Genomic DNA, 55160 nt, shown 5'->3' on the forward strand with positions numbered 1-55160 from the left:
GCCGGTGCGGCCGCGGCCCAGGACGTCCCGGCCGGCCAGCGAGTTCGGCAGGGTCGCCGCCTGGATCGGGAACGGGACGGTCACGCCTTCGGCCCGCAGGGTGGTCAGCAGGCGGGCGGGCAGGTCCAGTTCGGCGAACGCCTCGACCGGCGGCAGGGCCGGGGTGAGGGTGACCGGCAGGGCGAACTCCCCGCCGGGTGCGGCCGGTCGCCCGCCGCGTGCGCCGCGGCCGGCCTTGGCCGTGCGGGAGGAGGCGGAGCGGCTGCCCCGGGCGGAGCCCTGGGCGGTGCGGGCGGTGCGGTTCACGGCGGCCATGAAAACCTTCCTCGATGCGGCACGTATCGAGGAATCGACGCAGGCGGTGACAGCGGTCCCGCGTGCGGACTCACAAGAATGAGCCGGAGAAACTGAAGACAAGGGGGGTGCGTGCGCGTCGGCGGCGCGCGGACGCAAGGAACTGGGGCCCGCACGCAGGCGTGCGGACCCCAGTCACGTAGAACGCGTCAGCGTCAGGCGGGAACGATGTTCTCCGCCTGCGGGCCCTTCTGGCCCTGCGTGACGTCGAAAGTCACCTTCTGGCCCTCCTGAAGCTCGCGGAAGCCGGAGGTGGCGATGTTCGAGTAGTGGGCGAACACGTCGGCGCCGCCGCCGTCCTGCTCGATGAAGCCGAAGCCCTTTTCCGCGTTGAACCACTTCACGGTGCCAGATGCCATATTGAATCTCCCTTGGGGCAGTTTCCGGAGTCCACACTGTGCGGACCCGGCGTCGCAGTGACGATTGACCCGACCGAAAAGCCCTGGAAAGCTCCGGGAAATCGCCGGAAACAAAAAGAGTGCTCGTCGACGCAAGGTCGGCAAGCACTCAGAGTCTCTGGCAAGCCTCTGGTAACCGGTAACCAAACTGCAACTTCTATCACGGTAGCACAGCTTGCGGCGCCGGGCCCGTTCGGCTTTCACCCTGATTTCGGGGCGTGGAATTCTTCCGCCGGCGCGGCCCGTAATTCTGCAGCAGCCGCAGCAGATAACCGGCGGCCGTGGGCCCACACCGCCGTGCGCCGTCCGGCCCCGCGTCAGCCGTCCTCGCCGGCGGCCGGTCCGGCCTTCCGCCGGCGGAGCTCCTCGTTCAGGCGCTGGGCCTCCTCCAGCTGGTCCTCGAGGATGATGATGCGGCAGGCGGCGTCGATGGGAGTGCCCTGGTCGACGAGTTCGCGGGCCCGGGCGGCGATGCGCAGCTGATACCGGGAGTACCGGCGGTGGCCGCCTTCCGAACGCAGCGGGGTGATCAGCCTGGCCTCGCCGATGGCGCGCAGGAAGGCGGGGGTGGTGCCGAGTATGGCGGCGGCCCGCCCCATGGTGTAGGCCGGGTAGTCGTCGTCGTCGAGGCTGTCGACGGCGCGGGAATGATCAGCGGACATAGCGCCTTCGTTTGGGGGACGCGTCGAAGACCCGGGACTGTTTCTCCGCAACGGCGCCCGACGTCTTGGCTCCATCCGAAACACTAATGTCGCTGCGTAACGATGTCTACTTTCGCCGTGACAGCTTTCGGGAAATGGCCGGACGGCGCGGAACTGCGGAACGGTGCGGTGACGTACGGGAACGTTCCCGGCCGCGCGCACGACTGAGCCCTGCCGACGCGCGTCGGCAGGGCTCAGTGGCCGGGGTGAGCGGGGCGCCCGTCGCCTCAGGCCTCGCGCGGGAGGGGCCCGCCGAGCAGGTCGGAGGCGGTCTGGAGCGGGGTGGCGGCCGGCGCGGGCGCCGCCTCGGGGTGGGGGTGGCAGGTGAAGCCGAGGCGGGTCATGGCCCGGACGACCTCGCCGCTGGTGAAGTCGCGGCGGTCCTGCCGGGTGATGACCTCGCCCACCTGCTTGGCGGGATAGCGACGCCGCCCGATGGTCACGGACTCACCGGTGACGGGCTCGGGCGTGATGCCCTTCATGGAGGCCAGCACCCCGTTCTTGGTCAGATCGAACGGGTAGCGGGCGATGACGCAGCGCATGGTGCCTCACAGGGGGAGAAGGAGAACGGTCCGGCCGGAGGGCAGGGGGGAGGGGGAAGGGGGCGGTGCGGGCGGATCAGGGGGAGAGCGGCAGGACGCCGAGGGGCCGGCTCCGCCGCCGTGCCTCGGCGGGGCCGGTGCCGCGCGAGGCGGACGGCGGGGCGAGGACGTCCCGCAGCCGGATCCGGTCGGTGTACGCGGAGCCGGCGCGGACGTCGGCGAGTTCGGCCCGGGTGACCGAGCCGGTGCCCTGGTCGTCGTCGTCGCACACGAGCAGGAACTCCACGCGGGCGCCGGCCATGACGGACAGGGCCACCTCGACCGTCATGTCGTCGCTGACCCGGGGGCCGGACCCGTCGAGTCCGTCGGCCACGCTCACGGGACCGCCGGCCGGGTGCCGGTGCTGCGTCTGAACCGGTGTCAAAGCTGCCTCCTGGGGGTGGGTGAGCTCTCCTGCTGCGACGACGTCGTGCTGCCGGCACCCGCCGCCGGTTCCGCGCCGGCCGGGCCGGCCGGGCCGGCCGGGCCGGCCGGGCGGCCTCAGGCGGCCGGGTCGAGCGGGGCGGCCTGCCGGCGCGGCGCGCGGCGCGGCGCCTCGCCGGCCGGACGGCCCTGGCCCGCGCCGCCCGTGCGGCGGCGTGCCGCGGAGCGGGCCGACGAACGCGGGGAACGGGACGAGGAGGACGCGCCGCGACGGGGGCGTTCCGCCACGGGCGCGGTGATGACGACGGGCACCCCGGTCGGCGCCTGGGCCCCGGTGATGCGGCTGAGTTCCGCCTCGCCCGAGCGCACCGGGGTGATCCGCGGGGTGACGCCGGCGTCGGCCATCAGGCGGGTCATGCCGCGGCGCTGCTGCGGGGTGACCAGGGTCACGACGGTGCCGGACTCGCCGGCGCGGGCGGTGCGGCCGCCGCGGTGCAGGTAGTCCTTGGGGTCGCTGGGCGGGTCGACGTTGACGACGAGGTCGAGGTCGTCGACGTGGATGCCGCGCGCCGCGACGTTGGTCGCGACCAGGACCGTGACGTGGCCGTCCTTGAACTGGGCGAGCGTCCGGGTGCGCTGCGGCTGGGACTTGCCGCCGTGCAGGGCGGCGGCGCGGACGCCGTTGTGCAGCAGGTGCTGCGTCAGCCGGTCCACGGCGTGCTTGGTGTCCAGGAACATCAGGACCCGGCCGTCGCGCGCGGCGATCTCGGTGGTCGTGCGCTGCTTGTCCGCGTCGTGGACGTGGAGCACGTGGTGCTCCATCGTGGTGACCGCTCCGGCGGACGGGTCGACCGAGTGGACCACCGGGTCGCTGAGGTAGCGGCGGACGAGGAGGTCGACGTTGCGGTCCAGGGTGGCGGAGAACAGCAGCCGCTGGCCTTCCGGCCGTACCTGGTCGAGCAGGGCGGTGACCTGCGGCATGAAGCCCATGTCGGTCATCTGGTCGGCCTCGTCGAGGACGGTGAGGGTGACGTCGTCCAGGCGGCAGTCGCCCCGGTCGATGAGGTCCTTCAGGCGGCCGGGCGTGGCGACGACGACCTCGGCGCCGGCGCGCAGCGCCCCGGCCTGCCGGCCGAGCGACATCCCGCCGACCACGGTGGCCAGGCGCAGCTTCACGGCCCGGGCGTACGGCGTGAGCGCGTCGGTGACCTGCTGGGCGAGTTCCCGGGTGGGCACGAGGACCAGGGCGAGCGGCTGCCGGGGCGCGGCGCGCCGGCCGGCGGTCCGGGCCAGCAGGGCGAGGCCGAAGGCGAGGGTCTTGCCCGAGCCGGTGCGGCCGCGGCCGAGGACGTCCCGGCCGGCCAGCGAGTTCGGCAGGGTCGCCGCCTGGATGGGGAACGGGGCGGTCACGCCCTGCCGCGCGAGCACGGCGTGGAAGGGCTCCGGGAGCGCGAGCTCGGCGAACGACTCGACGGCGGGCAGTGCGGGCGTGACGGTCACCGGCAGTGCGAACTCGCCCTGCGGGGCGGGCCGGCGGGACCCGGAGCGCTGGAAGCGGCGCGGCGCGGCGGAGCGTCCGGCACTGCCGCCGAAGCGGTCGTTCGTGCGGGACGAGCGGGTGGTGCGTGCTGTGCGGGCATGACTCATGCGGAACCTTCACACTTTCCTTGATGCGGCACGTATCAAGGACATTCCGCAGCAGTGGAGCGGCGCAGAGAATCGCGAGAACGAGCCGGAGAACGAGGGGGGCGCATTCCGGATCTCATACGCGAGGGAGTTTCGACAATCACCCGCGGGCGGGGAATGGAAGAATCCCCGTGAGGCGCCCTGAAAAGCAGCGAACTGGGGCCCGCACCCCAAGGTGCGGGCCCCAGCTGCGAAGTTATGCGTGGTGCGGGTGTCAGGCGGGAACGATGTTCTCGGCCGTCGGGCCCTTCTGGCCCTGCGCGATGTCGAACGTCACCTTCTGGCCCTCCAGCAGCTCGCGGAAGCCGGAGGTGGCGATGTTCGAGTAGTGCGCGAAGACGTCGGCGCCGCCGCCGTCCTGCTCGATGAAGCCGAAGCCCTTTTCCGCGTTGAACCACTTCACGGTGCCGGAAGCCATGTTTTTCTCCTTACGGGAACGGTGTTCGGAGTTCGCCCTGTGCGCACTCCGGTCGCCGTGATGATCACCCCGTCGGAAAAAACCTTCTGGCAACCACTACTGCAACTGACATCGACAGTACCACGGCACGAAGGTGCACGCACTGCACATTTTCACGGCCCGGCTGCCCGCGGGAAAACATTCCTCGCGCGCCTCGGGTATTTCTCATGTCACGACCACAGATATTTCCGCACCCGGACCGCAGCATTGCGGTCACGCACCGCCCCCTCGGTCCCCGGCGGTGTCGACGAGGATCTGCTCGGCCTGCCGGAGGTTCCCGGTGCGCAGGGCTTCGGCCGTCGCGGCCCGCGCCGTCTCCGGGGACGCGTCGGGCGGGATCACGAGCAGCGAGAAGAGGTCCTGGTCGCCGCGGGTCACCAGGGCGGTGTCGTCGCCCACGGGGAAGGAGTCGATGTGCACCACGCGGCCGTCGATCGTCATCCGCGTCGGCAGCTCCTCCCAGGCCGCGGCGTCCAGGCCGATCCGGGTGACCGGTCCGAGGCGCTCGGTCAACGCGCCGACCAGGCCGGGCAGTTCGACGGTGGCGTCCCGGGAGCGGGGCCACCAGGCACCGTCGAGGACGCCCCGCCGGTCGGGAGTGGTGCTGAGCCGCAGGAGCGCCGTACCGGGGCGTACGGACGCGTACGCGCCGTCCGCCAGGAGACCTGCCGGAGGCGGGGGGTCGGCGTCGGGCATGGGGCTCACCTGCCTGGTCGGGTGCGGAAGGCGGCTGCCGCCGGGAGCGGTGGGGAGGCCGGTGCGGCCGCCGGGCGGGGGGCGCGCCGCGTTCTCGCTCTTCTCGGGTCCACGCTACTCCCGCCGGCCTCAGGAGCGGTCGCCTCTCAGGGCGGCGGTCATCAGCCGCTCCGCCTCGTCCTCGGGGGTCTCGGACGGTACGACCAGCAGGTCCCGGCGGCCGTGGCCGGGGGAGAGCAGGACGACGGTGTCCGGGGCGTGCGACCCGGCGGCCCGGCTCAGGCGGACCACCTGGTTGCAGACGAGCATCCGCCCCGGTGCGGCGGACCAGGCCCCTCCGTTCACGGTGACGCCGGCGATGTGGCCCCAGGCGCGCGGCAGCGCGGCGAGCAGACCCGGCAGCTCCGCCAGGAGGTCGGGGGAGCGCGGCCACCACGCCCCGTCCAGGCGGCGCGGCAGCATGCTGTGCGGTGCGAGGCGCAGCCGCAGGAGGGGGCGGGCGGGGGCGGGCGGTGCTGTGGTGATCACGGTGATTCCTCCGGGGGGAGCTGAGGTTGGGGGGCGGACGGCCGGTCCCGGGCGGGCCGGCGCACGTCGTGCACCCGGCCGAGGCGTTCGAAGAGGCGGATGACGACGGCCGGCGGGGCCGGTCCGCGCGTGCCGTGTGCGGCACTGCGCGCGGGGTCACGCGTCGGGTGCGAAGGCGCGGTGGGGGGCGGGTGTGCCGCGGCGGCCGGATCGAGGGCGGGCGGCGGAGACGGTCATGAGGCGGAACCTGTCCCGGACGGCGGACCGCGCGGTGTCGTCGTGCGCCGGGAGCGAAACCGGTCCGGTCACCGGCATGCGTCGTGCCCTCGGTCCTTTCACCCTACCCTCCGGGCCGCCGGATGGGGGTTACGGACCGTAACAGTTCCGGAGGGCAGGGCGACCGGGACGGGGTTCCCGTGCCTCCGGCCGGGGTGCGGCCGGGAGTACCGTGGGACTACCGAGAGTTCGTCGCGCACCGGCCGGGACACCGGTGCCGCCCTCGGCGAGCGACGACGCCGGGCCGGGTCCGCCCGCCCGGAGCAGGGCCTGCCTCATGACGGTGCACGAGCCGCCGATCCCGCCCACGGCCACCGGACCCCGCCCCGGCACGCGCGAGGGGCGTCCGCCCCGCCCGGAACGGGGCGCCTCGCCCCGTGAGGGAGCCCGCGTCCGCCGACTGACACGGCGTCAGACGGAGGACCGGCTGGAGGAGTTGGGCGACCTGTACGCGGAGACCTCCGGCGGCGGCCCGTGGGCGTGGAACCAGGCCCGCACCGCCTTCCTGCGCCGGCTGGCGGCCGACGAACGCCGACCGGGCTTCTCCCTGCTCATCGCGGAGACCACCGCCCTGGCCGGATGCGCCTACGGCTTCCCGCTGCGCGGCGACGGCTCGCGGTGGGAGGGCTTCGACGGGTACCTGCCGGGCGGGCTGCTGCGCCTCGCCGCCGCCGGGCGCCTCTTCGTGGTCTCCGGCATCCTCGTCCCGCCCCGGGTGCGCCGGCAGAACCAGGACCGGGCCTGGAACCTCGCCCGGCGCCTGCAGAGGCGCCTGCTCGCCGACCACGGTGCCGCGCTCGGCGTCACCCTGGTGGACCGGGCCGACACCGCGACCGCCGAGGCGCTGCGGTGCTGGGGCTGGCGGTACCTCGACGGCGACACCCGCGGGGCGCGCCCGCACGGCCCGTTCCGGGTCCTGGTCCTCACCCCCTGAGCGCCTCGGGCACCCCGGCCGGGCCCGGACCGCCCCGGACCCCGCCTCCGCCGCCGCGTCGTACCCGGCCCGCGCCCCGGCGACGGCGGACCGGTGGCGTCCGGCCCGCTCCACCGGGCCGGTCGGCGAGGCGTGCGGCTCCCGGGCCATGGGCGCCGGGCCGTGCTCCACCCCGGGCGGCGCGGTGGGGCGCACGGTCGCACCAGCGGCCCGTCCCGCTCTGGCCGGCGCGGGGTGAGGGCGAGCACGCGGCGGCCGATGCCGTCGACGGCGCGTTCGGGTCCGGTGAAGCGGACGGGGCCGTGCGCGGCGGTGACCAGGCCCCCGATGCCCCACTGGCCCGCCACGCGGTCCGGCACCTCGGCGACCGGACGGGCCTCGTCCCGCAGCGCCTTGACGACACGGGTGTGACGGAACGACATCCCTGTGCCTCCTTCCGCTCGGCGGCCCGGTTGCCGACGATGGCCGTTGCAACGGTCCGTGAACCAAGGGGGAAGCCATGTCCGTCCGCGCTCTCGTCGTCGACCCGTCGGCGCCCGACGCCGTCCGCCTCGCCGAGGTCCCCGACCCGGTGGCCGGGGACTCCCAGGTCCTGGTGGAGGTCTCGCACGTCTCGCTGAACTACGGGGACCTCAACGACGCCCGCTCCGGCCGGGTCGCGCCCGGCGCGGTGCTCGGGTCGGACGCCGCGGGCGTGGTGGTCCGGGCCGCCGCCGACGGGACCGGCCCGGCGGCCGGCACCCGGGTGGTGGCCCTGACGGCGGGGGCGTTCGCCGAGCGCGTCGCCGTCGACGTGGGCGCGCTCGCCGAGGTGCCCGCGTCCCTGGACCCGGCCCGGGCGGCCGCGCTGCCGGTGGCCGGGGTGACCGCGCTGCGCGCGCTGCGGGCGGCCGGGCTCGGGCCGGGCAAGCGGGTCCTGGTCACCGGCGCGTCCGGCGGGGTCGGGCGGTACGCCGTCCAGCTGGCCGCGCGGGCCGGCGCCCACGTCATCGCCTCCGTGGGCTCGGCGGCCCGCGGCGAGGGCCTGGCCGAGGCCGGCGCCGACGAGGTGCTGACCGGCCTGGACGGTCTGACGGACCCGGTCGACGTGGTCGTCGACAGCGTCGGCGGCCCGCAGCTGGTGGCGGCCTGGAACCTGCTCGCGCCCGGCGGCAGCGTGCAGAGCGTCGGCTGGACCTCCGGGGAACCGGCCGTCTTCCCGCCCTACGCCACGGTCGGCCCGGCCAAGTCGCTGACCTCCTTCGTCATCGAGGGCCACGCCGGCGCGGACCTCGCGACCCTGGCGCGGCTGGCGGCGGACGGGGAGCTCACCGTCGGGATCGGCTGGCGCGGCTCCTGGGAACGCGTGGGGGAGGCCGCCGAGGCGCTGCGGGGCCGCCGCGTCTCCGGCAAGGCGGTCCTGGAGGTGTCCGGGCGGGCGTAGGCGGGGGTCCTCGCCGACCGCCCCGGCCCGGCAGGGGCCGACCGGGCCGGGGCACGACAGACCTCCCGGCACGGACCGACCGGGCCGGGGCACGGCGGCGGCCGTCCGGCCGCCCCGGTCCCGGTCCCGGTCGCTCATCGGGCCACGGCCGGCGGAGACGTGGTCACCGCGGCCCGGTCACCAGTAGTGGCGCCGTCCGGCGACGGCGTGGCCCATCCCTCCGAGGATCCACAGGACCGCTCCGACGACCACCAGGACGACGCCGATGGTCCACAGGACGGAGACGCCGGTGACGAACCCGACGACCAGCAGAACGACACCCAGAATGATCATGTCTTCCCCCTCGGGGAACGATGCTCTTCCGCCGCGGACGGCGGATCTGCGAGGGGACGGCAGGGCGGGAGGGAGCGCCGGCGGACGCGCCGGCTACCTCACCCGGCTCTCGTCCGGTTCGGACTCGTCCTCCTCGTCGGGCAGACGGACGTCGCCGACGGCGATGTTCACCTCGACGACCTCCAGCCCCGTCATGCGCTCCACGGCGTTGATGACGTTGGAGCGCACGTCACCGGCGACCTCGACGATGGAGGTGCCGTACTCGACCACGATGTCCAGGTCCACCGCCGCCTGGCGCTCGCCGACCTCGACCTTCACACCCCGCGTGACACCGCCGCCCGAGCCGGGGACCCGTCCCCGCACGGCGCCGAAGGCGCGGGCCATGCCGCCGCCGAGGTTGTGGACGCCGGGCACCTCACGGGCCGCCATGCCCGCGATCTTGGCCACCACGCCGTCCGCGACGGTGGTCTTCCCCCGGGTCTCCGCCGGAGCCCCCGCCCCGGTACGCCCCTGCAGGGTGCTCACGCTGGCATTCTCCGTCATGGCGATCGCCTCGGCCCTTGTCCGACGTGCTGTGCGGGAGCCGAGTACCCCGCTGTCCGGACATTCGAACGGACTCGGGGCGACCGGAGTCACCGGCCCGGCGGCGAGGCGGGCGGGTACGGGACCACCGGCGATCGGCAGCGCGGGGCGGTGACCCGGAGGCCGTCGCGCGCCGCGGCGGCTAGGATCCCGGGCATGGCGCTGACCGTGGACGACGTGGACCGGTTCGAGGCCGCCAGGCCCCGCCTGGAGGCCATCGCCTACCGCCTCCTCGGCTCCGCGAGCGAGGCCGAGGACGCCGTGCAGGAGACGTTCCTGCGCTGGCAGGCCGCCGGCGGCGCCCACGTCGAGGTCCCGGAGGCCTGGCTGACGAAGGTCCTCACCAACCTCTGCCTCAACCAGCTCACCTCCGCCCGCGCCCGGCGCGAGACCTACGTCGGCCAGTGGCTGCCCGAACCGCTGCTCGCCGGGGACCCGATGCTCGGCCCCGCCGACACCGCCGAACAGCGCGAGTCCGTCTCCTACGCCGTCCTCGCCCTCCTGGAGCGCCTCTCCCCCAACGAGCGGGCGGTGTACGTCCTGCGGGAGGCGTTCGACTACCCGCACCGGGAGATCGCCGGGATCCTCGGCATCACCGAGGCCGCCAGCCAGCAGATCCTGCACCGCGCCAAGAAGCACGTCGCGGCCGGCAAGGCCCGCGCCCGGATCGACGAGGCCGCCGCCCGGCGGATCATCGACGAGTTCCTCGCGGCCGCCACCAGCGGCCGGACCGAACCGCTCGTCCGGCTGCTCACCCAGGACGCCGTCTCGGTCGGCGACGGCGGCGGCAAGGTCCCCGCCCGCACCAAGCCGTTCGAGGGCGCCCTCGCCGTCGCGACGTTCCTGCGGGGCCTGTTCAAGCCCGGCAAGGCCAAGCGCGCCCTGGTCGGCGGCTCGCCCGAGGTGCACGCCGCGACCGCCAACGGCGACCCGGCCGTCGTGGTCGTCCTCGACGGGCGGGTCATCGGCGTCATGTGCCTGGAGGTCACCGCCGAGGGCATCGCCGCCGTCCGCAGCCAGGTCAACCCCGACAAGCTCGCCCGCGCGACCCGGCAGTGGGCGGCCGCCGGCCGCGGCGAACCCCTGTTCCACGCCTTCTGACCCCCTGTGAGCTGCTTCACACCCCCGTCCTGTCAGGAATCGGGCGGCCGCCCGGTTCAAGAGGCGAATCCGCCCACGACAGGAGCCAGGAAATGCAGCACCGCATCGTCGTCCTCGGAGCCGGATACTCGGGAGCCGTCGCGGCCGGCCGCCTCGCCCGGCGGCTGCGCCCGCAAGACGTCGCCGTCACCCTCGTCAACGCCGAACCGGACTTCGTCGAACGCGTCCGGATGCACCAGCTCGCGACCGGCCACTCCCTCGAACCCCGCCCCCTGAGCGAGATGTTCGCGGGCACCGGCGTCCACCTCAGGACCGCGCGGGTCACGGCCGTCGACGTCGACCGCAAGACGGTCACCGTCCGCGACACGGCCGCCGCCGACGGAACGGGCGACACCGGGGAACTGCCCTACGACACCCTCGTCTACGCCCTCGGCAGCGGCTGGCACGACCAGGGCGTCCCCGGCGCCGCCGAGCACGCCCACGAGATCGCCGGCCGCCCCGGAGCGCTGAGGCTGCGCGAACGCCTGGCCCGCCTGGAGGCCGGGCGGCCCGTCCTCGTGGTCGGCGGCGGCCTCACCGGCCTGGAGGCCGCGACCGAGATCGCCGAGGCCCGCCCGGACCTCGACGTCGCCCTCGCCGCTCGCGGCGGTCTCGGCGACGGGCTCTCCGCCAAGGGCGGCCGGCACCTGCGCGCGGTCTTCGCCCGGCTCGGCATCACCGTGCACGAGCACACCACCGTCACCGCCGTCGGGCCCGACCACGTCACCACCGCCGACGGCACCGCCGTCCCGGCCGCGGTCACCGTGTGGACCACCGGCTTCGCCGTCCACCCGATCGCCCGGGCCACCGCCCTGGAGGTCACCGGCACCGGCCGGATCGTCGTCGACCGGACCATGCGCTCGGTCTCCCACCCGGACGTCTACGCCATCGGCGACGCCGCGATGGTCATGGGCCCCGGCGACAAGCCGCTGCGCATGTCCTGCGCCTCCGGCGTCCCCACCGCCTGGCAGGCCGCCGACGCCATCGCGGCCCGCCTGACCGGCGGCAAGCTCCCCAAGGTGCCCCTGCGCTACTTCAACCAGTGCATCTCCCTGGGCCGCAGGGACGGCCTCATCCAGTACGTGACCGCCGACGACCGGGCGGTCCGGGCGGCCCTGACCGGCCGCGCCGCCGCGCTCTACAAGGAACTGGTCTGCAAGGGCGCGGTCTGGGGCGTCACCCACCCCCTGCCGTTCCCGGCCCGCCGCCGCGCGACCCGGCAGCCGTCGGCGACGTCCTCGACGCTGGGGACGGCGGCCTGAGGGCGCCCGGACCCCGGGCGCCCCGGGACACGGGGCGCCCGGCCTGTCGGGGACGGCCGGGGCCCGGGCGCCGTCACGCACGGGGTCACGCGCCGGCCCGGGACGCGATGTCGTAGGGCTCGGTTAGCTTTCCCGCATGACTGACAGGGATCCGCTCGTCCCGGTGCTCACCGGCCTGCTCGTCGACGTCATGTGGTGGCTGGACAGCTGCGGGGACGAGGAAGTGGATCCCGACTCCGCGGTGAAGATGACTCCGCGGTGAAGATGACGGAGAGCGCGGGCTGGACGCTGCTGCGCCTGCCCCCGGACCGACGCCGACGGCTCCTGCGGACGCTCGCGGACCTGGCCCGAGCGGAGCAGGACCCGGCTCGGCGTGAGTTCCTCGCGTCGTTCCCCTTCACCGTCGGCATGGCCGACGACCAGCGCGGCTGAGCCCGGCGCTTGCTTCACCCCCCTTCCCGCTCGACCGGCAGCCACAGCTCGGCGTCGGCCTCGGTGCCGTCCGCCGACAGGCGGGTGCGCAGGATCTCGGGGCCGGGGCGGCTGCGGTACGGGTTGGACGGGAACCACTCCGTGAACACGTCCCGCCACAGCTCCTGGACGGCCTGCGGCACCGGCCCGGAGGCGGTGAAGACCGCCCAGGTCCCGGCCGGGACGGGCAGGGCGGTCGCGCCCTGCGGGGCGGCCGCCGAGGTGACGACCCCGTGGTAGTAGTCCAGTTCGGTGCCCTCGGCCCGGCTGGGGTCCAGGTCGTCGCAGACCGCGACGAGACCCCGCGGCTCCTGGTCCGACAGCTTCTCCAGGTCCTCCAGCGTCCGCGGGGGGATCCCGCGGACGAAGTCGACGATCGCCCGGTTCGGCCCCGAGTGCACCAAGGGCACCCGGGCCCTGGGGCCGACGACGGTGAAGGCCGGCTTGTCCACTACGCGGTAGCGCATGCTGCTGCTCCCTTCGACGGTGAGGCGGAAGGTCAGCCGGGGCTGGGAGACGAGCGCGGCGCCGGTGCGCCGGGCCTGGCCCGGCCCGACCCCGTGCACGGCGCGGAACGCCCGGGCGAAGGACTCGCCCGAGCCGTAGCCGTAGCGCACCGCGATCGTCAGCAGCGACTCGCGCCGGGCGAGGACCTCGGCACCCGCGACGGTGAGCCGGCGGCGCCGGACGTACTCCGACAGCGGCATGCCCGCGAGCGCGGAGAACATCCGGCGCAGGTGGTACTCCGAGGTGGCCGCGATGCGCGCCAGCTCCGCCACGTCGACGGACCCGTCGAGGTGGCTCTCGATGTGCTCCATGGCCTGGTTGAGCCGCTCCAGCACCCCCGGCCTCCTTCCTCTTCGCGCTCGTCACGCTAGGCGGCGCGCATCCTGCCGGACCCGACATCCTGTGCCCGATCGGGTCGGGTGCGGGGGAGGGCGCGGGCCGGCCGGACCGCCGGCGCGGGCCGCGCGGAACCCGGCGGCGGTGCGCCCGGTTGACCTTGACACGGTGACAAGGCCTTCACTGCTCGCCGAGGAGGTGGTCACGATGACGATCACGACACGGACCACGGATGCGGCACGAGTGCTCCGGGAACTGCAGGACGGCCGTCCGTCCGTGCGGCTGCGGGCCGCCCTGGCGGTCGGCACGGCGCCCGACCCCCGCTTCGTCGACAGGCTCGTCGAACGGTGCGCGGTCGAGCCGGAGTTCTTCGTCCGCGACATGCTGACCTGGGCGCTCACCCGCCACCCGGTGAACGTGACGCTCCCCGCGCTGGTCCGCGAAGTCCGCTCGCGGCGTGCGCAGGCACGCAGCCAGGCGCTGCACACGCTGTCCAAGATCGGGGACCAGCGGGCGTGGCCGGCGGTCACGCGGACCCTGCTGTCCGACGCCGACGACGACGTGGCGCGCAGCGCCTGGCGGGCCGCGGTCGTGCTCGTGCCCGAAGGCGAGGAGCCGGCCCTGGCCGCGGCGCTGGCGACGCAACTGGGGCGCGGCGAACGGCAGACGCAGCTCAGCCTCAGCCGGGCGCTGGTCGCGCTGGGCGAGGCGAGCGTGCCGGTCCTGCGCACCGCGGCGACGGACCCCGACCCGCACGTACGCGCACACGCCCTCGCCACCCGGCGGCTGCTGGACGACCCGGACACCGGATTCGGGTTCGCCGTCGAGGAGGCGAAGCGCATCGTGGCTCTCGGCGGGCCGGAACGGGAGGGAGAATAGGACGTGTTGATCGGTGAGGTGGCGCGACGGTCCGGGGTCAGTGCCCGCATGCTCCGGCACTACGAGTCGCTCGGCCTGGTACGGCCTTCCGGCCGCACGGGCTCCGGGTACCGGGAGTACTCCGGGGAGGACATCCGGCGGATCTTCCACATCGAGAGCCTGCGGTCGCTGGGGCTGTCGCTGCGGGAGATCGGGCGCGCGCTCGACGACCCCGGCTTCACGCCCGCGGCGCTCGTCGATGACCTCGTCGAACGGACCCGCGAACGCATCGCGGCCGAGACGGCGCTGCTCACCCGGCTGCGCCGGATCGACGCCACCGGCCCCGCCGACTGGGACGACGTCCTCCAGGTCGTCGCGCTCCTCCAGGCCCTGGGCTCGAAGAGCGCCGACGCGCGCCAGCGCGCGGCCCTCTCCTCGGGCGACGAGGTTCCGGTACCGGTGGAGGCCCTGGTCGAGGCGGTCCTGCGCGAGACGGAACCGAACGTCACCGGAGCCCTCCGGTGGGCGCTGGCGCGATCGGGCGACGGCGGTCCGGCGCTGCTGGCGGAGGGCCTCGGCTCCCCGGTGGCCGCGGTGCGGGAACGGGCCGTCCGCTCCCTCGCCGAGCTGCCCGGCGACGAGGCCACCGCGCGGTTGCGGCACGCCCTCGCGCACCCCGACCCGGTGGTCCGCGGGCACGCGGCCCTGGCGCTCGGGGCACGGGGAGCGGCCGACGCGGTCGAGACGCTCGTCGAGATGATCGTGGAGGGGAGGAACGACGTCGACGCGGCCGATGCCCTGAGCGTGCTGGCCGGCGACACCGCGACGGCGGACCGGATCGCGGCCGAGCTCGTCGGCCGCCTCGCCCACGCCACCACCGGGCCACCGGCACGCGGCCGCCTGACCCAGGCGCTGGCCGCCGTCCCGGGGGCGAAGGCGTCGCGTGCCCTGGTGGACCTGTCGCACGACGAGGACCGGGCCGTGGCGCTGACCGCGGCGTACCTGCTCCGGCTGCGCGACACGGGGTGACGTACGGCCCGCCGGGGAGCGGTGCCGGAGCGAGGGTCACGGCGATCGGCCCGTCGGCGGCGGCCACGTCCCGACCGGAATGCGGCACCACGTGGCACCACATGACACCACTTGGCGCCACCAGGTGCCACGCGGCGCCGACCGGCGCCCGCACCCCCCTCGCGTCTCCCCGGCATTCCGGCACGTCAGACGGGTGAGTCGATCCGGTCCGCCGCGGGAAGCCGTATGGCGCTTGCGTATGGCGCCATTGTGGTGCCATGATGGCGTCATGGACCTCACCCCGTATGTCGACACACTCCGCCGCGAACTCGCGGTGGCCGCCGAAGCCGGTGGCGACGAAGCACGCGCACTGGCCGAGCGGCTCACCGCTCCCCTGGAGTCGGCGACCCGGCTGACCCTGCTCACCGTGCTCTCCGCCGCGATGGACGAGATCACCCGCGAACTCGCCCCCGGCTCCGTCGACGTACGGCTGCGCGGGCTGGACCCCGATTTCGTGGTGACACCGCCGCCCGCCTACGGCGCCGCCCCCGCTGCGGAGCCGGCCGCGCCCGCCGAACCGCTCAGGGCCCCGGCCGACGGCGACGAGGGCGCCGTCGCCCGCGTCAATCTGCGCCTTCCGGCCCACCTCAAGGCCCGCGCCGAGGAGGCCGCCGGCCGCGAGGGCCTGTCGGTCAACGCGTGGCTGGTGCGGGCCGTGGCGGCCGCGGTCGACGGCGGCACCCGGCCCCGCACGACGGAGAAGAGCCAGAACGTCGGGCAGAGCTTCACGGGCTGGGTGCGCTAGCCGCACCCGCGCCCGCACGACCTCACCCCCTTCACGTCCCACCGGCGGGGACGCCCCGCAGACCCAGGAGGACAGGACAGCATGCCTTCATTCGACACTCCCGCCCCGATCTCGGTCACCGCACGCGTGGAGGCCGGTTCCCTCCAGCTCACCGCGAGCGACCGCCCCGACACCGTCGTCGAGGTGCGGCCCCGCAACCCGGAGAAGGACCTGGACGTGCGGACGGCCGAGCAGACCGACGTCACGTACGCGAACGGGGTCCTGTCCGTCGTGACGCCCAAGCCCGGTCTGTTCGGGCTCCGCACCGGCGTCGTCGACGTGACGGTCGAACTGCCCACGGGCTCGCGCATCGACATGACCGGCGCCTGGACCCAGGTGCTCGGCGAGGGCCGGCTCGGCGAGGTCCGCGTGAAGACCTCCTCCGGCGACGTCCGCCTCGACGTGACCGGCCCGCTCCAGCTGACCGCCTCGCACGGCTCGATCACCGTGGACCGGGTCGAGGGCGGGGCCGAGATCACCACCAGCTCCGGCAGCCTGCGCGTCGGCCTCGTCGACGGCCCCGCCGTCCTGAAGAACTCGCACGGCACCACGACCGTCGGCGCGGCCGGCGGTGAGCTGCGGATCAGCGGCGCCCACGGCGACATCGGCATCGACCGGGCCGAGGACTCGGTCACCGCCACCACCGCCCACGGCACCGTGCGCGTGGCCGAAGTGGCCCGGGGAACCGTGCAGTTGCAGACGAACTACGGCGCCATCGAGGTCGGCGTCCGCCAGGGCACGGCCGCCTGGCTCGACGTCACCTCCGCCTCCGGCCAGGTGCACAACTCGCTCACCGCGTCCGACGGTCCGCAGGAGACCGAGGACACCGTCAAGATCCACGCCCGCACCAAGCACGGCAACATCGACGTCCGCCGCGCCCGGGCCTGAACACCGGCTCCCTCCCCACCCTCACTCAGCCCCCTCAGCCTCTCTCAGCCTCCGGAACGGAGAACCCCATGCCTTTATCTGTCATGTCCACATCCAATCAGGGCGGCGGCCCGCAGCCGCCCGCCATCTCCGCCACGGGCCTGCGCAAGTCCCACGGCGACAAGGTCGTGCTCGACGGCATCGACCTGCGCATCCCCGCCGGCTCCGTCTTCGCGCTGCTCGGCCCGAACGGCGCCGGCAAGACCACCGCCGTGAAGATCCTCTCCACGCTCGTCTCCGCCGACGGCGGGCAGGTGCGGGTCGCGGGCCACGACCTGGCCACCGAGGCGCAGGCCGTGCGCGCCGCGATCGGTGTCACCGGCCAGTTCTCCGCCGTCGACGGCCTGATCACCGGCGAGGAGAACATGCTCCTCATGGCCGACCTGCACCACCTCCCCAGGCGGGAGGGCCGCCGGGTCGCCGCCGAACTGCTGGAACGCTTCGACCTGGTGGAGGCCGCCGGAAAGCCCGCCTCGACCTACTCCGGCGGCATGAAGCGCCGCCTCGACATCGCCATGACCCTGGTCGGCGGCCTGCGGATCATCTTCCTCGACGAGCCGACCACCGGCCTCGACCCCCGCTCCCGCCACACGATGTGGGGCATCATCCGCGAACTGGTCACGGGCGGCGTCACCGTCTTCCTCACCACCCAGTACCTGGAGGAGGCCGACGAACTCGCCGACCGCATCGCGGTCCTGAACGACGGCAGGATCGCCGCGGAAGGCACCGCCGAGGAACTGAAGCGGCTGATCCCCGGCGGGCACGTCCGGCTCCGCTTCTCCGACCCGGTGATGTACGAGAACGCCGCGACCGCCCTGCGGGAGACACAGCGCGACGACGAGGCCCTCGCCCTCCGGGTCCCCAGCGACGGCACCCAGCGCGAACTGCGCTCCCTCCTCGACTGGCTGGACGCGGCCGGCATCGAGGCCGACGAGCTGACCGTGCACACCCCCGACCTGGACGACGTGTTCTTCGCCCTGACCGGCGGCACCACCGTCCCCGACCAGCCCGCGGAGGACGTCCGATGAGTTCCCTGCCCCTCGCCGTGCGCGACTCCTCCACGATGCTGCGCCGCAACCTCCTGCACGCCCGGCGCTACCCCTCCCTCACCCTGAACCTGCTGCTCACCCCGGTCATGCTGCTGCTGCTCTTCGTCTACATCTTCGGCGACGTGATGAGCGCCGGCATCGGGAACGGCGGCGCGGACCGCTCCGCCTACCTCGCCTACCTCGTCCCGGGCATCCTGGTGCTGACGATCGGCGGCACCACGATCGGCAGCGCGGTGTCCGTCTGCAACGACATGACCGAGGGCATCATCGCCCGCTTCCGCACGATGGCGATCCACCGCGGGTCGGTGCTCGTCGGGCACGTCGTCGGCAGCGTGCTGCAGTGCGTGGCGAGCGTGGTCCTGGTCGGGGCCGTCGCCGTGGCCATCGGCTTCCGGTCCACGGACGCCACGGCCCTGGAGTGGCTGGCGGCGTTCGGGCTGCTGGCCCTCCTCTCCCTGGCGCTCACCTGGATCGCGGTCGGCATGGGCCTGTCCAGCCCGAACGTCGAGGCGGCCAGCAACAACGCCATGCCCCTGATGATCCTGCCGTTCCTGTCCAGCGCCTTCGTGCCGGTCGACGCGATGCCGGGCTGGTTCCGGCCGATCGCCGAGCACCAGCCGTTCACCCCGGTGATCGAGACGCTGCGCGGCCTGCTGCTCGGCACCGGGATCGGCAACGACGGGTGGCTCGCGGCCCTCTGGTGCCTGGGCCTGGCCGCACTCGGCTACGCCTGGTCCACGTCCCTGTTCCACCGCGACCCGCGATAACGACGACGAACCGAAGCCACCACCGCCCGTCCGGCCCCGGCGGCCACAACGAAGCCGAGCGGTACGCGCCAGCCCCCGCCCCAGACAACAAAGAACCCCCGGGTCCCCGACCCGGGGGTTCCGCATGGAACGGGCGACGAGAACCGGACTCGCGCTCACAGCTTGGGAAGCTGCGATCATTTGGGATCGGTTCGAACGTCGACCTGGTCGAACGGCCTATGAGCAACCCCGTCGGTCTCGGCAGCTTTCACCGCGGTTCCCCGCTCGATCTGGTGCATTTGTGGTGCAACCCTCTTGGCGCGGGCCGTACCGGGGAGACATCGGCGTCGGCTGGCCTGAGGCAAAGCAGGCCCAAGCCGTAGGCGCGTCCGCGGCCAATGCCGGACAAGACCGCCTTTTGCAATGCGACGGGGTCAGTGATCAGAGCCAGGCCTTCGAGACGGGTTGCCTGGAGAAAGGTCGGGTTCCTCGCTTCGCGCCTCGCAATGACAGGTCCCAACGGACGGCTGCGGACTTCGACAGTCGCTAGCCCGGCTCGGGAAGCTTGGCGTTCCCACCAGGCGATCACTTCAGCAGCCTGTAAGCCCACGCGCTTGCCGCGTTGCCCTGCCTTTCTCGTCGCTTTGGTGGCATTCGCGTCCAGGAGAAACCGAACCCGCTGCCCCTCGAAGCCTTCCTCCGACCAAGAGGCCCGTTCAACTGCCACTGCGCGGGCGTAGTCGGCGGTCAGGGCGCGGAGAGATACAGGCCCAGTGGTCTGGATACACAGGATCACCTCACTATGGCCCATGTCCAGTCGATAGAGCAGGCGTCCGGAGTCGGATGAGACCTGCCCCGCGGGGTTCGGACACAGGGAGCGGATGGTGTGATGGAGGTGAAGGACGTCTTCGAGATCACGTAGAACTTGTGGGTTGCGCGGATTGAGGTGCAACACGATCTGCTGGGCGCTGTGGGGCGGCTGCCGCGTCTGCTGAACTGATCCCTCCGCCTTCGCTCGATGCCACAACTGGTGAAGGCGGTTCGAGATCGCGTCTAAAGCCTGCTCCTGTGAGCCACCCATGGCATGACGAGCAAGAGCCCGTAAGGCAAGACACCCTGCCACCGCCATGCACTGTTCATACGGTGGTAGCCGCTCCTGAGCGAACAGGTTGTGCACGGTGGAATGTCCCAGGCCAACTGCGCGGGCTATCTCGCGGGCTGAGGGAAACCCCGCTTCCCGGTGCAAGTCATGTAGCGCCACGTTGAGGTCCCGCATCCGCCCTGCTGGCAGGTCTGGTCGCTTGATCTCACCGGCACGGCCCATGGTCTGCTCCCTTCATGAGCTGGACGTGTCCCCGTGTCGCGCCGCAGCTTCTGCCTGTGCTGTGGACTTGCTCCGCGGCCGGTCGTGCCTCAGCTGGCTGCGCTGCCATGATTTTCTCGCTTGCCGGGCTGACCAGAGGACCAATGCCGCAGTAATGCTGGCTGCTGCGTTCTCCAAGATGTTCACGGAGCGACCCTCCCTCAGCTCTCCTTGGCTGTGGACACTTGTGGACACCGAGTTGCCCTGCACCCACCGCGGTCTGCTGGGCCGAACACGACACCGGGCCACTGACTACCGTGCAACGGTTCGGGTGTTGGCCACAGGTCATGGCCCCGTGGTGTATGTCGAGCGTCGTTTTCGCGCTTTTAACTGCGAAAACTTGTGTTGCCTACGAGTGGTTGCTGCGCTGACCTGTGGCGGAGCGGCCCTGGGGCTGACTGACTGGCTGGCGCCCCGGCCCCCGCCGTTCCCCCTGGTTCCCTGCACGATCCGGCACGGTTCTGGCACGGCCTCTTCGTCCGCTTCCAGCAGTACGGGGTGGTGCCTGGTCGGTACGATGCGCAGGCTGGACAGTGTCCACGCGAGGGGGGAGGGGCAATGAGGACCAAGGACCCGGAGTACCCGGCAGCGGTCGAAGCGGCCGTGGAGATCCTGCGGAAGAGGGCCCGGCAGGGACAGACCATCACGTACGGGGAGCTGAGCGCCGAGTTGGCGGCACAGGGCTTCGACTCCATCCCGCCTCACCGCGGAGTCATGACCTACCTGCTCAAGGATGTCTGCCTGCACCGCAACGAGGACGGACGAGCACCGATGCTCTCGGCGATCGTGGTGAACAAGGCCAGCCAGGAGCCATCCGACCAGTTCTCCGGCCTTGCTCGAAGTCTGCCCTTCTCCCGGCCGTTCGACTGGAGTTGGCGGGACGAGCAACAGCAGGTGTTCGCTCAGTACCGCGAGGAATGACGTCGGTTCTCGACACCTGCTCGGAGTCCGAGCAACAAGACCTCACGTGCCTCGGGTGCTCAGACCGCGCTGCCGGCGTGGGCCGCCCACAGCTGTTGCTGTCTGCCTTCGTCGATGTCAGCGATGGATGTCGGCGGTCGCCGCTAGGCTGCCCCGAACCGAGGCCGGTCAGAGCACCGTCATGGTCCGCGGCCCAAGGGGGACGGGATCTGAAAGGTCCCCGGGTTCGCCTCGGGACCGCAGTCCATGCCGGAGCACCGTCCCCCTCCCACTCATGCCGGCCGACCTCTCCGCCCCGAAGCAACCTGGGTGAGCCGGTGACCTCGGGCCGCTGCGGCTCTCACCTGCTCCGACGGTCCGCAGGCGTCCACGCTCGTCCACCGCTGCCCGTCGGCGTTGTCACGCGGTGAGACACCCACCCGGCATGTGCGACGTGAGATTCAGTCGCCCACGAACCACAGGTAACTGCCCGGAGTGGCTGCGCACTCACCCAGCATCCTCACGAGGTCGTCCAACGCGGCGAGCTGACGCTCGTCACCGCATCGTTGCTTCAGACCGTGAACCTCCCGGACGGCGGCCGCGGCCTCCTGCTCGTTCATCAACGTGTCCCCGTACGGGTCGACAGCAGTGAGCCTTCCGGGCACTCCGAGGAGTCGAAGCGAGCCGAGCGCATCGGCCAGGGCGTCGCCATGCCCGTAGGAAGTCCGCAAGAGCGTCGCGCGCCAGTTCCTGCGCGCCGGCCGTGATGAGTGCAGTTCCAGATCGATCCCCATGCCCCATGATGCACGCGCCGGGCCGCTGCACAGCCACAACCGACCATCGGCGGCCGTGACCCGCGGCCACCTTGTCGATCAGCCCTCTGACCTGCCGCCGAGCTGTCCCGGGTGTTGGCGTCGGTGATCGTCACCGCGCGGGGTTCGCTTCATGGGAGGGATCGGCGCGTTTCGGCGCGGTCCTCGTACAGCCATGTCCATGCCTCGTCCGAGGCGTCCGCGTCGAGTGCCGGTGAGATGGTGCGGAGGGCGACTGCGACCCATCGGTCGGCCTGCTACCGGGCCCTGCGGATCGCCGAGACGTGCGCCGCACAGGACGTCCGCCGTCCCGCCGTCCGGGATCTGGTCGCGGACATGGTGGCTCGCGACCGTCGCCGTACCCTGCCCGGACTGCACCGGTTCAGTCGCCGACCGGGAGTACCCGCGTGACCGATCCGACCGCCATGGGCAAGAAACCCTTCCTGTACGTCGTCGTCTGCGCGTGCGGTGTCGCCGCAGACGCCGGCAGGCTGATCACCGCCGCCCGGCAACGGGGCTGGGACGTCGGGGTCGTCGCCACTCCGCGGGGATTGACCTTCCTCGACGCCGAGGCCGTCCGGGAGCAGACCGGCTACCCGATCCGCTCCGCCTGGCGCACGCCCGGTGAAGCTCGCCCCCTGCCGCCCGCCGTCGCCATCGCCGTCGCCCCCGCCACCTTCAACACGATCAACAAGTGGGCCGCCGGTATCTCCGACACCCTTGCTCTGGGCATTCTGTGCGAGGCGTACGGCATGGGCGTCCCCACCGCCGTTCTGCCCTATCTCAACGCCGCCCAGGCAGCACACCCCGCCTACGCGCGGAGTCTGGAGAGGCTGCGCGAGATGGGCGTCCTGATCGGCACCTACGAGCCCCACAGACCGAAGACCGGCGGGGGAGCGGACCGCTTCCGTTGGGAGGAGGCTCTCGAACTGCTGGAGCCGCGGCTCGACCGGCGATCGTGACGCGGCTCACTCGGTGAAGCGACGGTGTCTGCGCACTCCTGGCACGCGGCAAGTGATCACCACGAACAGCAAGAAGGCCCAGGTCTCCGACCTGGGCCTTCTTCGTGGAGCGGGTGACGAGAATCGAACTCGCGCTCTCAGCTTGGGAAGCTGATGTTCTACCATTAAACTACACCCGCGTAAGACGCCGACCGGAGTCGGTGTCCGAATGCTCGCCCACTGTACCTCATGACAGGCCCCAGGTGCTCGGACCCCTGGGGCCTGACGCTGTCTCAGGCATGGGATGCGGCTGCGGGGGTACCGAGTTGGGGCGTACGGTGGAGGGGTGGGCGAGGCGTCGGGCGGGACCGGAGTGCCGCCTGGAGGGCCGTTCCTTTGATCCCGTAGTGTGGCTTTTGTCGTCAGGCGAGCAGCAGCCAGACGCGGCTCTTGGGGAAGGGACTTCAGGACTTGATGGAGCGCACCGTCGTCCGCTGTGCCGATGGGCACGTGTTCACCACCGCTTCGTTCCCGATGCAGAAGGCCGAGCGGCTCGGTCCGGGCCGGCTCCTGCGGTGCCCGCGCTGTGCGCGGCTCCGCAGCGTCGTGCCGGTCAGCCTCGAGAAGCGGCTCACCGGCTGAGCGGAAAGGTTCCGCTGAGCGGGAGGGTTCCACGGCGGCGCCCGTGAGGGCCCGGCGCCGGCGGAGGGGCCGGAGGCGTCAGAGACAGCAGAGGCAGCAGAGACAGCAGGAGGGGCGCGGGGCCGGAGGTCCTCGCGGTACGGGTACCCCAGGCGCGTGGAGTCGTCCGATTGTGGCCGCTCCGCGCGCCTTGCGTATCCTCGGGGCGTGCTTCTCTCTGACAAGGACATCCGGGCCGAGATCGACGCCGGCCGGGTGCGGATCGATCCGTACGACGAATCCATGGTGCAGCCGTCGAGCATCGACGTGCGTCTCGACCGCATGTTCCGGGTGTTCGAGAACCACCGCTACCCCCACATCGACCCCGCCGTGGAGCAGCCCGACCTGACCCGGCTCGTGGAGCCGGAGGGGGACGAACCGTTCATCCTGCACCCCGGTGAGTTCGTGCTCGCGAGCACGTACGAGGTCATCACGCTGCCCGACGACCTCGCCTCGCGGCTGGAGGGGAAGAGCTCGCTGGGGCGGCTGGGACTGGTGACGCACTCCACGGCCGGGTTCATCGACCCGGGGTTCTCCGGGCACGTGACGCTGGAGCTGTCCAACCTCGCGACGCTCCCGATCAAGCTGTGGCCCGGCATGAAGATCGGGCAGCTGTGCATGTTCCGGCTCAGCTCGCCCGCGGAGTCCCCGTACGGCAGCGAGCGGTACGGGTCCCGGTACCAGGGCCAGCGCGGGCCGACCGCGTCCCGGTCCTACCTCAACTTCCATCGGACCCAGGTGTGAGGGGCGGACTCTGCCATGAGTGACGTACGAGAGAACCTCACCTACGAGCGGTTCGGGACCGCGGTCCGCGAGCTCGCGCAGGCCATCGCCGACGACGGGTACGAGCCCGACGTCGTGCTCTCCATCGCCCGCGGGGGCGTCTTCGTCGCGGGCGGGCTCGCCTACGCGCTGGACTGCAAGAACATCCACCTGGTCAACGTGGAGTTCTACACGGGCGTGGGCACCACCCTGGAGATGCCCGTCATGCTCTCCCCGGTGCCCAACGCCATCGACTTCACCGACAAGAAGGTGCTGATCGCGGACGACGTCGCCGACACCGGCAAGACGCTCAAGCTCGTCCACGACTTCTGCCTCGACCACGTCGCCGAGGTCCGGTCCGCCGTGATCTACGAGAAGTCGCACTCGCTGGTGAAGTGCGAGTACGTGTGGAAGCGGACCGACGACTGGATCAACTTCCCGTGGAGCGTCGAACCGCCCGTCGTGCGGCGCGGCGGGCAGGTGCTCGACGCCTGACGGCGCGCACGTGAAGGGGGCTCCCGGCCGTCGTGGCCGGGAGCCCCCTTCGCGTGCGCGTCACGTCCTCAGAACGTGCCGAGCTTCACGATCGACAACAGCGCGACCAGCTGGATCGCCGACGCGCCCAGCGCCTTCGGCCACGGCAGGTCGTGGGAGCGGCCGACCATCAGGGTCAGCAGGGTGCCGGCCGCGACCCAGGTCGCCCAGCCGAGCAGCTGGACGAAGGACGCGTCGCCGCCGAAGAACATCGCGAACACCAGGCGGGGGGCGTCCGTGATCGACATGATCAGCATGGACAGGCCGACCGTGGGCTGCCAGGCTCCGTCGCCGCCGAGCTGGCGGGCCAGGGTGTGGGTGACCACGCCCAGCACGAACGCGCTCAGCACCATCGCGACGGCCGTCGTCAGGACGATCGGGACCGCGTTGGACAGGGTGGCGCTGATCGCGTCCTCGCGGGCGCCGTCGAAGCCGAAGACCGCGAGCAGGCCGTAGAGGAACGTCACGACGAGGGCCGGGCCCCACATCGTGTAGTCGCGCATCTGCAGGAAGGTGCGGTCCGGGGACAGCACGATCCCCTTCAGCAGCTGCTTCCAGGGCAGGCGCGGGCCGGCCGGGCCGGGCGGCGGGGCCGAGCCGGCGCGGTACGTGTCGCCCTGGCTGTAGGGGTCCTCGCCGACCTGGAAGGCCTGGGTGTGACCCGGGTTGTTCGCCGCGTACGGGTCGTGGGGAGCCTGCGGGCCGGGCGGGTACGCGCCGTCGCCGAAGTACTCCGGCTCGTCCGGGCCGCCGTGGCCGCCGCCGTCCGACCGCGGCCAGGGGCCGCCGCCGGTGCCGTACGGAGGCTGCTGCGGGTACGGCTGCGGCGCCGGCGGGTAGCCGTACGACGGCCCCTGCGGCGTCTGCTGTCCGTACGGGGGTTGTTGCGGTCGCGCGTGAGGAGCGCCGTTGTCCCGGCCGCGTCCGATCCTGAATCCAGCCACGCCTTCGAACGTACCTGGTCCCGGGAGGTGACGTGCCGGGCCCGGGCGTCCGGGCCCGGCTTTGCGGCCGAGCTGTGACATCCCCTAAGGGGAGCAACGGCCCTTCCTGGGTGGGCGGTCGGGGATGGTCCGTACGGGGGAGTCCTCGGCGGGCGGCCGGGGCGGGCGGGTCAGTCGAGGAAGCCGCTGCCGAGGTCGGGGAGGGGGAGTTTGCCGGTGGTGGTGGGGGTGGTGCCCGTGCCGCGCAGCAGCAGACCGCCGTCGACCGCCGCCACCGCCAGGTCCGCCCGGCCGTCGCCGGTCAGGTCGCGCAGGCGGACGGCGTAACCGAAGGAGGCCAGGGAGGCGGCGGGGCCCAGCACCGTCTGGGGGATCCACGACGAGCGCGTGCCGCTCAGGCCGCCGGAGCCGCCGCGCAGCAGGTGGACGCCGCCCTGGTCCTCCCGGCCGTCGACGTCCTCGTGGGGCACGCCGATCGCGAGGTCGGCGTAGCCGTCGCCGTCGGCGTCGGCCGCGGAGACCGCGTAGCCGAAGTTGTCGTCGGCCTCCGGGGTGCCGGAGACGCCCGAGGTGGCCTGGGTGAACGTGGTGGAGCCGCTGGGGCCGGAGGACGTGCCGCGCCAGACGGTGACGGCGCCCTTGCCGTTGTCCTTGTCGGGCCGGGCGAGGGCGATGTCGCCGTAGCCGTTCTTGTCGAAGTCGCCGACGACGGCGCTGGGGCCGAGGCCGCCCTGCCGGTCGGTGAGGGTCATGGAGGGGCCGGAGGACAGGCCGGCGGAGGTGCCCTTGAGGTACCAGGCGCGGGTGCGGACGGCCTCGGTGGTGATCTCCAGGCCGAGCACGACCAGGTCGGTCCTCCCGTCCCCGTCGACCTTGCCGGCCGCCAGGCCGGTGGAGTGCCAGCCGCCGGACGTCTTGTCGATGCGGGAGACGGTGCCGGCCGTGCCGGACCTGGTGAAGGGGCCGCGGTGCAGCCAGGCCTCGCCGCCGCCGATCACCGTGAGGTCGGGCGAGCCGTCGCCGTTGAAGTCGCCGGTGGCCAGGTCGTGGCCGAAGTGGCCGCCCGCGCCGGAGCGGGGGGTGACGTTGGTGCCGCCGGACAGGCCGGACCGGGACCCCCACACGACGGTGACCGAGCCGCGGTAGTCGTCGTCGCCGACGTGCTCGGCGGGGTTGCCGACGACGAGGTCCGCGTAGCCGTCCTTGTCGAGGTCGGCGCTCGCCAGGGACTCGCCGAACCAGTCGTCCTCCTCCCCGGAGCCGGGGACGCCGGGGCTGTCCTGGTGGATCACCTGGGTGCGGGTGGTGTCGAGGCCGTTCGCGGTGCCGTAGACGACGGTGACGGCGCCGCCGCGCCAGCCGCCGGCGCCCGAGACGCCGCTGTAGGCGTGGCCGTAGGCGAGGTCGCGGTGGCCGTCGCCGTTGAAGTCGTCGTAGTGCCTGGCGACGGCGGCGGAGGCGGGGGCGGCGAGGACGACGGGGGTCAGGCCGGTGGCCAGGAGGGTGGCGGCGAGGGCCGCGGTGGCGGGTCTGCGCACGAGGGGTGGACCTCCTTGGGGGACGGCCGGCCCCGTGGGCGGGGCCGGCCGGTGGTGAGGGCGGGTCAGCCGGCGAGCACGTCGCCGAACCAGGCGTCGGCCGACGGGCCGCCGAGCGTGGCGGCGCCGAAGGACGTGGAGCCGGTGGCCGTGATGCCGGAGGTGGTGGACTTCAGCAGCCAGACGGCGCCGTCGCCGGTGTTCTCGCCGGCGGCGCTCGCCACCAGCTCCGCGCGGCCGTCGCCGGTCGCGTCGGTGAGCCGCACGGCGTGGCCGAAGGAGTCGTACGCCTCGACCGCGCCGGGGACGCCGGTGGTGTCCTGGGAGAAGGACCTGGCGCCGCTGCCGGTCAGGCCGGCGGCCGAGCCGCGCAGCACGGTGACCGTGCCGGCCTGCCTCGCCGAGCCGATGACCTCGTACGCGGCGCCGACGGCGATGTCGGCGTAGCCGTCGCCGTCGGTGTCGCCGGCCGACAGGCTCCAGCCGAAGCGGTCGTTCTTCTCGGCGGTGCCGGGGACGCCGGTGGTGTCCTGGGTGATGCGCACCGGGGTGCGGGTGCTCAGGCCGCCGGGGGCGCCGTAGGTGACGGTGACCGCGCCGCCGAGGCCGCCGTTGGGCTCGGCCGTGGACTTCTCCATGAAGTTGCCGGTGACGATGTCGCCGTGACCGTCCTTGTCGACGTCCGCGACGACCGCCGCGTAGCCGCCCGCGAGCGTGCCGCCCGGGCGCAGGCCGTCGGCGGAGCCCTTGTAGAGGACGCTGCGGGTGCGGAAGCCGCCGCTGGTCTCCTGCTGGCCCATGACCAGCAGTTCCGCCGCCTCGTCGCCGGTGACGTCGCCCGCGACCAGCTGGTCGGTGCTGATGCCGGTCTCGCTGTGGACGTACAGCGGCAGCAGCGCGGTGGCCTTGCCGGTGCGCGAGACGGGGCCCTGGAAGACGCTGACCTCGGGGTGGGCGTTGTTGGCGGCGGCCAGGTCGGTGACGCCGTCGCCGTCGAAGTCGCCGGCGGCGACCGACCAGCCCAGCTCGTTGCGGCTGTCCGGGAGCGGGGCGGTCAGGTCGGTGGCGGTCCTCAGGCCGCTCGCGCCGCCCCAGACCACGGTGAGCACGCCGGACTCGTCGGTCGAGCCGATCCGCTCGGCGTGCACGCCGACGATCAGGTCGGTGTAGCCGTCGTCGTCGAGGTCGCCGGTGGTCAGGCGGTCGCCGAAGTGGTCGGAGGACTCCGGGACGCCCGGGATGCCGTCGGTGGCCTGGCTGATGATCTGGCGCCTGGTGGTGTCCGGGCCGCTCGCGGTGCCGTAGACGACGGCGACGTAGCCGGCGCCGGTCTTGCCGCCGACGGTGGCGAGCGGGGCGGCGATCGCGAGGTCGCGGTGGCCGTCGCCGTTGAAGTCGCCGGCCAGGCCGGAGGGCGCGGCGGTGGCGGTGGTGGCGGGCAGGGCGGTGAGCAGGCCGGTCGTCAGGGTCACGGCCAGCAGGAGGGTGCGCGTGCGCATCGGGGTCCCCGTTCCGGGTCAGGAGTTGAGAGCCGTGCCGTAGCCCGGGGTGCCGGCGGTGGACACGCCCGTCGTCGTCGGGCCGAAGCTCGTGGAGCCGGTGGTGGTGAGGCCGCCGGCGGTGCCGCGCAGGGACCAGACCGCGCCGTCGCCGGCGTTCTCGCCCGGTGCGGCGACCGACAGGTCGGCGCGGCGGTCGCCGGTGTGGTCGGTGAGCGTGACGCGCTCGCCGAAGCGGTCGCCGGTCTCGGAGCCGCCGGGCACGCCGGCGGTGTTCTGCGTGAGGGCCGTGGCGCGCTGCGTGGTCAGGCCGTTCGCCGAGCCGTACAGGACGGTGACGGAGCCGGCCGCGCCGTTCTCGCCCGCGGCGCCGACGACCAGGTCGGCGTGGCCGTCGCCGTCGACGTCGCCGAGGGAGACGCCGCTGCCGAAGCGGTCGCCGGCCTCGGAGGCGCCGGGCACGCCGGCGGTGTCCTGGGTGAGGACGAGACGGCGGTCGGGGTCCTGGCCGTCGGGGCCGCCGTAGACGACGGTGACCTTGCCGCCGAGCGCGCCCGCCGGGTCGGCGGAGGTCTCGCGGTCGTTGCCGACGGCGATGTCGTCGTAGCCATCGCCGTCGATGTCGCCGACGGCGGACACGTACCCGGCGGGCAGCTTCTGGAGCCAGTCGACGTAGTTGCCGATCTTCAGGTCGGCCAGGCCGGTGGCGGCGTCGTCGGAGTTCAGGGCGCGGCCGTGCAGGACCACCCAGGGGTGGCCGTCGCCGGTGATGTCGCCGGAGGAGAGGTGGGTGACGCCGTACGAGGAGGCCCACCAGTCGTTGCGCGAGCCCGAACCGCCGTTGTGCGGGCCGGTCCTGGTGAGCGGTCCGGCGACGAGGGAGAGGGTGACCGGGCCGGTGGAGCCGACCGCGACGTCCGTGTCCCCGTCGGCGTCGAAGTCGCCGGCGGCCAGGGCCTGGCCGTAGCGGTCGTAGTCGGTGCTGAAGAAGCTGAACAGGGTGCGGGCGCCGGACAGGCCGGAGGCGGAGCCCCAGACGATGGTGACCGTGCCGTCGTTGGTGTCGCTGCCGTCCTCGCCGGGCGTGCCGACCAGCAGGTCGGCGTAGCCGTCGGTGTTCAGGTCCGCGGAGGCCAGGGCGGAGCCGAAGGCGTCGCCGGCCTCGGCGGTGCCGGGCAGGCCGGCGGTGTTCTGGGTGAGCAGCGTGCGCGTGGAGGTCTTCGGGCCGGTGGAGCTGCCGTAGACGACGGTCACGGCGCCGGCCTTCGCCTGCCCGGCGACCGTGGCGCCCGGCGCGCCGACCGCGAGGTCGGCGCGGCCGTCGCCGTTGAAGTCGTACGGGGCGGCGGCCGTGGCGGCGTGCGCGGCGGGCGCGGTCAGGGCGAGGGCGAACGGGGTCAGGGCCGCGGCGAGGGCGGCGCTGGTGATACGGGACCGCATGGGAGTACGTGCCTCACAGGGGAGTCGTCGGTGCGTCACGGCTGTCGGTGCGTCACGGCCGTCGGTGTGTCACTGGGCGAGGACGGAGCCGAGGTTGGCGCCGATGTTGGCGCCGGTCTTCAGGGAGAGGCCCGTGGCGGTCAGGCCCTGGGCGCCGGTGGTGGTCGGGCCGGTGGCGGTGGAGCGCAGGGTCCACAGGCCGCCGGTGCCGTTCTCGCCGCCGACGCCGATGACGAGGTCCGCCCGGCCGTCCTTGGTGAGGTCGCGCAGGTCGACCGCGGAACCGAAGGAGTCGCCGGTCTCGGCGGTGCCGGGCACGCCGCTGGTGTCCTGCGTCCAGGACTTGGCGCCGCTGGTGCCCAGGCCGGCGGCGGAGCCGTACAGGACGGTCACGGAGCCGGCGTCCCGGGCCGTGCCGACGTCCTCGCCGGGGGCGCCGACCAGCACGTCGGCGTACCCGTCGCCGTTGACGTCGCCGGTGTCGATCCTCGAGCCGAAGAGGTCGTCGGTCTCGGCGGCGCCGGGCACGCCGGTGGTGTCCTGGTGGACGACGGTCGGCTGCTGCGCGGGGTCGGGGCCGGCGGGGCCGCCGTACCAGACGGTGATCCGGCCGCCCTTGTGGCCGCCGGGCTTGTACTCGAAGGGGTCCTGGGGGTCGCCGAGGACCAGGTCGCCGTAGCCGTCGCGGTTGATGTCGGCGATGGCGCCGGGATAGCCGTCGGCGCCCGTCAGTTCGGCCATCTTGTAGCCGGTGCCGGTCCAGCGGAAGTAGTTGATCTGGCCGCCGTTGTCGCCTTCGACGTTGAACGGGTAGACGCGCTCGGCGGCGCCGTCGCCGGTCATGTCCCCGGCGATCACCTCGAAGGTGGTGCCGACCTCGCCGACGCGGGTGTGGCTCGTCGGGCCGCCGGCGCGGGTGAAGGGGCCCTGGTACAGGCGGGTGTGGCTCTGGCCGGTGAGCGTCACGTCGGTGTCGCCGTCGCCGTCGAAGTCGTCGGCGGCGATGCCGCGGGAGAAGTTGCCGTACTCGGCGAGCGTGGTCGGCTGCGGCAGGCCCTTGCCGCCGGACAGGCCGGACGGGCCGCCCCACAGGACGGTGCCGGAGCCGACGCCGTCCCGGTCGCCGATGCTCTCGTTGGAGGCGCCCACGACCAGGTCGGAGTAGCCGTCGCGGTCCAGGTCGGCGGCGGCGAGGGAGGAGCCGAACAGGTCGCTCTCCTCGGCGGTGCCGGGGACGCCGGTGGAGTTCTGGGTGATCACGGCCTTGCGGGTGGCCGAGACGCCGGACGACGAGCCGTACAGCACGACCACGGCGCCGGCGCAGGACGCGGCGCCCACGTCGGCGCACGGGACGCCGGCCGCGACGTCGCGGTAGCCGTCGCCGTTGAAGTCGCCGGACAGGCCGGAGGGCGCGGCGGTGGCGGTGGTGGCGGGCAGGGCGGTGAGCAGGCCGGTCGTCAGGGTCGCGGCCAGCAGGAGGGTGCGCTTGCGCACAGCGGGGCTCCGGGTGGGAAGGGGGGCCGGGCGCGGGGCCCGGCCCCGGTGGTGGGGCGGGTGGCTCAGTCGGCGAAGTTGGCGCCGAAGAACGGCGTGCCCGAGGTCGAGACGCCCGAGGTGCTCGGGGAGACGGTGCGCGACCCGGTCGTGGTGATCCTCGTGCCGTTGGAGGGCAGGTAGAGGACCGCGCCGTTGCCGGCGTTCTCGGCGGAGCCGGCGACCAGGTCGGCCCGGCCGTCGCCGGTGACGTCGTCGAGCTTGACGTCCATGCCGAGCATGTCGTCGGTCTCGTCGTCGCCGGGGACGCCCGCGGTGCTCTGGGCGAAGGACTGGGCGCCGGAGGAGGTGTCCAGGCCGTTCGCGGTGCCGTAGAGGATCGTGACGGCGCCGGTGTCGGCGGCGCTGCCGATGTTCTCGCCGGCGACGCCGACCGCGAGGTCGAGGTAGCCGTCGCCGTCGATGTCGCCGAGGTCCAGCTCGTAGCCGAAGTAGTCGTTGGTCTCGGAGGCGCCGGGGACGTTGCCGGTGTCCTGGGTGATGCCGGTGACCGCGCCGGGGCCGCCCGGCGAGCCGTAGGTGATCCACACCTTGCCGCCCTTGGCGGCGTCCGGCATGGTCTGACCGTCCTCGACGGCGTTCCAGTGGACGCCGGTGACGATGTCGCCGTAGCCGTCCCGGTCGATGTCGCCGATGGCGGTGATGACGCCGGGCTTGAGCTCCTGGAGGCCGCCGGTGCTCAGGCCGCTCGTGGTGCCGGGCACGAAGTAGTTGCGGTTCCAGCCGTGGCCGGTCTCGGTCTCGAAGCCGTCGACGACCAGGTCGGTGCGGCCGTCGCCGTTGACGTCGCCGGCGGTGAGGTTGCGCGGGCCGCCGGCGTCGGTGCCCATGACGGGGGGCTTGACGGTGTAGCGGCCGCCGGGGGTGCCGGCGGAGGTGAAGCCGCCCTTGAAGACGTGGACGGTGGCGGAGCTGTTGCTCACGGCCAGGTCGGCCCGGCCGTCGCCGTCGAAGTCGCCGGCGGCCAGGTGCCTGCCCCACTGGTCGTGGGAGGAGGGCGCCGGGTCGGCGACGGTGACGCCCTTGCCGGTGATGCCGGAGGACGAGCCCCACAGCACGGCGACGCCGCCGCCGTCCCGGTCGCTGCCGACGTCCTCCTGCGGGGCGGAGACGGCGAGGTCGTCGTAGCCGTCGGCGTTGAAGTCGGCGTACGCGGTGTCGAAGCCGAAGAGGTCGCCGGTCTCGGCGGTGCCCGGGGAGCCGGTGGTGTTCTGGCTGATGACGTGGCGCTTGGCGGAGGAGACGCCGGTGGCGGTGCCGTAGAGGACGACGACCTGGCCGGCCTCGGCCCTGCCGCCGACGTGGGCGCCCTGGGCCGAGAAGGCCACGTCGCCCCGGCCGTCGCCGTTGAAGTCGGCCTGTGCGACACGGGTCGAGTCCGCGGCCGCCGCCGGCCCGGCCACGGACGTGAGCAGACCGCCCGTCAGCGCGGCCGCGGTGGCCGTCGCGAGGGCGAGCCGCAGGTGCGGACGGCCGTGCGGGCGCTGCCGCTGGTGCTGGTGCATGCGGATCTCCTGCTGCATGCGGGGATGCCCACGGGCATCCGCAGTCGATGAGGTGCCGATCCGCCCCGGTTCGCCGGCAGTTGTCCGCGGGTTCACGGGCGGTTGGCGATCAAGAGACCTCCGGCGGGGCGCGAGGGTTGTACGGGCGTTCGATCACGTTCCGGTACCGGTGCGGGCCGGGCGACGGCGACGCCGACCGGGCCTGGTGACGCGTCTGTTCGACCAGGGGGACGGCCACGCGCCACGTGCCGGTGCGGGCGGCGCGGCCGGGCTCGGCGGCGGGGTGGGGGCGGCGGCCACGCCGGCGAGAACGAGGACCTGCGGGCGTGCGCCGCCGGGCGCCGGACGTCCTTCCCGGACAGCGGGCCGGGCGGCGGCGCGCTGCTCGCCTTCGTCACTCCGGTGGGGGTCTTCGGCGGTGTGCCGGCGCCCGTCCTCACGCGGGTGGCGGACGCCGGCCGCCTCCGGGAACTCGCCCGGCCGCCGGTGGCCCGGACGGTCCGCGCCGCCCTGGCCGCGGCCGTCTTCCCGGGCCGGTGCCCGTTCCTGCCGGGCGGGCCGGGGGGGGGGGGCACCGCCGAGGCCCTGTGCGCCGGGGGCGGCTTCGTGCCCGTGTTGCCGGTGTGCGTCCCCGTCTCGGTCCGCGGCCCGGGAGCCGGACGGCCGCGCACACGGCGACGCCCCCCTGCCCGCGCGGGGCAGAGGGGCGTCGGCGGTACCGGGGGCCGTTACTTCACCGGCTCCGGCTCCGGGGCGTTCTCCGACTCGGCCGCGCCCGCCGGGGGCTCGTCCTCGTCGGCGACCGGGGTCTTGACGGAGTCCAGCAGCAGCTGGGCCACGTCGACGACCTGGATGGACTCCTTGGCCTTGCCGTCGTTCTTCTTGCCGTTGACCGAGTCGGTCAGCATGACGAGGCAGAACGGGCAGGCGGTGGAGACGATGTCCGGGTTGACGGAGAGGGCCTCGTCGACGCGCTCGTTGTTGATGCGCTTGCCGATCCGCTCCTCCATCCACATCCGCGCGCCGCCGGCGCCGCAGCAGAAGCCGCGCTCCTTGTGGCGGTGCATCTCCTCGTTGCGGACGCCCGGGACGGCGGCGATGATCTCGCGCGGCGGGGTGTAGATCTTGTTGTGCCGGCCCAGGTAGCACGGGTCGTGGTACGTGATGATGCCCTCGACCGGCGTGACCGGGATCAGCCTGCCCTCGTCGACGAGGTGCTGGAGCAGCTGGGTGTGGTGGATGACCTCGTAGTCGCCGCCGAGCTGCGGGTACTCGTTGCCGAGCGTGTTGAGGCAGTGCGGGCAGGTGGCGACGATCTTCTTCGCCGACTTCGGCTTGCGGGACTCCTCGGTGACCTTGCCGTCGTCGTCCGTCTCCTCGCCGAAGGCGGCGTTGAGCGACATGACGTTCTCCATGCCGAGCTCCTGGAACAGGGGCTCGTTGCCGAGGCGGCGGGCGGAGTCACCGGTGCACTTCTCGTCGCCGCCCATGATCGCGAACTTCACGCCCGCGATGTGCAGCAGCTCGGCGAAGGCCTTGGTGGTCTTCTTGGCCCGGTCCTCCAGGGCGCCGGCGCAGCCGACCCAGTACAGGTACTCGACCTCGGACAGGTCCTCGATGTCCTTGCCGACGACCGGCACCTCGAAGTCGACTTCCTTCGTCCACTCCAGGCGCTGCTTCTTGGCCAGGCCCCAGGGGTTGCCCTTCTTCTCCAGGTTCTTGAGCATCGTGCCCGCCTCGGACGGGAACGCCGACTCGATCATCACCTGGTAGCGGCGCATGTCGACGATGTGGTCGACGTGCTCGATGTCCACCGGGCACTGCTCGACGCAGGCGCCGCAGGTGGTGCAGGACCACAGGACGTCCGGGTCGATGACGCCGTTCTCCTCCAGCGTGCCGACCAGCGGGCGCTCGGCCTCGGCCAGCGCGGCGGCGGGGACGTCCTTCAGCTGCTCCTCGGAGGCCTTCTCCTCGCCCTCCATGGTCTTGCCGCCGCCGGCCAGCAGGTACGGGGCCTTGGCGTGCGCGTGGTCGCGCAGCGACATGATCAGCAGCTTCGGGGAGAGCGGCTTGCCGGTGTTCCAGGCGGGGCACTGCGACTGGCAGCGGCCGCACTCGGTGCAGGTGGAGAAGTCCAGCAGGCCCTTCCAGGAGAACTGCTCGACCTGGGAGACGCCGAAGACGTCGTCGTCACCGGGGTCGGTGAAGTCGATCGGCTTGCCGCCGGACGTCATCGGCTGCAGGGCGCCCAGCGCGGTCGAGCCGTCGGCGTTGCGCTTGAACCAGATGTTCGGGAACGCGAGGAAGCGGTGCCAGGCCACACCCATGTTGGTGTTGAGCGAGACCGTGATCATCCAGATCATGGTCGTGCTCAGCTTGACCATCGCGGCGAGGTAGACCAGGTTCTGCAGCGTCGCGACGCTCAGGCCCTCGAAGGCCAGGACCAGCGGGTACGACGCGAAGTACGCGGCCTCGTAGTGGTCCACGTGGTGCAGCGCGCCCTCCAGGCCGCGCAGCACGTAGATGGCCAGGCCGATGGTGAGGATGACGTACTCGACGAAGTACGCCTGGCCCATCTTCGAGCCGGCGAAGCGCGACTTGCGGCCCGGCCGCGAGGGCAGGCTCAGCAGGCGGATCACCATCAGCACGGCGATGCCGAGGGTGGTCATCGCGCCGATGAACTCGATGTACATCTCGTACGGCAGGAAGCCGCCGAGCACCGGCAGCGTCCAGTCGGCCTGGAAGAGCTGGCCGTACGCGGTGACGATCGTCGGCGGCAGCGTGAGGAAGCCGATCGCGACGAACCAGTGGGCGATGCCGACGATCCCCCAGCGGTTCATGCGCGTGTGGCCGAGGAACTCCCGTACCAGCGTCACGCTGCGCTGGTAGGGGTTGTCGGTCCGGGTACCGGCCGGGACCGGCTGGCCCAGCTTGAAGTACCGGACGAACTGGCCGATCGCGCGTGCGAGCAGCGCAACGCCGACCACGGTCAGGACCAGCGACACGATGATCGCGGCGAGTTGCATGGGGGCTCCTCGGGCCTGCGAGGGGACTCGTCGGGGACTTGGAGGGGTACCCCGAGATTACTAAGCGGTAACTTATGCAGTCCGTCTGAGACTACCCCCATCTTCCGCCGCACTGTAGCCGGGCGCGGGGTGATCTGAATCGCTGAGGGTTGCCTGAGATCGGTTCGTGTTATTCATGCGAAATAGGCATATTCGCACCTAATTTATATCCGTGCTCTACGGGATCACCGCCGCCGCCACCGCCTTCCTCCTCTCCGCCGCGCTCGCCGTGCTGCTCCGGGGGCCCGCGCTCCGGCTCGGCGCCCTGGACCGCAGACAGCCGCGGGAGGTACCGCTGACCGGGGGACCGGCCGTCGTGCTCGTCACCGCGGCGGTCGCGGGCGCCGGGCACGGGACGGGGGTGGTGCCGCTCGGCGACGGGGTCGGGGGGCTGCTCGCCGCCGGGGCCGCCGTCGCCCTGCTCGGGCTGGCCGCGGACGTGTGGCGGCTGCGCGGCCGGGTACTGGTCGCGGGCACGGCCGTCGCGGCGGCGCTCGTGGTGCCCTACGAGGACACCGGGGCGGTGGGCGGAATCCTCGCCGCCGCGTGGATCACGGCCCTGGCCGCCGCCTTCCGGGGGCTCGACCACGCCGACGGGGTGGCCGGGACCGTGGGGGTGGTGACCGCCTTCGGGGTGGGCGCCTGCGCGGCGGCCGAGATGAGGGACGGGGTCGCCGTGCTGATGAGCGTGCTGGCGGCCGCGCTGACCGGGGTCCTCCTGCACAACTGGCATCCGGCGCGGATCGCGCTCGGGGCGGGCGGCTCGCTGTTCGCCGGGTTCGTGCTCGCCTCGGCGGCCGTCCTGCTGCGGGCCGGGCACGGGGCCGGGTCCAGCGCCGGCGTGCTGTTCGCGCTCACCGCCGTGGTGGCCGCCGACGCCGTGCTGGTGGTCGTCTCCCGGCGGTCGGTGCGGCGTCCGCTGTCCCGCAGCGGGCCCGACCACCTGGCGCACCGGCTGCGGCGGCTGGGCCTGACCGCGCAGGGCGCGGCCGTGCTGCTCGGCGCCGGGGCGTTCGCCGGGGTGCTGGCCGGCGTGCTCGCGCACACCGGCTGGGCGGGCGCCGGCACGCTCCTCGCGGTCGGGGCGGTGGCCGCCGCCGCGGTCATCGCGCTGCTGCGGGTCCCCGTGTACGGCATCCGGCGTACGGCCCCTGCGGGAGTCTTCCCAGGTCAGAGGCTGCTTGCGTGTAAGGAGCGGATAAGAGTTGAGCCGAGTCCGCTCAGGTCTGTTGACCCTGGGCAGGGCGTCAGGCACACTTGAGTCCGTTCCACTCAAGTCAGCTGGAGGAATCACAATGGCACGTGCGGTCGGCATCGACCTGGGCACGACTAACTCCGTCGTCAGCGTTCTGGAGGGCGGCGAGCCCACCGTCATCACCAACGCCGAGGGCGCCAGGACCACGCCGTCCGTCGTCGCCTTCGCCAAGAACGGCGAAGTGCTCGTGGGTGAGGTGGCCAAGCGCCAGGCGGTCACGAACGTGGACCGGACCATCCGCTCGGTCAAGCGCCACATGGGCACCGACTGGAAGATCGAGCTCGACGGCAAGCCCTTCAACCCGCAGCAGATCAGCGCCTTCGTGCTGCAGAAGCTGAAGCGGGACGCCGAGGCCTACCTGGGCGAGAAGGTCACCGACGCGGTCATCACCGTCCCGGCCTACTTCAACGACGCCGAGCGCCAGGCCACCAAGGAGGCCGGCGAGATCGCCGGTCTGAACGTGCTGCGGATCGTGAACGAGCCGACCGCGGCCGCCCTGGCCTACGGCCTCGACAAGGACGACCAGACCATCCTGGTCTTCGACCTCGGCGGCGGCACCTTCGACGTCTCGCTGCTGGAGATCGGCGACGGCGTCGTCGAGGTGAAGGCCACCAACGGCGACAACCACCTCGGTGGTGACGACTGGGACCAGCGCGTCGTCGACTACCTGGTCAAGCAGTTCCAGTCCGGCCACGGCGTGGACCTGAGCAAGGACAAGATGGCCCTCCAGCGCCTGCGCGAGGCCGCTGAGAAGGCGAAGATCGAGCTGTCCTCGTCCACCGAGACCTCGATCAACCTGCCCTACATCACCGCCTCCGCCGAGGGCCCCCTGCACCTCGACGAGAAGCTCACCCGCGCCCAGTTCCAGCAGCTGACCGCGGACCTGCTGGAGCGCTGCAAGACGCCGTTCCACAACGTCATCAAGGACGCCGGCATCTCCATCAACGAGATCGACCACGTCGTCCTCGTCGGCGGCTCGACCCGCATGCCCGCCGTCGCCGAGCTCGTCAAGGAGCTGACCGGCGGCAAGGAGGCCAACAAGGGCGTCAACCCGGACGAGGTCGTCGCCATCGGCGCCTCGCTCCAGGCCGGTGTCCTCAAGGGCGAGGTCAAGGACGTCCTGCTGCTCGACGTCACCCCGCTGTCCCTCGGCATCGAGACCAAGGGCGGCATCATGACCAAGCTGATCGAGCGCAACACGACCATCCCGACCAAGCGCTCGGAGATCTTCACCACGGCCGAGGACAACCAGCCGTCGGTGCAGATCCAGGTCTACCAGGGCGAGCGCGAGATCGCGGCGTACAACAAGAAGCTCGGCATGTTCGAGCTGACCGGTCTGCCCCCGGCGCCGCGCGGCGTCCCGCAGATCGAGGTCTCCTTCGACATCGACGCCAACGGCATCATGCACGTCACGGCGAAGGACCTCGGCACCGGCAAGGAGCAGAAGATGACCGTCACCGGCGGCTCCTCGCTGCCGAAGGACGAGGTCGACCGCATGCGCGAGGAGGCCGAGCGCTACGCGGAGGAGGACCACAAGCGCCGCGAGGCCGCCGAGGCCCGCAACCAGGGCGAGCAGCTCGTCTACCAGACGGAGAAGTTCCTCAAGGACAACGAGGACAAGGTCCCCGGCGAGATCAAGACCGAGGTCGAGGCCGCCGTCGCCGAGCTGAAGGAGAAGCTCAAGGGCGAGGACACCGCCGAGATCCGCTCCGCCACGGAGAAGGTCGCGGCCGTCTCGCAGAAGCTCGGCCAGGCGATGTACGCCGACGCCCAGGGCGCCCAGGCCGCCGGCGGTGCCTCCGCCGGTGCCGGTGAGGCCAAGGCCGACGACGACGTGGTCGACGCCGAGATCGTCGACGACGAGCGCAAGGACGGTGCCGCGTGACGGAGGAGACCCCGGGCTTCGACGAGCAGCAGCCGCAGCAGCCCGACGTCCCCTCCGGCGCCACCTCCGACGACGCCGAGCCGCAGGCCGCCTCCACCCCCTCGCAGGAGGAGGAGGCGGCCCCGGCCGGGGACACGGGCCAGAACGCGGCCCTGGTGGCCCAGCTGGACCAGGCCCGCAGCGCGCTCACCGAGCGCACCGCGGACCTCCAGCGGCTCCAGGCCGAGTTCCAGAACTACCGCCGCCGCGTCGAGCGCGACCGGGTCGCGGTCAAGGAGGTCGCCGTGGCGAACCTGCTGACCGAGCTCCTGCCCGTGCTCGACGACATCGGCCGCGCGCGGGAGCACGGCGAGCTCGTCGGCGGCTTCAAGTCCGTCGCCGAGTCGCTGGAGACGACCGTCGCGAAGATGGGCCTGCAGCAGTTCGGCAAGGAGGGCGAGCCCTTCGACCCGACGATCCACGAGGCCCTGATGCACAGCTACGCGCCGGACGTCACGGAGACGACGTGCGTGGCGATCCTGCAGCCCGGGTACCGGATCGGCGAGCGCACCATCCGCCCCGCGCGGGTGGCGGTCGCCGAGCCGCAGCCGGGCGCGCAGACGGTCAAGGCCGAGGACGCGGAGGGTGCGGAGAAGGCCGACGACAAGGAGAACGGTGGCCCGGAGGAGGGCTGACGTCACGACACGCGCAGGAGAGGAGGGACGTCGGGGATGAGCACCAAGGACTTCATCGAGAAGGACTACTACAAGGTCCTCGGCGTCCCCAAGGACGCCACCGAGGCCGAGATCAAGAAGGCGTACCGGAAGCTCGCCCGCGAGTTCCACCCGGACGCCAACAAGGGCAACACCAGGGCGGAGGAGCGGTTCAAGGAGATCTCCGAGGCGAACGACGTCCTCGGCGACCCCAAGAAGCGCAAGGAGTACGACGAGGCGCGCGCCCTCTTCGGCAACGGCGGTTTCCGCCCGGGGCCCGGCGCGGGCGGCGGCTCGTTCAACTTCGACCTGGGCGACCTGTTCGGCGGCCAGGCCGCCGGCGGAGCCGGGGGCTTCGGCGGCGGACTCGGTGACGTCTTCGGGGGCCTGTTCAACCGCGGGGGCGCGGGCACCACGCGCACCCAGCCGCGGCGCGGCCAGGACATCGAGTCCGAGGTCACCTTGAGCTTCACCGAGGCGATCGAGGGCGCGACGGTCCCGCTGCGGATGTCCAGCCAGCAGCCGTGCAAGGCGTGCTCGGGCACCGGCGACAGCAACGGCACGCCGCGCGTGTGCCCGACCTGCGTCGGCACCGGGCAGGTGGCGCGCGGCTCCGGCGGCGGCTTCTCCCTCACCGACCCCTGCCCCGACTGCAAGGGCCGCGGCCTGATCGCCGAGAACCCCTGCGACGTCTGCAAGGGCAGCGGCCGGGCCAAGTCCTCGCGGACGATGCAGGTGCGCATCCCCGCGGGCGTCAGCGACGGCCAGCGGATCCGGCTGCGCGGCAAGGGCGCGCCGGGCGAGCGGGGCGGCCCGGCGGGCGACCTGTACGTGGTGGTCCACGTCAAGGAGCACCCCGTCTTCGGCCGCAAGGGCGACAACCTCACCGTCACCGTGCCCGTCACGTACCCCGAGGCGGCCCTCGGCGGCGAGGTCCGCGTCCCGACGCTGGGCGGTCCGCCCGTCACGCTGAAGCTGCCGCCGGGCACGCCCAACGGCCGCACCATGCGCGCCCGGGGCAAGGGCGCGGTCCGCAAGGACGGCACCCGCGGCGACCTCCTGGTCACCGTGGAGGTGAGTGTTCCCCAGGACCTGTCGGGGAAGGCTCGTGACGCACTCGAGGCGTACCGCGAGGCGACCGCGGGCGAGGACCCGCGGGCGGAGCTGTTCCAGGCCGCGAAGGGAGCTTGATGAGATGGACGGCCGTCGACGCAACCCGTATGAACTGACCGAGGACACCCCGGTCTACGTCATCTCGGTGGCGGCCCAGCTCTCCGGTCTGCACCCGCAGACCCTGCGCCAGTACGACCGCCTGGGCCTGGTCTCCCCGGACCGCACGGCCGGCCGCGGCCGGCGCTACTCGGCCCGCGACATCGAACTGCTCCGGCAGGTGCAGCAGTTGTCGCAGGACGAGGGCATCAACCTGGCGGGCATCAAGCGCATCATCGAACTGGAGAACCAGGTCGCCGCGCTCCAGTCCCGCGTGGCGGAGCTCCAGGACGCCCTGGAGGGCGCCGCGGCGGCGATGCGCCAGCGCGAGGCGGCGGTGCACGCCTCCTACCGCCGCGACCTGGTCCCGTACCAGGAGGTCCAGCAGACCAGTGCCCTGGTGGTGTGGCGGCCGAAGCGGCAGCAGTCCGACTGAGGCGCCGCACGGCGACTCCCGTGAAGGGCCCGGACGTCATGCGTCCGGGCCCTTCCGCGTCTCCCTACGGGGCGGTGACGGCCCAGGCGCCGGCCGGGGCGGACTGCGTGCCGTCCGCGGCCACAGCGGTCACCCAGTAGTACGAGGCGGTGCCGCGCCGCGCGCCGGTGTCGACGTGGCCGGCGGTGCCGGCCGGGACGTCGGCGATCCGCTCGTACGCCCCGGTCTCCGGGTTCCAGCGGTGGAGGCGGTAGCCGCCCGCCGCCTCGGGGGCGTCCTCGGGGAGCCCGTGCCAGGCGAGCCGGTTGCCCTCGTCGCCCTCGGCCCCGGTGGCCTCCAGGGTGAGCGGGGAGCCCTCGGGAGTCGCGACGGCGGGGGTCGTGTCGAGTTCCACGGCGGTCACGATCTGCGCCTCGCCGGTCCACTGGAAGGCGGAGTTCCCCGCGGTGTCGACGGCGTCGACGACGAAGCAGGACTCCTCGCCGTCGGGGAGCGTGGTGTACGCGTACGAGGTGGTGCCGGCCGACAGGTGGTAGCCGGGGTAGAGGGAGCACATCCGCTCCTCCTCGTCCCCGATGAGCTCGCCGCGGCGGACGACGTAACGCGCCAGGTCCGGGGCCGGGTTGGGGTCCCAGGCGACGTGGAAGCCGTACTCGGTCGGTGTGGCCGTGACGCCCGTGATGGCGGGCGGCGGGGTCAGGTCGCGCCGCTTGCCGACGGCGGCGGCGGAGCGCGCGGACTCGTTGCCGGCCGCGTCGACGGCCGTCACCCGGTAGTACGCGGTGGCGCCCTCGGCGACCGAGGTGTCGAGGTGGGAGGTCCGGCCGGCGGCGGTCCCCACGGGGGCGTACGTCCCGTCCGCGCTCGCCGCCCGGTACACGCGGTACGACACCGCGTCGGCGACCGCGCTCCAGGCGACCCGCAGGCCGTCCTGCTCGGAGGCGGTGCTCAGCCCGGACGGTACGGCCGGCGCGGTCCGGTCGGCCGTCGTGACGGCCCTCTCGGCGCTCCTGCCGGAGACGTTGCCCGCCCTGTCGAACGCCCGGACCGCGTAGTAGTACGTCGCGCCCGTCTGCGGCAGCGTGGCGTCGGTGTACGACGTGGCGGTGGTCGTCGCGAGCGGCGTGCTGCCGTAGGAGCCGCCCTTCGGCCGCCGGTAGACCCGGTAACCGGCGAGGTCCATCTCCTTGTTCTTCGACCAGGCCGACTTCGCCCTGCCGGTGGCCGCGTCGTACGACACCGCCGTGCCCGTCGGGACGAGGGGCGCGACCGTGTCGACGCTCGCCGAGGTGCGGGGGGCGTAGGCGAACGCGACGTTCGCCGTGCCGGTCATGTTCGCGTAGTCGACGCGCAGGCTGTGCGGGCCCCGGGAGAGCGTCAGGTCGACCGTCTTCGACACGGTCGACGAGACGTTCTTCCACAGGTCGATGCGGAGCGTGCCGTCCACGTAGACGCGGACGCCGTCCTGCGCGGAGGCGGTCAGGGAGAAGGGGCCGCCGGAGCCGAAGTCGCGCGTCACGGTCCAGCGGACGCCGAAGCGATCGGCCGGCAGGCCCGAAGCGGGGGCGCCGGTGCCCCAGTTCTGGTCGACGGCGCTGTCGCAGTCGGTCTTCTTGGGCGTGCCCGAGAAGGTGGTGTTCGCGAAGAACTGCCGCTTGTAGACGGGGGAGACGCAGTCGGCGGCGGAGGCGGGGGCCGCCGCGGTGAGCAGGCCGGCCGCGGTGGCGAGCACGACGGCGGCCGCTGCCGCGGCCGTCGCGCGTCTGGCTGGGATCATTCGGTCCTCTGGTCGGATCGGGACGGCGGGGGGAGAGCCGTCGTGATCACGACTCGCGACGATTGGCCGTGGTTGTACGAGTGTTCGCCCCCGCACCGGCCTCGCACGGTTTCCCCGGGGTGAAAGGTCCGTGAAGGGAGTTTGGAGGCGATTCCGCTGCAGCTTCACCGGCGCTGCGCAGCGTGGTGTTGTCATCTCGTTAAGTGGTTCCGCTTGACGCCGGGGACCGCATCCGCGTTGTCTTTTCAGACACATGGGCCGCAATGCTGTGCCCACGTCCGAAAACGCACCTGAAGTGAGCCCTCGCATGCGTCGTATCGCCATATCCGTGGCCGCCACCACGATGTCCGTCATGCTCGCCGGCTGCGGCGTGCTCAACGCGACCGGGAGCAGCGACGACGCGAGCCCGACCAAGGGCAACGACATCACGGTGGGGCTGCTGCTGCCGGAGAAGGCCAACACCCGGTACGAGAACTTCGACTACCCCATCATCAAGACGAAGGTGGAGTCCCTCACCGGCAACAAGGGCCGGGTGGCGTACGCCAACGCCGAGGCGGACGCGGCCAAGCAGGCCGCCCAGCTCCAGGAGATGATCGACGACCGGGTCGACGTGATCCTGCTGGACGCCGTCGACGCGCACGCCATCGCGGACGGCGTGAAGAAGGCCAAGGCCGCCGGCATCCCGGTCATCGCCTACGACCGGCTGGCCGAGGGCCCGATCGACGCGTACATCTCCTTCGACAACGAGCTGGTCGGCGAGGTGCAGGGCCGCACGCTGCTGGAGGCGCTCGGCGACAACGCCACCGCCTCCGCCAAGGTCGTCATGATGAACGGCTCGCCCACCGACCCGAACGCCAAGCAGTTCAAGGCCGGTGCGCTCTCCGAGCTCAACGGCAAGGTGGCCATCGCCAAGTCCTACGACACCAAGGACTGGAAGCCGGAGAACGCCCAGGCCAACATGGCCGAGGCGATCAGCGTCCTCGGCGCGGACAACATCGCCGGCGTCTACTCCGCCAACGACGGCATGGCCGGCGGCGTCATCAAGGCCCTCAAGGCCGCGGGCGTGACCGACCTGCCGCCCGTCACCGGCCAGGACGCCGAACTGGACGGCGTGCAGCGGATCGTGAGCGGCGAGCAGTACATGAGCGTGTACAAGTCCTACCCGGAAGAGGCCGAGAGCGCCGCGGAGATGGCCGTGGCGAAGGTCCAGGGCCGGGACATCCAGTTCGACGCGCTCACCCGGGACCGGGTCGACAGCCCCACCCACAAGGACATCCCCGCGCAGCTCGTGCCCGTCGTCGCCCTGACGCGGGACAACATCGAGGACACCGTCATCGCCGACGGCATCTACAAGCTGTCCGACATCTGCACCGCCAAGTACAAGGCCGCGTGCGCGGCGATCGGCCTGCAGTAGTCCGCCCCGCCGCCGGCCCCGCCCGCGGGGCCGGGGCCGTCCGGCGGGATTCGGCTCTTTGTCGCAGGGCGGGGGCCGGAGGCGGTCGGATACCGGCCCATACCGGTGGTTTCCGGCGGTCACGGCCTTCGGAGCCGTGTTGCACAGCACGCCCCGTCCGCGCATAGTTGCGCTGCGAAAGGACGCCGCAACCGGGGGTGGGATGGGCGATGGCCGGGCACGGGACGGACGGGCATCCACATGGTGCTGACCGACTGTGCGAGGCCGGGGATCGCGTGTATTCCCGGGCCGTACGGCGCGGCCGCGTGTCGCGCCGGGACGCCGAACCGGTGCCCTGCCTGCTGGACCTCGCCCTGCTGCACCCCGACCCCGACGACATGGACTGGCTGGTGCCGACCTCCCCGCAGGAGGTCATGACCCGGCTGCTGCGCGGGATGTACGACGAGGTCAGCGCGAGCCAGCGGCGGGTGGGCTCGGCGGTGGCGGCCGTCGAGCGGTACGCCGGCCTGGGCCGCCAGGTGCGGCCCGTCCGCCCGGCGGCGGAGGGCTCGGCGATCCGGGTGCTGGACGGACTCGCGCGCATCCAGGCCGCGATGGACGAGGCGACGGAGGCGTGCACCACCGAGGTGCTCACCGTCCAGCCCGGCGGCATCCGCCGCGAGCACGAGCTCTCCGAGGGCCTGCACCGGGCGCTGGCGCTGCGCGGGCGCGGGGTGCGGATGCGCGACCTGTACACGCACGTCGCCCGGCACGGCCAGGGCCTGCTGACCTATCTGGAGCTGATGGGCGACGCGGTGGAGGCGCGGACACTGGACGAGGTCATCGACCGGCTCATCCTCTTCGACCGCACGGTGGCCTTCATCCCCGCCAACGCCGACCGCACCATGGCGCTGGAACTGCGCCACCCCGCGCTGGTCGCCTACCTGGTCACCGTCTTCGAGCGCCTGTGGCGCCTGGCGATCCCGCTGACGGCGCCGCTGCCGGACACCGGGATCGAGGGCATCTCCCACCGCGAGCAGTCGATCGCCGCCCTGCTGGCGGAGGGCCACCAGGACGCGGTCATCGCCGAGCGGCTGGGCATCAGCGTGCGCACCTGCCGGGCGCACATCGCCCGGCTGTCGGAGACCCTCGGCGCGGCCAGCCGCACCCAGCTCGGCGTCCGCATCGCGCAGGCCGGACTGGACGGCCCGCCCCGCTCCGCGGCCTCCCTCGGCGTTCCCGGCCAGGGATCCCCGAGCGTGCGATGAGACAGCCGGGCCGCGCCCGGCTCCCCGCGACCGCGGCGAGCTCGGCGGTGTGCACCCGGGCGGCGCGCACGTCCGCCCCGGGCCGGCCGGCGACCACGGCGCCGGTGCGCCCCTCGACCAGGAGAGCGGCCATGGCGTGCTGCCGGGCGGTGGTGCCGTCGCGGGACGGTCCGGGGGCCTCGGGGCGCGCGCGGCCGCCCCGGTCGAGCAGTGCCCGTTCGCGCCGCAGGGCCTCGATGCGGTGCTCGGCCGCCGCGCCGGGGCGGCCGGAGTGCGGCTGGACGGCGAGGAGTGCGCCGGTGGTGCCGGCCCTGGCCTCGGTGACGGCCCGGTCGATCCGCTCCCTGCCGCTGAGCACCCGGATGGCCGGCGGGCCGGGTTCCGGCCGGGCCGGGTCGCCGGCCGCGGGGTGCAGCAGCCCGGCGTCGACCGGGCAGGGCGCCTCCCGGTCGTCAGCGCTTCTCGTCCAGGATCCCCGACTGTGCGATGAGGAAGCCGAGCTGGGCCCGGCTGCCGCTGCCCAGCGCGCTCGCCAGCTTGGCTATGTGGGCCCGGCAGGTGCGGACGTTCATGCCCAGCCGGCGGGCGATCGCCTCGTCCACGTAGCCCTCCACGAGGAGCTTGGCGATCGAGTGCTGGACGTCGGTGATGCCGTCCGGGGCGGTGCCGTACGGCGCGTTGGCGCTCAGCGGGACCGCGCGGTTCCACATGAACTCGAACACCTTGATGAGGTAGCGGACCAGACCGGTGTGCCGCAGCTCCAGGGCGACCTGCCGGTCCTCGCGGATGGGGATGAAGGCGACCGTCTCGTCGCAGATGACGAGCCGTTCGACCAGCTCGTCGATGGTGCGGATCTCCACCTTGCCGTCGGCTATCTGGTCCACGTAGGCCAGTCGCTCGGGGCTGTAGCGGGCGGTGTGCTGGTAGAGGGTCCGCAGGCGCACGCCGCGCTCGATCAGGGGCCGGTCGCGCTCCAGGCCCTCGACGATCCTCAGCTCGGGGCGGCGGCGGCCGCTGGGCTGGACGGTGAGCATCTCGGTCTGGCACTGGGCGGTGGCGAGGTCCAGGGCCGCGTTGATGCGGTCCAGGCCCTCCAGCACCGTGATCGAGTGGGTGGGCGCGGCGTCCTGGGCGCTGAGGGCCATGAATGGCTCGAAGACGTCGGCGAGCGCGATGGACAGCTGCCGGCGCTCGGTGATCTCCCGCTCTATGGGGTGCAGTCGTTGCGCCAGCGCGACCGACGGCGGGACGGGCCGCAGCCAGCCGGCGTCGTCCGGATCGGGGTGGAGGAGGGCGAATTCCATGAGGCAGGGAGCGGAGTCCACGTCCGCCCGTGCGATGCGTCCCGTCCGCAGGGCATTCGTGTAGAGACGCGCCCCCTCCTCGCAGAGCTCGGTCACCGCATGGGGATGTGTCTCTTCTGTCCCGTTTGTTGCCAAATCTCCACCCCCCAGGGTCCTGAACATGCAGGAACATGATGCACCGATTGTGTGGCCATGACGTGCCCGAATGAGCCATCGTCTTACTCGACGGGGGAAGAGGGGACCTTCAAGTGAGGACGAAGCCGACTATGCGTAAGACAATGCTTCGCTCGGTGCTTGTCGCCACCTTCTCCGCCGTTGTGGCCTTCGGAACCCTGGCTGGCCTCTCCGGCGCGAAGAGTGACGCTCACCTGGCGGGTGGTGCTCAGGTGTCGGGGACTGCGGCTGTCGCGAGTGTCGAGTTCCCGACCCGTACGGACGACAGCGTCTGGGACTGATATGACCACGCCACCTGACGACCGCTCGTTCCGCCGGGAGATGGCCACCGCCTACCGCTCCGGCTGGCACTTCATCGACCTCGTCACCGCCATCCCCCACAGCGGTGACTCGCTGATGGTGACCGTGTTCGGAGAACCGGTCGTCGTCACGCGGGACGAGGACGGAGACGTGCGGGCCTACCGGTGTCTGCGGCGGCCTCGGGGGGCGCCGCAGCCGGTGCGGTGCGCCATCCGGTACGGAATGATCTTTGTGAACCTGGACCAGCGGGACCACCAGCAGGTGGAGACCGGCTCCCCTGTGCCACGGACCATCTCGGCCACCCCCCGCAGTGCCTGACGCGATTCCCCCGTCGTAAAAGATCGCTCAGGTGCTTCCCCCCGCAGCGGCGTCACCGTGACCTGAACACGGTGACGCCGCTGCAGTTTGCGGGGACACCTCCCGGTACGCGGCCGGCCGTCACCGGCCGGAAACGGCCGTCCCGCGGCGCGGACCCCCCGGCGCGCTCACCCCCGGCCCATCGCCCCGGTCAGCTCGATCTCGATCACCACCCGCGCCGGGTTCGGCGACGGCTGCCTCCCGTAGCGCTCCGCGTACCGCCGCTCCGCCTCCGCGACCCGCTCCGGCTCCGCGCGCACGAACGCCCGCCCCTCCAGCGTCGCCCAGCGCCGCCCGTCCACCTGGCAGACGGCGACCGGCGCGCCCTGCGGTCCGGCGGCGGCGACGTTGCGCACCTTCCTGCTCGCCCTGTTCGCGATCACCCGGGCCAGCCGCGCCCCGGGGTCGTAGGTCACCCCGACCGGCACCACGTGCGGGGTGCCGTCCGGGCGGGGGGTCGTGAGCGTGCACAGGTGCCGCTCCTGCCAGAAGGTGAGGTACGGCGCGTCGGGTGCGCCCGGGTCCTGGGGGTACGTGGCCATGAGTCCGGAACTTAGCCGCCGTACGTCTCCCGTGCCACGCCTTGAGTGGAATAGACTCAACTTTGTGTACGTTGCTCAAGTCAGTGCGGATGACGGCTGACGCAAGGAGGAGACAGGGAACGTGGACGCCGAGCTGACCAACCGGAGCCGGGACGCGATCAACGCGGCCAGCAACCGGGCCGTGACCGAGGGTCACCCCGACCTGACCCCGGCCCACCTGCTGCTCGCTCTGCTCCAGGGGCAGGACAACGAGAACATCACCGACCTGCTCGCCGCGGTCGAGGCCGACCTGGCCGCCGTACGCTCCGGCGCCGAGCGCATCCTCGCCGGGCTGCCCAGCGTGACCGGCTCCACCGTCGCGCCCCCGCAGCCCAACCGCGAGATGCTCGCCGTCGTCGCCGACGCGCAGGCCCGCGCCAAGGACCTCGGCGACGAGTACCTGTCCACCGAGCACCTGCTCATCGGCGTCGCCGCGAAGGGCGGCGCGGCCGGCGAGGTGCTCACCGCGCAGGGGGCCGACGCCAGGAAGCTGCTGGAGGCCTTCCGCAAGGCCAGGGGAGGACGCCGGGTGACCACCGCCGACCCGGAGGGCCAGTACAAGGCCCTGGAGAAGTTCGGGACCGACTTCACCGCCGCCGCCCGCGAGGGCAAGCTGGACCCCGTCATCGGACGGGACCAGGAGATCCGGCGCGTGGTGCAGGTGCTGTCCCGCCGCACGAAGAACAACCCGGTCCTCATCGGCGAGCCCGGCGTCGGCAAGACCGCCGTCGTGGAGGGGCTCGCCCAGCGGATCGTCAAGGGCGACGTGCCCGAGTCCCTGAGGAACAAGCGGCTGGTCGCGCTCGACATCGGCGCGATGGTCGCCGGGGCGAAGTACCGCGGCGAGTTCGAGGAGCGCCTGAAGACCGTCCTCGCGGAGATCAGGGACTCCGACGGGCAGATCGTCACCTTCATCGACGAGCTGCACACCGTCGTCGGCGCGGGCGCCGGCGGCGACTCCGCCATGGACGCGGGCAACATGCTCAAGCCGATGCTGGCCCGCGGCGAACTGCGCATGATCGGCGCGACGACCCTCGACGAGTACCGCGAGCGGATCGAGAAGGACCCGGCGCTGGAGCGCCGCTTCCAGCAGGTCTTCGTCGGCGAGCCGTCCGTCGAGGACACCATCGCCATCCTGCGCGGCCTCAAGGGCCGCTACGAGGCCCACCACAAGGTGCAGATCGCGGACTCGGCGCTGGTGGCGGCGGCCACCCTCTCCGACCGTTACATCACCTCCCGCTTCCTGCCCGACAAGGCCATCGACCTGGTCGACGAGTCGGCCTCCCGGCTCCGCATGGAGATCGACTCCTCCCCGGTGGAGATCGACGAGCTCCAGCGCTCCGTGGACCGGCTGAAGATGGAGGAGCTGGCCCTGAGCCGGGAGACCGACCAGGCCTCCCGCGAGCGCCTGGAGAAGCTGCGCCGCGACCTCGCCGACCGCGAGGAGGAACTGCGCGGCCTGACCGCCCGCTGGGAGAAGGAGAAGCAGTCCCTCAACCGGGTCGGCGAGCTGAAGGAGAAGCTCGACGAGCTGCGCGGCCAGGCCGAACGCGCCCAGCGCGACGGCGACTTCGACTCCGCCTCCAAGCTGCTGTACGGCGAGATCCCGGCCCTGGAGAAGGAGCTGGAGGCCGCCTCCGAGGCCGAGGAGGAGGTCGCCAGGGACACCATGGTCAAGGAGGAGGTCGGCCCCGACGACATCGCGGACGTCGTCGCCTCCTGGACCGGCATCCCGGCCGGCCGCCTGCTGGAGGGCGAGACGCAGAAACTGCTGCGCATGGAGGACGAGATCGGCAAGCGCCTGATCGGCCAGGCCGAGGCGGTGCGGGCGGTCTCCGACGCCGTACGCCGGTCCCGCGCGGGCATCTCCGACCCCGACCGCCCCACCGGCTCGTTCCTCTTCCTCGGGCCGACCGGCGTCGGCAAGACGGAACTGGCCAAGGCCCTCGCCGACTTCCTCTTCGACGACGAGCGGGCGATGGTCCGCATCGACATGTCGGAGTACAGCGAGAAGCACAGCGTGGCCCGGCTGGTCGGCGCCCCGCCCGGGTACGTCGGCTACGAGGAGGGCGGCCAGCTCACCGAGGCCGTGCGCCGCCGCCCGTACTCCGTGGTCCTGCTGGACGAGGTGGAGAAGGCCCACCCGGAGGTCTTCGACATCCTGCTCCAGGTGCTGGACGACGGCCGGCTCACCGACGGCCAGGGCCGCACGGTCGACTTCCGCAACACCATCCTGGTGCTCACCTCGAACCTGGGCAGCCACTTCCTGATGGACCCGCTGACCACCGAGGAGCAGAAGAAGGAGCAGGTCCTGGAGGTGGTCCGGGCCTCCTTCAAGCCGGAGTTCCTCAACCGCCTCGACGACCTGGTGGTCTTCTCCGCGCTGACCAAGCCCGAGCTGGAGCGCATCGCGAAGCTCCAGATCGACCGCCTGGCCAAGCGGCTCGCCGAGCGGCGCCTCGCCCTGGACGTCACGCCCGAGGCGCTGGCCTGGCTCGCGGAGGAGGGCCTGGACCCGGCGTACGGCGCCCGCCCGCTGCGCCGCCTGGTGCAGTCCGCGATCGGCGACCGCCTCGCCAAGGAGATCCTCTCCGGCGAGGTCCGCGACGGCGACACGGTCCGCGTGGACCGCTTCGGGGACGAGCTGATCGTGGGCGCGGCGACCGGCAAGACCCTCTGACCGGTCCGTCCCCAGCACCGGGGGCGGCGCCGGACGGCGTCCCCGGTGTTCGGATCCGGACAGAGATCGGCGCCCGGGAGCGCGTCCCGCGCCCCGGGCGCCGGCCCGTCGGGACGGCCGCCCGCCGGCCGCGGAACCGTCCCCGCCCGCGGCCCGCGCGACCCGCGCGACCCGGCGGCGCGGTGCGCGTCCGGCCGGGACCGGACCGCGCGCCGCGCGCCCCGTCCGGCGGCCGGACTGCGCCGCAGACCGGTGCCTCCGCCGCCCGGCGCGTCCCGCGGTCCTCCGCCGAGCGGGTGGTCCGGGGAGCGCCGTGCCGGACGGCGGTCCCGCCCCCGTGTCCCCCGTCCCGCCCACCGGCCCTGCGCCGACCGGCCAGATCATGTCAGCCGAGGGCTGACAGGGCCTGTCGGGGCTTGCCACCCCCCTCCCCGCATGGGGGAGGATGGCGGGATCCGTACGAAGGGAAAAACACGGTGAGCATCGACCCGTCCTCGATTCCGAACTTCGGGGGCCAGCCCGAGCCGCAGCCCCAAGGACCGGCGGGCCCCGTCGTCCCGGATCAGGACCTCGTGAAGCAGCTCCTCGACCAGATGGAGCTCAAGTACGTCGTCGACGAAGAGGGTGACCTCGCGGCGCCGTGGGAGCAGTTCCGCACCTACTTCATGTTCCGCGGCGAGGCCGACCAGCAGGTCTTCTCCGTTCGCACGTTCTACGACCGGCCGCACCAGATCGACGAGAAGCCGCAGCTGCTGGAGTCCGTCGACGACTGGAACCGGCGCACCCTGTGGCCGAAGGTGTACACCCACACCCACGACGACGGCACGGTCCGCCTCATCGGCGAGGCCCAGATGCTGATCGGCATGGGCGTGAGCCTGGAGCACTTCGTCTCCTCGACGGTCAGCTGGGTGCGGGCCGCCATCGAGTTCGACAAGTGGCTCGTCGAGCAGCTCGGCCTGGAGCAGGAGATCAACGAGGCGGACAAGCCCGAGGACGACGAGTAGGGCGCGGACGCCCCCACGACAGCGGCGTGCCGCCGCGTACCACCGGGTACGCGCCGCACGCGAGGGAGAGCCCGGCCCGGGCACCGGCCATCACGGCCGCGTACCGGGGCCGGGCTCTCCCGCGCGCGGCGTCGCTCCGCGGGGGCGACGCTCCGTCCACGGCCTGCGGGCGGCCCGCCCGCGACCCTGGCTAGGCGGCCCCGAGGCCCTTCAGCCGCCGCACGGCCTCCTCCAGCACGCCCCGCTGCTTGCAGAAGGCGAAGCGGACGAACGGGGCGCCCTCCTCGCGGTGGTCGTAGAAGACCGCGTTGGGGATGGCGACGACGCCGGCGCGCTCCGGCAGGGAGCGGCAGAAGGCGATGCCGTCCGTCGCGCCCAGGGGGCGGATGTCGGTGGTGACGAAGTAGGTGCCGGCCGGGCGGAACACCGTGAAGCCCGCCTCCTCCAGGCCGGCCGCCAGCAGGTCCCGCTTGGCCCGCATGTCCGCGCGGAAGTCCTCGAAGTACGCCTCGGGCAGCGCCAGCGCCTCGGCGACCGCGTACTGGAAGGGCCCCGACGCGACGTACGTCAGGTACTGCTTCGCCGAGCGGACCGCCGTGACCAGGGCGGGGGCCGCCGTCACCCAGCCGACCTTCCAGCCCGTGAACGAGAACGACTTGCCCGCCGAGCCGATCGTCACCGTGCGCTCGCGCATGCCCGGGAACGACGCCAGCGGCAGGTGCCCGGCGTCGTCGAAGACCAGGTGCTCGTACACCTCGTCGGTCACCACCAGCAGGTCCCGCTCCACGGCCAGCTCCGCGATCGCGGCCAGCTCCGCGCGGGACAGGACGGTGCCCGTCGGGTTGTGCGGGGTGTTGACCAGCAGCAGCCGGGTGCGGTCGGTGACGGCGTCGCGCAGCTCGTCGAGGTCCAGGCGGAAGCGGGCGGGGCCCTCGGTGTGCGGGCGCAGGGTGACCGGCACGCGCCTGCCGCCCGCCATCGCGATGCAGGCCGCGTACGAGTCGTAGTACGGCTCCAGGGCGATCACCTCGTCGCCCGGCTCCACCAGGGCGAGCAGGGCGGCGGCGATGGCCTCGGTGGCGCCGGCGGTGACCAGGACCTCGGTGTCGGGGTCGAACGACAGGCCGTAGCGGCGCAGCTGGTGCGCGGCGACGGCGGTGCGCAGCTCGGGGACGCCCGGCCCCGGCGGGTACTGGTTGCCGCGTCCGTCGCGCAGGGCCCGGACGGCGGCCTCCCTGATCTCCTCGGGGCCGTCCGTGTCGGGGAAGCCCTGGCCCAGGTTGATGGCGCCGGTGCGCAGGGCGAGGGCGGACATCTCGGCGAAGACCGTCGTCCCGAACTCGGCGAGCCGGCGGTTGAGGAGGGGGCGCGCGCTGGAGGTCATGGCGGCCATCCTGCCAAAGCTCTGGAGTTCCTCAACTCTGCTTTGGGCGTTGGCGGCGCAGGGCATCTCCCGGTCACGCAAGAGCGAGGCGTCCGACGGGGGACCGCTTCGGGGGAACGACCGGGGACTCCCCGGCGGAACGGAAGGAGGGTGACGCCATGGTCATCGGCATCATCCTGGCAGTGATCGCCGTGCTGTTCGTCGCGGCGCTGGTGTCGCTCGCCCGCAGGCGGAGCAGCCGCGTCCGGCCGGTGCGCGGCCGGGCGTCGGCGTCGTCGGGCCGGCGCGACAGCGGTGACGGCAGCTGGTGGGCCGGCGGCGCCGTCGGCTCGTCCTGCGGCTCCTCGTCGGGGGACGGCGGGGGCCACTCCGGCGGCGGCTCGTCCTGCGGAGGCGGGTCGTCCTGCGGAGGTGGCGGCGGCGGATGCGGCGGAGGCAGCTGACACGGGGCAGCGTGCCTGCGCGCGGAAGCCGCGCCCACCCGAGCGGGGCCCGCACCTGGGGCGGGCCCCGCTCTCCCGTGTTCCCGCGCGCGACCTGCCGCTCGGCGCCCCGGCGCACACCACGGCCCGGGCGGCGCACGCCGCGGTGGAACAGTTGAGCTGAGGGGCCCTCTGAGGGATGGAAACCCTCCGAAGTTGGGTAAAAACGCTGTGGCGTGGCCACGGTTCGTGGTTCCCTCTAAATCCCACCGCAGCCCTCGGACGTCCCGTGGACACCTCCTGACGGCCGACCGGGCATACCGGGCCCCCACCCCGGCCCGACGGGGTGCGCGGGGCCCACATCTCCCTCCCCATGTGTGCTTGCGGAGCCGATCCATGCTCACGACCCTGAACACCCCCTACACCGACACGCGCGCGGCCGACCTGGCCTGGGCCCTGGGGCGCGAGCCGCTTCCCGCACTGGCCACGCTCGATCTGGAACTGGCGGGCGCCAAGCTCCAGTTGCGTCTCCTCGGGGCGTCCCACCAGGTCCTCCTGGAGGAGGAGCGGGGGAGTTGCTCGGAGACCGTGGCGTGCATCGCGGGCAGCAGCACGCCCCTGCCGCTGGGGGTCGCCAAGCGCGTGGGCGCGTGGGAGTACGAGTTCGCGGCCCGGGTGGAGGTGCTCTCGCCCGGCTCGTTCGCGGGCCGCGCCCAGGAGTTGCTGGCCCTGGTCTCCGACCATCCGCACGGCCTCGCCGGTGTCTTCCCCGGCAGCCCGCACGCCTTCACGGCCATGCTGGCCCAGCGCCAGGAGGGGCAGATCCACTGGCGGACCTGGCACGCCTACCCGCAGGACGGCCAGTTGGTGGCCACCCGGACCAAGGTGGGCGCGCGGGTGGCGGCGGCCCTGTGAGGTCCGCGGCCGGCGGCCGTCGCGTCCACCGCCGCCGGGCGGGCGTAAACAAACACCACACGTGTGGGTGACGAACCGCGGTCGGGGCGTGACGTAACGTCACAG

The 55160-nt window shown here is 72.9% G+C and carries 54 protein-coding genes, 1 tRNA gene and 1 pseudogene (1 of these 56 cut by a window edge); 30 read left to right on the forward strand and 26 right to left on the reverse strand.

Annotation, left to right across the window (positions count from 1 at the left end):
* From ACIF8T_RS07395 to ACIF8T_RS07435, 9 genes are all read right to left on the reverse strand, one after another.
* Positions 1-315, reverse strand: partial view of a DEAD/DEAH box helicase gene (locus tag ACIF8T_RS07395; RefSeq protein WP_400032130.1) — the 5' portion only. It extends 1149 nt beyond the left edge of the window; the window shows 315 of its 1464 coding nt (coding positions 1-315); the start codon lies at positions 313-315; its stop codon lies beyond the left edge, outside the window.
* A gap of 194 nt (positions 316-509) precedes the next feature.
* The gene (locus ACIF8T_RS07400; RefSeq protein WP_007383480.1) at positions 510-713 is read right to left on the reverse strand and encodes a cold-shock protein; all 204 of its coding nucleotides are present in this window, start codon (positions 711-713) and stop codon (positions 510-512) included.
* Positions 714-1069: 356 nt separating this feature from the next.
* Positions 1070-1414, reverse strand: a complete 345-nt coding sequence (locus ACIF8T_RS07405; RefSeq protein ID WP_400032132.1) for a MerR family transcriptional regulator — start codon at positions 1412-1414, stop codon at positions 1070-1072.
* Positions 1415-1680: 266 nt separating this feature from the next.
* Positions 1681-1995 carry an SCO5918 family protein gene (locus ACIF8T_RS07410; protein ID WP_400032134.1) on the reverse strand — a complete coding sequence of 105 codons (315 nt, stop codon included), beginning with the start codon at positions 1993-1995 and terminating at the stop codon, positions 1681-1683.
* 76 nt (positions 1996-2071) lie between these two features.
* Positions 2072-2419 carry a hypothetical protein gene (locus ACIF8T_RS07415; protein ID WP_400032136.1) on the reverse strand — a complete coding sequence of 116 codons (348 nt, stop codon included), beginning with the start codon at positions 2417-2419 and terminating at the stop codon, positions 2072-2074.
* A gap of 116 nt (positions 2420-2535) precedes the next feature.
* On the reverse strand, positions 2536-4065 hold the full coding sequence (locus tag ACIF8T_RS07420) for a DEAD/DEAH box helicase (protein ID WP_400032138.1): 1530 nt from the start codon (positions 4063-4065) through the stop codon (positions 2536-2538).
* A 253-nt stretch (positions 4066-4318) separates the two neighbouring features.
* On the reverse strand, positions 4319-4522 hold the full coding sequence (locus tag ACIF8T_RS07425; RefSeq protein WP_400032140.1) for a cold-shock protein: 204 nt from the start codon (positions 4520-4522) through the stop codon (positions 4319-4321).
* A 252-nt stretch (positions 4523-4774) separates the two neighbouring features.
* Positions 4775-5257: a DUF5994 family protein gene (locus ACIF8T_RS07430; protein WP_400032142.1), complete on the reverse strand. Its 483-nt coding sequence runs from the start codon at positions 5255-5257 to the stop codon at positions 4775-4777.
* Positions 5258-5386: 129 nt separating this feature from the next.
* Positions 5387-5785, reverse strand: a complete 399-nt coding sequence (locus tag ACIF8T_RS07435) for a DUF5994 family protein (RefSeq protein ID WP_400032144.1) — start codon at positions 5783-5785, stop codon at positions 5387-5389.
* A 553-nt stretch (positions 5786-6338) separates the two neighbouring features.
* Here ACIF8T_RS07435 and ACIF8T_RS07440 point away from each other — a divergent pair.
* Both ACIF8T_RS07440 and ACIF8T_RS07445 read left to right on the forward strand, forming a co-directional pair.
* On the forward strand, positions 6339-6995 hold the full coding sequence (locus ACIF8T_RS07440; protein ID WP_400032146.1) for a hypothetical protein: 657 nt from the start codon (positions 6339-6341) through the stop codon (positions 6993-6995).
* Positions 6996-7494: 499 nt separating this feature from the next.
* Positions 7495-8418 carry a zinc-binding dehydrogenase gene (locus tag ACIF8T_RS07445; protein ID WP_400032148.1) on the forward strand — a complete coding sequence of 308 codons (924 nt, stop codon included), beginning with the start codon at positions 7495-7497 and terminating at the stop codon, positions 8416-8418.
* A 177-nt stretch (positions 8419-8595) separates the two neighbouring features.
* Here ACIF8T_RS07445 and ACIF8T_RS07450 read toward each other — a convergent pair whose 3' ends face one another.
* On the reverse strand, positions 8596-8751 hold the full coding sequence (locus ACIF8T_RS07450; protein ID WP_400032150.1) for a DUF6131 family protein: 156 nt from the start codon (positions 8749-8751) through the stop codon (positions 8596-8598).
* A 93-nt stretch (positions 8752-8844) separates the two neighbouring features.
* The gene (locus ACIF8T_RS07455; protein WP_400032152.1) at positions 8845-9294 is read right to left on the reverse strand and encodes an Asp23/Gls24 family envelope stress response protein; all 450 of its coding nucleotides are present in this window, start codon (positions 9292-9294) and stop codon (positions 8845-8847) included.
* A gap of 195 nt (positions 9295-9489) precedes the next feature.
* Between ACIF8T_RS07455 and ACIF8T_RS07460 the strand changes: the two genes are divergently transcribed.
* From ACIF8T_RS07460 to ACIF8T_RS07475, 4 genes are all read left to right on the forward strand, one after another.
* Positions 9490-10434 carry an RNA polymerase sigma-70 factor gene (locus tag ACIF8T_RS07460; protein ID WP_400032154.1) on the forward strand — a complete coding sequence of 315 codons (945 nt, stop codon included), beginning with the start codon at positions 9490-9492 and terminating at the stop codon, positions 10432-10434.
* Positions 10435-10526: 92 nt separating this feature from the next.
* Positions 10527-11735, forward strand: a complete 1209-nt coding sequence (locus ACIF8T_RS07465) for an NAD(P)/FAD-dependent oxidoreductase (protein ID WP_400032156.1) — start codon at positions 10527-10529, stop codon at positions 11733-11735.
* Between the two features lie 136 nt (positions 11736-11871).
* On the forward strand, positions 11872-11997 hold the full coding sequence (locus ACIF8T_RS07470) for a hypothetical protein (RefSeq protein ID WP_400032158.1): 126 nt from the start codon (positions 11872-11874) through the stop codon (positions 11995-11997).
* Entirely contained in the window at positions 11994-12167 is a 174-nt protein-coding gene (locus tag ACIF8T_RS07475; RefSeq protein WP_400032160.1) for a hypothetical protein, read from the forward strand. Before ACIF8T_RS07470 ends, ACIF8T_RS07475 begins: the two co-directional genes overlap by 4 nt.
* Positions 12168-12181: 14 nt before the next feature.
* Here the strand turns inward: ACIF8T_RS07475 and ACIF8T_RS07480 are convergent, their stop codons facing one another.
* Positions 12182-13048: a GyrI-like domain-containing protein gene (locus tag ACIF8T_RS07480; RefSeq protein WP_400032162.1), complete on the reverse strand. Its 867-nt coding sequence runs from the start codon at positions 13046-13048 to the stop codon at positions 12182-12184.
* Positions 13049-13256: 208 nt separating this feature from the next.
* Between ACIF8T_RS07480 and ACIF8T_RS07485 the strand changes: the two genes are divergently transcribed.
* From ACIF8T_RS07485 to ACIF8T_RS07510, 6 genes are all read left to right on the forward strand, one after another.
* Positions 13257-13928 carry a HEAT repeat domain-containing protein gene (locus ACIF8T_RS07485; RefSeq protein WP_400032164.1) on the forward strand — a complete coding sequence of 224 codons (672 nt, stop codon included), beginning with the start codon at positions 13257-13259 and terminating at the stop codon, positions 13926-13928.
* 3 nt (positions 13929-13931) lie between these two features.
* A complete protein-coding gene (locus ACIF8T_RS07490) occupies positions 13932-14936 on the forward strand; it encodes a MerR family transcriptional regulator (RefSeq protein ID WP_400032166.1) in 1005 nt (334 codons plus the stop codon).
* Positions 14937-15204: 268 nt separating this feature from the next.
* Complete coding sequence (locus tag ACIF8T_RS07495; RefSeq protein WP_400032168.1) at positions 15205-15720, forward strand: hypothetical protein; 516 nt, start codon at positions 15205-15207, stop codon at positions 15718-15720.
* An 81-nt stretch (positions 15721-15801) separates the two neighbouring features.
* Positions 15802-16647: a DUF4097 family beta strand repeat-containing protein gene (locus ACIF8T_RS07500; RefSeq protein ID WP_400032170.1), complete on the forward strand. Its 846-nt coding sequence runs from the start codon at positions 15802-15804 to the stop codon at positions 16645-16647.
* A 68-nt stretch (positions 16648-16715) separates the two neighbouring features.
* Positions 16716-17714 (forward strand): ATP-binding cassette domain-containing protein, encoded by a 999-nt coding sequence (locus ACIF8T_RS07505; RefSeq protein ID WP_400032172.1) that lies wholly within the window; start codon positions 16716-16718, stop codon positions 17712-17714.
* On the forward strand, positions 17711-18502 hold the full coding sequence (locus ACIF8T_RS07510; RefSeq protein WP_400032174.1) for an ABC transporter permease: 792 nt from the start codon (positions 17711-17713) through the stop codon (positions 18500-18502). The genes ACIF8T_RS07505 and ACIF8T_RS07510 overlap by 4 nt, the downstream gene beginning before the upstream one ends.
* Before the next feature lie 247 nt (positions 18503-18749).
* Here the strand turns inward: ACIF8T_RS07510 and cas6e are convergent, their stop codons facing one another.
* A complete protein-coding gene (gene cas6e, locus ACIF8T_RS07515; protein ID WP_400032176.1) occupies positions 18750-19805 on the reverse strand; it encodes a type I-E CRISPR-associated protein Cas6/Cse3/CasE in 1056 nt (351 codons plus the stop codon).
* Between the two features lie 597 nt (positions 19806-20402).
* Between cas6e and ACIF8T_RS07520 the strand changes: the two genes are divergently transcribed.
* Positions 20403-20765, forward strand: a complete 363-nt coding sequence (locus ACIF8T_RS07520) for a hypothetical protein (RefSeq protein ID WP_400032178.1) — start codon at positions 20403-20405, stop codon at positions 20763-20765.
* Positions 20766-21205: 440 nt separating this feature from the next.
* On the opposite strand, the gene ACIF8T_RS07525 is transcribed toward ACIF8T_RS07520, so the two are convergent.
* Complete coding sequence (locus ACIF8T_RS07525; protein ID WP_400032180.1) at positions 21206-21538, reverse strand: hypothetical protein; 333 nt, start codon at positions 21536-21538, stop codon at positions 21206-21208.
* A 276-nt stretch (positions 21539-21814) separates the two neighbouring features.
* On the opposite strand from ACIF8T_RS07525, the pseudogene ACIF8T_RS07530 reads away from it, so the two are divergent.
* Positions 21815-21967 (forward strand): annotated as a pseudogene (locus tag ACIF8T_RS07530) (heavy metal transporter CzcB); the annotation flags it as partial.
* Between the two features lie 14 nt (positions 21968-21981).
* A complete protein-coding gene (locus ACIF8T_RS07535; RefSeq protein WP_400032373.1) occupies positions 21982-22518 on the forward strand; it encodes a flavoprotein in 537 nt (178 codons plus the stop codon).
* Positions 22519-22623: 105 nt separating this feature from the next.
* Here ACIF8T_RS07535 and ACIF8T_RS07540 read toward each other — a convergent pair.
* A tRNA-Gly gene (locus ACIF8T_RS07540) sits at positions 22624-22697 on the reverse strand.
* A gap of 274 nt (positions 22698-22971) precedes the next feature.
* Between ACIF8T_RS07540 and ACIF8T_RS07545 the strand changes: the two genes are divergently transcribed.
* The 3 genes from ACIF8T_RS07545 to ACIF8T_RS07555 all read left to right on the forward strand — a co-directional run bounded on the left by ACIF8T_RS07545 (position 22972) and on the right by ACIF8T_RS07555 (position 24435).
* Positions 22972-23139, forward strand: a complete 168-nt coding sequence (locus tag ACIF8T_RS07545; protein WP_400032182.1) for a hypothetical protein — start codon at positions 22972-22974, stop codon at positions 23137-23139.
* A gap of 207 nt (positions 23140-23346) precedes the next feature.
* On the forward strand, positions 23347-23922 hold the full coding sequence (gene dcd / locus ACIF8T_RS07550; protein ID WP_400032184.1) for a dCTP deaminase: 576 nt from the start codon (positions 23347-23349) through the stop codon (positions 23920-23922).
* Between the two features lie 15 nt (positions 23923-23937).
* Positions 23938-24435, forward strand: coding sequence for a phosphoribosyltransferase (locus ACIF8T_RS07555; protein ID WP_400032186.1), 498 nt, complete (start codon positions 23938-23940; stop codon positions 24433-24435).
* 68 nt (positions 24436-24503) lie between these two features.
* Here ACIF8T_RS07555 and ACIF8T_RS07560 read toward each other — a convergent pair whose 3' ends face one another.
* The 7 genes from ACIF8T_RS07560 to ACIF8T_RS07590 form a co-directional block, all read right to left on the reverse strand.
* Positions 24504-25499 carry a YIP1 family protein gene (locus ACIF8T_RS07560; protein ID WP_400032188.1) on the reverse strand — a complete coding sequence of 332 codons (996 nt, stop codon included), beginning with the start codon at positions 25497-25499 and terminating at the stop codon, positions 24504-24506.
* Between the two features lie 89 nt (positions 25500-25588).
* Positions 25589-26956 (reverse strand): FG-GAP and VCBS repeat-containing protein, encoded by a 1368-nt coding sequence (locus ACIF8T_RS07565; RefSeq protein WP_400032190.1) that lies wholly within the window; start codon positions 26954-26956, stop codon positions 25589-25591.
* A 65-nt stretch (positions 26957-27021) separates the two neighbouring features.
* Entirely contained in the window at positions 27022-28455 is a 1434-nt protein-coding gene (locus tag ACIF8T_RS07570; RefSeq protein WP_400032192.1) for an FG-GAP-like repeat-containing protein, read from the reverse strand.
* An 18-nt stretch (positions 28456-28473) separates the two neighbouring features.
* On the reverse strand, positions 28474-29895 hold the full coding sequence (locus tag ACIF8T_RS07575; RefSeq protein ID WP_400032194.1) for a hypothetical protein: 1422 nt from the start codon (positions 29893-29895) through the stop codon (positions 28474-28476).
* A gap of 69 nt (positions 29896-29964) precedes the next feature.
* On the reverse strand, positions 29965-31389 hold the full coding sequence (locus tag ACIF8T_RS07580) for an FG-GAP-like repeat-containing protein (protein WP_400032196.1): 1425 nt from the start codon (positions 31387-31389) through the stop codon (positions 29965-29967).
* Positions 31390-31454: 65 nt separating this feature from the next.
* Positions 31455-32954: a VCBS repeat-containing protein gene (locus ACIF8T_RS07585; RefSeq protein ID WP_400032198.1), complete on the reverse strand. Its 1500-nt coding sequence runs from the start codon at positions 32952-32954 to the stop codon at positions 31455-31457.
* A 728-nt stretch (positions 32955-33682) separates the two neighbouring features.
* Complete coding sequence (locus ACIF8T_RS07590; RefSeq protein ID WP_400032199.1) at positions 33683-35980, reverse strand: (Fe-S)-binding protein; 2298 nt, start codon at positions 35978-35980, stop codon at positions 33683-33685.
* Positions 35981-36191: 211 nt separating this feature from the next.
* On the opposite strand from ACIF8T_RS07590, the gene ACIF8T_RS07595 reads away from it, so the two are divergent.
* Genes ACIF8T_RS07595 through ACIF8T_RS07615 form a run of 5 tightly spaced genes read left to right on the forward strand, consistent with a single transcriptional unit; the run spans position 36192 to position 41496 of the window.
* Positions 36192-37280 carry an undecaprenyl/decaprenyl-phosphate alpha-N-acetylglucosaminyl 1-phosphate transferase gene (locus ACIF8T_RS07595; RefSeq protein WP_400032201.1) on the forward strand — a complete coding sequence of 363 codons (1089 nt, stop codon included), beginning with the start codon at positions 36192-36194 and terminating at the stop codon, positions 37278-37280.
* A gap of 34 nt (positions 37281-37314) precedes the next feature.
* Positions 37315-39159, forward strand: coding sequence for a molecular chaperone DnaK (gene dnaK / locus ACIF8T_RS07600; protein WP_400032203.1), 1845 nt, complete (start codon positions 37315-37317; stop codon positions 39157-39159).
* Positions 39156-39833, forward strand: a complete 678-nt coding sequence (gene grpE, locus ACIF8T_RS07605) for a nucleotide exchange factor GrpE (protein WP_400032205.1) — start codon at positions 39156-39158, stop codon at positions 39831-39833. Before dnaK ends, grpE begins: the two co-directional genes overlap by 4 nt.
* A 36-nt stretch (positions 39834-39869) precedes the next feature.
* Complete coding sequence (gene dnaJ / locus ACIF8T_RS07610) at positions 39870-41042, forward strand: molecular chaperone DnaJ (protein ID WP_400032207.1); 1173 nt, start codon at positions 39870-39872, stop codon at positions 41040-41042.
* Positions 41043-41046: 4 nt separating this feature from the next.
* Positions 41047-41496 (forward strand): heat shock protein transcriptional repressor HspR, encoded by a 450-nt coding sequence (locus ACIF8T_RS07615; protein ID WP_400032209.1) that lies wholly within the window; start codon positions 41047-41049, stop codon positions 41494-41496.
* A gap of 64 nt (positions 41497-41560) precedes the next feature.
* On the opposite strand, the gene ACIF8T_RS07620 is transcribed toward ACIF8T_RS07615, so the two are convergent.
* Positions 41561-43273 carry a PA14 domain-containing protein gene (locus tag ACIF8T_RS07620; RefSeq protein ID WP_400032211.1) on the reverse strand — a complete coding sequence of 571 codons (1713 nt, stop codon included), beginning with the start codon at positions 43271-43273 and terminating at the stop codon, positions 41561-41563.
* 307 nt (positions 43274-43580) lie between these two features.
* Here ACIF8T_RS07620 and ACIF8T_RS07625 point away from each other — a divergent pair, with 307 nt between their 5' ends.
* Complete coding sequence (locus ACIF8T_RS07625) at positions 43581-44687, forward strand: sugar ABC transporter substrate-binding protein (protein ID WP_400032213.1); 1107 nt, start codon at positions 43581-43583, stop codon at positions 44685-44687.
* Positions 44688-44896: 209 nt separating this feature from the next.
* Positions 44897-45934 carry a LuxR C-terminal-related transcriptional regulator gene (locus ACIF8T_RS07630; RefSeq protein WP_400032215.1) on the forward strand — a complete coding sequence of 346 codons (1038 nt, stop codon included), beginning with the start codon at positions 44897-44899 and terminating at the stop codon, positions 45932-45934.
* Between the two features lie 452 nt (positions 45935-46386).
* Here ACIF8T_RS07630 and ACIF8T_RS07635 read toward each other — a convergent pair whose 3' ends face one another.
* Positions 46387-47400, reverse strand: a complete 1014-nt coding sequence (locus tag ACIF8T_RS07635) for a helix-turn-helix transcriptional regulator (protein WP_400032217.1) — start codon at positions 47398-47400, stop codon at positions 46387-46389.
* Between the two features lie 294 nt (positions 47401-47694).
* On the opposite strand from ACIF8T_RS07635, the gene ACIF8T_RS07640 reads away from it, so the two are divergent.
* Complete coding sequence (locus tag ACIF8T_RS07640) at positions 47695-48030, forward strand: hypothetical protein (protein ID WP_400032219.1); 336 nt, start codon at positions 47695-47697, stop codon at positions 48028-48030.
* Between the two features lie 167 nt (positions 48031-48197).
* Here ACIF8T_RS07640 and ACIF8T_RS07645 read toward each other — a convergent pair whose 3' ends face one another.
* The gene (locus tag ACIF8T_RS07645) at positions 48198-48611 is read right to left on the reverse strand and encodes a pyridoxamine 5'-phosphate oxidase family protein (protein ID WP_400032221.1); all 414 of its coding nucleotides are present in this window, start codon (positions 48609-48611) and stop codon (positions 48198-48200) included.
* A gap of 121 nt (positions 48612-48732) precedes the next feature.
* On the opposite strand from ACIF8T_RS07645, the gene clpB reads away from it, so the two are divergent.
* Together clpB and ACIF8T_RS07655 are read left to right on the forward strand one after the other, a co-directional pair.
* Entirely contained in the window at positions 48733-51330 is a 2598-nt protein-coding gene (gene clpB, locus ACIF8T_RS07650) for an ATP-dependent chaperone ClpB (protein WP_400032223.1), read from the forward strand.
* A gap of 476 nt (positions 51331-51806) precedes the next feature.
* Positions 51807-52334, forward strand: a complete 528-nt coding sequence (locus ACIF8T_RS07655) for a YbjN domain-containing protein (RefSeq protein WP_400032225.1) — start codon at positions 51807-51809, stop codon at positions 52332-52334.
* Between the two features lie 190 nt (positions 52335-52524).
* On the opposite strand, the gene ACIF8T_RS07660 is transcribed toward ACIF8T_RS07655, so the two are convergent.
* Positions 52525-53727, reverse strand: a complete 1203-nt coding sequence (locus ACIF8T_RS07660; RefSeq protein WP_400032227.1) for a pyridoxal phosphate-dependent aminotransferase — start codon at positions 53725-53727, stop codon at positions 52525-52527.
* Positions 53728-53876: 149 nt separating this feature from the next.
* On the opposite strand from ACIF8T_RS07660, the gene ACIF8T_RS07665 reads away from it, so the two are divergent.
* Together ACIF8T_RS07665 and ACIF8T_RS07670 are read left to right on the forward strand one after the other, a co-directional pair.
* Entirely contained in the window at positions 53877-54161 is a 285-nt protein-coding gene (locus ACIF8T_RS07665) for a hypothetical protein (RefSeq protein ID WP_400032229.1), read from the forward strand.
* A 375-nt stretch (positions 54162-54536) separates the two neighbouring features.
* A complete protein-coding gene (locus tag ACIF8T_RS07670) occupies positions 54537-55055 on the forward strand; it encodes a DUF2617 family protein (RefSeq protein ID WP_400032231.1) in 519 nt (172 codons plus the stop codon).
* Positions 55056-55160 lie beyond the last annotated feature (105 nt).

Source organism: Streptomyces sp. NPDC085946 (genome assembly GCF_044540485.1).
In the GTDB taxonomy this organism is placed as follows: Bacteria; Actinomycetota; Actinomycetes; order Streptomycetales; family Streptomycetaceae; genus Streptomyces.

Bases quoted from the DNA above. Each gene is read 5' to 3' on its own strand.
- ACIF8T_RS07660 (WP_400032227.1), bottom strand. From the start codon at position 53,727: ATGGCCGCCATGACCTCCAGCGCGCGCCCCCTCCTCAACCGCCGGCTC.
- ACIF8T_RS07485 (WP_400032164.1), top strand. From the start codon at position 13,257: ATGACGATCACGACACGGACCACGGATGCGGCACGAGTGCTCCGGGAA.
- ACIF8T_RS07500 (WP_400032170.1), top strand. From the start codon at position 15,802: ATGCCTTCATTCGACACTCCCGCCCCGATCTCGGTCACCGCACGCGTG.
- ACIF8T_RS07455 (WP_400032152.1), bottom strand. From the start codon at position 9,294: ATGACGGAGAATGCCAGCGTGAGCACCCTGCAGGGGCGTACCGGGGCG.
- ACIF8T_RS07445 (WP_400032148.1), top strand. From the start codon at position 7,495: ATGTCCGTCCGCGCTCTCGTCGTCGACCCGTCGGCGCCCGACGCCGTC.
- dnaK (WP_400032203.1), top strand. From the start codon at position 37,315: ATGGCACGTGCGGTCGGCATCGACCTGGGCACGACTAACTCCGTCGTC.
- ACIF8T_RS07465 (WP_400032156.1), top strand. From the start codon at position 10,527: ATGCAGCACCGCATCGTCGTCCTCGGAGCCGGATACTCGGGAGCCGTC.
- ACIF8T_RS07520 (WP_400032178.1), top strand. From the start codon at position 20,403: ATGAGGACCAAGGACCCGGAGTACCCGGCAGCGGTCGAAGCGGCCGTG.
- ACIF8T_RS07635 (WP_400032217.1), bottom strand. From the start codon at position 47,400: ATGTTCAGGACCCTGGGGGGTGGAGATTTGGCAACAAACGGGACAGAA.
- ACIF8T_RS07630 (WP_400032215.1), top strand. From the start codon at position 44,897: ATGGCCGGGCACGGGACGGACGGGCATCCACATGGTGCTGACCGACTG.
- ACIF8T_RS07570 (WP_400032192.1), bottom strand. From the start codon at position 28,455: ATGCGCACGCGCACCCTCCTGCTGGCCGTGACCCTGACGACCGGCCTG.
- ACIF8T_RS07495 (WP_400032168.1), top strand. From the start codon at position 15,205: ATGGACCTCACCCCGTATGTCGACACACTCCGCCGCGAACTCGCGGTG.
- ACIF8T_RS07470 (WP_400032158.1), top strand. From the start codon at position 11,872: ATGACTGACAGGGATCCGCTCGTCCCGGTGCTCACCGGCCTGCTCGTC.
- ACIF8T_RS07510 (WP_400032174.1), top strand. From the start codon at position 17,711: ATGAGTTCCCTGCCCCTCGCCGTGCGCGACTCCTCCACGATGCTGCGC.
- ACIF8T_RS07545 (WP_400032182.1), top strand. From the start codon at position 22,972: ATGGAGCGCACCGTCGTCCGCTGTGCCGATGGGCACGTGTTCACCACC.
- ACIF8T_RS07625 (WP_400032213.1), top strand. From the start codon at position 43,581: ATGCGTCGTATCGCCATATCCGTGGCCGCCACCACGATGTCCGTCATG.
- ACIF8T_RS07450 (WP_400032150.1), bottom strand. From the start codon at position 8,751: ATGATCATTCTGGGTGTCGTTCTGCTGGTCGTCGGGTTCGTCACCGGC.
- ACIF8T_RS07590 (WP_400032199.1), bottom strand. From the start codon at position 35,980: ATGCAACTCGCCGCGATCATCGTGTCGCTGGTCCTGACCGTGGTCGGC.
- ACIF8T_RS07585 (WP_400032198.1), bottom strand. From the start codon at position 32,954: ATGCACCAGCACCAGCGGCAGCGCCCGCACGGCCGTCCGCACCTGCGG.
- ACIF8T_RS07405 (WP_400032132.1), bottom strand. From the start codon at position 1,414: ATGTCCGCTGATCATTCCCGCGCCGTCGACAGCCTCGACGACGACGAC.
- ACIF8T_RS07400 (WP_007383480.1), bottom strand. From the start codon at position 713: ATGGCATCTGGCACCGTGAAGTGGTTCAACGCGGAAAAGGGCTTCGGC.
- ACIF8T_RS07440 (WP_400032146.1), top strand. From the start codon at position 6,339: ATGACGGTGCACGAGCCGCCGATCCCGCCCACGGCCACCGGACCCCGC.
- ACIF8T_RS07560 (WP_400032188.1), bottom strand. From the start codon at position 25,499: ATGTCACAGCTCGGCCGCAAAGCCGGGCCCGGACGCCCGGGCCCGGCA.
- ACIF8T_RS07505 (WP_400032172.1), top strand. From the start codon at position 16,716: ATGCCTTTATCTGTCATGTCCACATCCAATCAGGGCGGCGGCCCGCAG.
- ACIF8T_RS07535 (WP_400032373.1), top strand. From the start codon at position 21,982: ATGGGCAAGAAACCCTTCCTGTACGTCGTCGTCTGCGCGTGCGGTGTC.
- ACIF8T_RS07665 (WP_400032229.1), top strand. From the start codon at position 53,877: ATGGTCATCGGCATCATCCTGGCAGTGATCGCCGTGCTGTTCGTCGCG.
- cas6e (WP_400032176.1), bottom strand. From the start codon at position 19,805: ATGGGCCGTGCCGGTGAGATCAAGCGACCAGACCTGCCAGCAGGGCGG.
- ACIF8T_RS07460 (WP_400032154.1), top strand. From the start codon at position 9,490: ATGGCGCTGACCGTGGACGACGTGGACCGGTTCGAGGCCGCCAGGCCC.
- ACIF8T_RS07425 (WP_400032140.1), bottom strand. From the start codon at position 4,522: ATGGCTTCCGGCACCGTGAAGTGGTTCAACGCGGAAAAGGGCTTCGGC.
- ACIF8T_RS07420 (WP_400032138.1), bottom strand. From the start codon at position 4,065: ATGAGTCATGCCCGCACAGCACGCACCACCCGCTCGTCCCGCACGAAC.
- ACIF8T_RS07430 (WP_400032142.1), bottom strand. From the start codon at position 5,257: ATGCCCGACGCCGACCCCCCGCCTCCGGCAGGTCTCCTGGCGGACGGC.
- ACIF8T_RS07555 (WP_400032186.1), top strand. From the start codon at position 23,938: ATGAGTGACGTACGAGAGAACCTCACCTACGAGCGGTTCGGGACCGCG.
- ACIF8T_RS07620 (WP_400032211.1), bottom strand. From the start codon at position 43,273: ATGATCCCAGCCAGACGCGCGACGGCCGCGGCAGCGGCCGCCGTCGTG.
- ACIF8T_RS07640 (WP_400032219.1), top strand. From the start codon at position 47,695: ATGACCACGCCACCTGACGACCGCTCGTTCCGCCGGGAGATGGCCACC.
- ACIF8T_RS07410 (WP_400032134.1), bottom strand. From the start codon at position 1,995: ATGCGCTGCGTCATCGCCCGCTACCCGTTCGATCTGACCAAGAACGGG.
- ACIF8T_RS07615 (WP_400032209.1), top strand. From the start codon at position 41,047: ATGGACGGCCGTCGACGCAACCCGTATGAACTGACCGAGGACACCCCG.
- ACIF8T_RS07525 (WP_400032180.1), bottom strand. From the start codon at position 21,538: ATGGGGATCGATCTGGAACTGCACTCATCACGGCCGGCGCGCAGGAAC.
- ACIF8T_RS07645 (WP_400032221.1), bottom strand. From the start codon at position 48,611: ATGGCCACGTACCCCCAGGACCCGGGCGCACCCGACGCGCCGTACCTC.
- ACIF8T_RS07670 (WP_400032231.1), top strand. From the start codon at position 54,537: ATGCTCACGACCCTGAACACCCCCTACACCGACACGCGCGCGGCCGAC.
- ACIF8T_RS07575 (WP_400032194.1), bottom strand. From the start codon at position 29,895: ATGCGGTCCCGTATCACCAGCGCCGCCCTCGCCGCGGCCCTGACCCCG.
- dnaJ (WP_400032207.1), top strand. From the start codon at position 39,870: ATGAGCACCAAGGACTTCATCGAGAAGGACTACTACAAGGTCCTCGGC.